Annotated in this window: 31 protein-coding genes; 13 read left to right on the top strand and 18 right to left on the bottom strand. The window is 44.0% G+C overall.

Translation table 11 applies throughout. The features are described 5' to 3' along the window. Positions 1-262: 262 nt before the first annotated feature. From O3Q51_15660 to folK, 3 genes are all read right to left on the bottom strand, one after another. Positions 263-1,972, bottom strand: a complete 1,710-nt coding sequence (locus tag O3Q51_15660) for a hypothetical protein (GenBank protein MCZ4410251.1) — start codon at positions 1,970-1,972, stop codon at positions 263-265. Between the two features lie 92 nt (positions 1,973-2,064). After that, positions 2,065-2,721, bottom strand: coding sequence for a deoxynucleoside kinase (locus tag O3Q51_15665; GenBank protein ID MCZ4410252.1), 657 nt, complete (start codon positions 2,719-2,721; stop codon positions 2,065-2,067). Then, positions 2,722-3,234 (bottom strand): 2-amino-4-hydroxy-6-hydroxymethyldihydropteridine diphosphokinase, encoded by a 513-nt coding sequence (folK, locus tag O3Q51_15670; GenBank protein MCZ4410253.1) that lies wholly within the window; start codon positions 3,232-3,234, stop codon positions 2,722-2,724. Positions 3,235-3,342: 108 nt separating this feature from the next. On the opposite strand from folK, the gene sppA reads away from it, so the two are divergent. Beyond that, positions 3,343-5,157, top strand: a complete 1,815-nt coding sequence (gene sppA, locus O3Q51_15675; GenBank protein ID MCZ4410254.1) for a signal peptide peptidase SppA — start codon at positions 3,343-3,345, stop codon at positions 5,155-5,157. 118 nt (positions 5,158-5,275) lie between these two features. After that, on the top strand, positions 5,276-6,190 hold the full coding sequence (locus O3Q51_15680) for a T9SS type A sorting domain-containing protein (GenBank protein MCZ4410255.1): 915 nt from the start codon (positions 5,276-5,278) through the stop codon (positions 6,188-6,190). A 137-nt stretch (positions 6,191-6,327) separates the two neighbouring features. Here the strand turns inward: O3Q51_15680 and O3Q51_15685 are convergent, their stop codons facing one another. Next, entirely contained in the window at positions 6,328-7,101 is a 774-nt protein-coding gene (locus O3Q51_15685) for a DUF2797 domain-containing protein (GenBank protein ID MCZ4410256.1), read from the bottom strand. 82 nt (positions 7,102-7,183) lie between these two features. On the opposite strand from O3Q51_15685, the gene O3Q51_15690 reads away from it, so the two are divergent. The 3 genes from O3Q51_15690 to O3Q51_15700 all read left to right on the top strand — a co-directional run bounded on the left by O3Q51_15690 (position 7,184) and on the right by O3Q51_15700 (position 10,159). Then, positions 7,184-8,704, top strand: coding sequence for a GH3 auxin-responsive promoter family protein (locus tag O3Q51_15690; GenBank protein MCZ4410257.1), 1,521 nt, complete (start codon positions 7,184-7,186; stop codon positions 8,702-8,704). A gap of 62 nt (positions 8,705-8,766) precedes the next feature. Continuing rightward, positions 8,767-9,495: a hypothetical protein gene (locus tag O3Q51_15695; protein MCZ4410258.1), complete on the top strand. Its 729-nt coding sequence runs from the start codon at positions 8,767-8,769 to the stop codon at positions 9,493-9,495. A 49-nt stretch (positions 9,496-9,544) separates the two neighbouring features. Further along, complete coding sequence (locus O3Q51_15700) at positions 9,545-10,159, top strand: deoxynucleoside kinase (protein ID MCZ4410259.1); 615 nt, start codon at positions 9,545-9,547, stop codon at positions 10,157-10,159. A 73-nt stretch (positions 10,160-10,232) separates the two neighbouring features. Here O3Q51_15700 and O3Q51_15705 read toward each other — a convergent pair whose 3' ends face one another. Both O3Q51_15705 and O3Q51_15710 read right to left on the bottom strand, forming a co-directional pair. Next, a complete protein-coding gene (locus O3Q51_15705) occupies positions 10,233-13,013 on the bottom strand; it encodes a sodium-translocating pyrophosphatase (GenBank protein ID MCZ4410260.1) in 2,781 nt (926 codons plus the stop codon). 95 nt (positions 13,014-13,108) lie between these two features. After that, positions 13,109-14,092 carry a pyruvate dehydrogenase complex E1 component subunit beta gene (locus tag O3Q51_15710; GenBank protein ID MCZ4410261.1) on the bottom strand — a complete coding sequence of 328 codons (984 nt, stop codon included), beginning with the start codon at positions 14,090-14,092 and terminating at the stop codon, positions 13,109-13,111. Positions 14,093-14,333: 241 nt separating this feature from the next. On the opposite strand from O3Q51_15710, the gene O3Q51_15715 reads away from it, so the two are divergent. The 3 genes from O3Q51_15715 (at position 14,334) to O3Q51_15725 (ending at position 16,775) form a co-directional block, all read left to right on the top strand. Beyond that, on the top strand, positions 14,334-15,074 hold the full coding sequence (locus tag O3Q51_15715; GenBank protein ID MCZ4410262.1) for an electron transfer flavoprotein subunit beta/FixA family protein: 741 nt from the start codon (positions 14,334-14,336) through the stop codon (positions 15,072-15,074). A gap of 22 nt (positions 15,075-15,096) precedes the next feature. Continuing rightward, complete coding sequence (locus tag O3Q51_15720; protein ID MCZ4410263.1) at positions 15,097-16,065, top strand: electron transfer flavoprotein subunit alpha/FixB family protein; 969 nt, start codon at positions 15,097-15,099, stop codon at positions 16,063-16,065. Between the two features lie 110 nt (positions 16,066-16,175). Next, positions 16,176-16,775 (top strand): bifunctional nuclease family protein, encoded by a 600-nt coding sequence (locus tag O3Q51_15725; GenBank protein MCZ4410264.1) that lies wholly within the window; start codon positions 16,176-16,178, stop codon positions 16,773-16,775. Between the two features lie 63 nt (positions 16,776-16,838). Here the strand turns inward: O3Q51_15725 and O3Q51_15730 are convergent, their stop codons facing one another. Then, a complete protein-coding gene (locus O3Q51_15730) occupies positions 16,839-18,257 on the bottom strand; it encodes a Na+ dependent nucleoside transporter (protein MCZ4410265.1) in 1,419 nt (472 codons plus the stop codon). 314 nt (positions 18,258-18,571) lie between these two features. Here O3Q51_15730 and O3Q51_15735 point away from each other — a divergent pair, with 314 nt between their 5' ends. From O3Q51_15735 to O3Q51_15755, 5 genes are all read left to right on the top strand, one after another. Then, positions 18,572-19,366, top strand: a complete 795-nt coding sequence (locus O3Q51_15735) for a thymidylate synthase (GenBank protein ID MCZ4410266.1) — start codon at positions 18,572-18,574, stop codon at positions 19,364-19,366. Next, positions 19,363-19,869: a dihydrofolate reductase gene (locus O3Q51_15740; GenBank protein ID MCZ4410267.1), complete on the top strand. Its 507-nt coding sequence runs from the start codon at positions 19,363-19,365 to the stop codon at positions 19,867-19,869. Before O3Q51_15735 ends, O3Q51_15740 begins: the two co-directional genes overlap by 4 nt. Before the next feature lie 101 nt (positions 19,870-19,970). After that, the gene (locus O3Q51_15745) at positions 19,971-20,543 is read left to right on the top strand and encodes a hypothetical protein (GenBank protein MCZ4410268.1); all 573 of its coding nucleotides are present in this window, start codon (positions 19,971-19,973) and stop codon (positions 20,541-20,543) included. Between the two features lie 52 nt (positions 20,544-20,595). Then, positions 20,596-23,097 carry a PIG-L family deacetylase gene (locus O3Q51_15750; GenBank protein ID MCZ4410269.1) on the top strand — a complete coding sequence of 834 codons (2,502 nt, stop codon included), beginning with the start codon at positions 20,596-20,598 and terminating at the stop codon, positions 23,095-23,097. A gap of 99 nt (positions 23,098-23,196) precedes the next feature. Continuing rightward, positions 23,197-24,903 carry a sodium:solute symporter gene (locus O3Q51_15755; protein ID MCZ4410270.1) on the top strand — a complete coding sequence of 569 codons (1,707 nt, stop codon included), beginning with the start codon at positions 23,197-23,199 and terminating at the stop codon, positions 24,901-24,903. 32 nt (positions 24,904-24,935) lie between these two features. Here O3Q51_15755 and O3Q51_15760 read toward each other — a convergent pair whose 3' ends face one another. From O3Q51_15760 to O3Q51_15810, 11 genes are all read right to left on the bottom strand, one after another. After that, positions 24,936-25,355 (bottom strand): hypothetical protein, encoded by a 420-nt coding sequence (locus tag O3Q51_15760; protein ID MCZ4410271.1) that lies wholly within the window; start codon positions 25,353-25,355, stop codon positions 24,936-24,938. A 74-nt stretch (positions 25,356-25,429) separates the two neighbouring features. Beyond that, positions 25,430-26,965, bottom strand: a complete 1,536-nt coding sequence (locus O3Q51_15765) for a YifB family Mg chelatase-like AAA ATPase (protein ID MCZ4410272.1) — start codon at positions 26,963-26,965, stop codon at positions 25,430-25,432. 92 nt (positions 26,966-27,057) lie between these two features. Further along, entirely contained in the window at positions 27,058-27,630 is a 573-nt protein-coding gene (gene lpcA / locus O3Q51_15770; GenBank protein ID MCZ4410273.1) for a D-sedoheptulose 7-phosphate isomerase, read from the bottom strand. Positions 27,631-27,650: 20 nt separating this feature from the next. Next, positions 27,651-28,040 (bottom strand): STAS/SEC14 domain-containing protein, encoded by a 390-nt coding sequence (locus tag O3Q51_15775; GenBank protein ID MCZ4410274.1) that lies wholly within the window; start codon positions 28,038-28,040, stop codon positions 27,651-27,653. Between the two features lie 7 nt (positions 28,041-28,047). Further along, on the bottom strand, positions 28,048-30,468 hold the full coding sequence (locus tag O3Q51_15780) for a protein-disulfide reductase DsbD family protein (protein MCZ4410275.1): 2,421 nt from the start codon (positions 30,466-30,468) through the stop codon (positions 28,048-28,050). Positions 30,469-30,554: 86 nt separating this feature from the next. Then, positions 30,555-31,241 carry a queuosine precursor transporter gene (locus tag O3Q51_15785; GenBank protein ID MCZ4410276.1) on the bottom strand — a complete coding sequence of 229 codons (687 nt, stop codon included), beginning with the start codon at positions 31,239-31,241 and terminating at the stop codon, positions 30,555-30,557. Next, complete coding sequence (gene tilS / locus O3Q51_15790) at positions 31,238-32,545, bottom strand: tRNA lysidine(34) synthetase TilS (GenBank protein ID MCZ4410277.1); 1,308 nt, start codon at positions 32,543-32,545, stop codon at positions 31,238-31,240. Before tilS ends, O3Q51_15785 begins: the two co-directional genes overlap by 4 nt. Next, a complete protein-coding gene (locus tag O3Q51_15795) occupies positions 32,517-33,767 on the bottom strand; it encodes a chorismate-binding protein (GenBank protein ID MCZ4410278.1) in 1,251 nt (416 codons plus the stop codon). Before O3Q51_15795 ends, tilS begins: the two co-directional genes overlap by 29 nt. A 54-nt stretch (positions 33,768-33,821) precedes the next feature. Further along, positions 33,822-34,841: a ferrochelatase gene (gene hemH / locus O3Q51_15800; GenBank protein MCZ4410279.1), complete on the bottom strand. Its 1,020-nt coding sequence runs from the start codon at positions 34,839-34,841 to the stop codon at positions 33,822-33,824. A gap of 36 nt (positions 34,842-34,877) precedes the next feature. Further along, positions 34,878-36,278: a dihydrolipoyl dehydrogenase gene (gene lpdA / locus O3Q51_15805; protein MCZ4410280.1), complete on the bottom strand. Its 1,401-nt coding sequence runs from the start codon at positions 36,276-36,278 to the stop codon at positions 34,878-34,880. A gap of 102 nt (positions 36,279-36,380) precedes the next feature. Next, positions 36,381-40,739, bottom strand: a 4,359-nt coding sequence (locus tag O3Q51_15810; protein MCZ4410281.1) for a C25 family cysteine peptidase, incomplete at its 5' end; no start/stop codon positions are given.

Below are 40,739 nucleotides of genomic sequence, written 5' to 3' on the forward strand. Positions count from 1 at the left end.
CAATTGAATCCAGACTTCAAGAATTCTATTTTTCTCAACTGAGGGTTTTACTCATATCCATTGTTCGCAGTTCCGATAGTTAAGCGAGAGATAGTAGTCTCCCTCACATAATGTATAAAGCTACGTGACAAATCAACTGTATGTTGCGATACCCAAGTAATATCACATCATTACGAAATAGCTAGGCTGATGGCTAACGGCCAATAAACAAAAAAGCCGTCTACCCTCAGGGTAGACGGCTTTTTAAATCAATTCGTATTGCTTATTCAGCAGCTTCGTCTTGGAAGTTTCTAAACTCCAAATCGCTGGCAGCTTTCTCTTCTAGAGAGGCATCCATGCTGTAAGCTTTATTCAAGTTTGTGGTTACCGCTTCACCATCGTTCATACGTGCACCGATGATTGCTTTAAGGTAGTAACCCTTAGCAGTATCAGCAGCGTCAGAATCATTAACGGTTTTCAAAGCAGTTTCTGTGTTTCCAGCCAATACTTGAGCCAACGCTTTATTGAAAGTGTTGTACCCTTTCATGTTCTGGATAGCAGAAGCGTAGTCACCATTTTGGATATCAATAATACCCATATTGTAATTTACTTCGTCTCCGGCTCCTGCAGCAGCTTCTAGCATCTCCATAGCGCCTGTGCGATCTCCATTCAATCTAGTGATTATGGCCATGTTGTTCTTCACAACAGGACTCTCTTCTTTAGTCATGGCATTTTCAAACATTGTTTGTGCTTGAGAAATCTCATTCTTTCTAAGGTGAATCACTCCCATATTGTTGTGTGCTCTATAGTCATCCGGGTATGTCGAAGCAGTCGTTTCGTAGATAGCATATTGCTCATTCATATCTTCAGTGAGAGTAGCAGCATAGAGCATCTCCTCAAGAGAAAGTGTGTCAGCATTTGCAGAACGTGCCAAAGCAATGATTTCTTCATCACTTCTACCTACGATATCGTAGTTCACAGTGATTTGAGATCTACGTAGTTCAGGAAGAATCTTTTCTGCAACTTCCGTGTAAGTCGCAGCTAGGTTTCTGATTTCCTCCTCGCGCTTGGTAACATCAGAGTACATCTCGAGAATTCTCAAGATCAACTCCTTGTCTGCAATGTCGGAAGCTTCCATTTTGCTTTTAAATCCTGCCCAGTCTTCGCCTTTTGGCATCAATTGGAAGAATGCCTCTTTGTCGTACTCCATTTTCGCACGATCCATCAAGCGAGAAACAGCTTTCATTGCGCTTTCAGCTCTTTCTGTTGCCAAATTCTCATTAAGACTAATTTCACCTTCCGGAGAAGCGTAAGCCATAATCTCAGCTCCTTTGAACTGGTAATCTTCGTTGCTCCCAAATTCCTTTAAGAAACTTTCGATGGCTTTGATATCCTCATCGCGAAGCTCAGAACTTCTTACGTTTGAAGAGTTTACCAAGTAGTTGATTATTGCATTCGCTTGATGAGATGTAATTCTTTCAAATTTGTCAGCACCAATGATCGGCATATCATCACTCATCACCATAAGAGGAGTAGTAATCACGCCATCCGCCAACTTATATGGCTCGAATGCTTTCTCTTTATTTCCTTGTTTTCCAAGAATGTTCAACATCAACTCAGATGTTTCCATTTCAGGAGAGTAAGCGATACGGTCAGAGTAAGTAAAGTTCTTTCCTCCTTCGTAAGGAATGACAGTGGCATTACCTGCAGCATCTTCTCCTTGATAAGAGACTGAGTCGTAAGGGGTAGATCCGCCTTCATAAGTAAGTGTTGGAGTCAATGTCACCATAGCTTTCTTACTGAAGTACTTACCGGGAAATTTACCATTGATGTTTAGCTCAACGCTATCTCCACGAACAATTAATGGCTCCGGATCAACGTTATACTCTACAGTCTCAGCATATTTTGCCATCTTGCCCAACCCACCACAGGCGGCCATAGCAAATCCGACTACGATTAAAAGTGCCGGAAATTTAAAATTCGAATGCTTCATTCGTTTGGTTTTTAAAAGGTCTTTGATTTTCCTTGTTTATTCGGTGCAAACATACATATAGTTTTTTACACAATGAAGTGATAGCAGCGGTTTTAAACCGACTTTTGCTCCGACTCAATCACCTGCTGGTGAAGACCTTTGGAACGCGGTTTTTTAATGACGGACAGCAATTTTTCATAGACGAACCGATCTTTTACGAAGTCGACCTCCGAAACATCGAGAATTAGTACCCGCATATTGTCAGATTGCTTTCTCAAAAAATCAAGGTATTTGGCTTGAACACGGCTCAAATACTCTTCTTCAATACTCTGCTCGTACCTTCTTCCCCTTTTCCTGATATTTTGAAGTAGCCTCTCGGTATCGGAATAGAGATAGACCAAAAGATCCGGCGTGGGAACGGTTTTGAACATAATATCAAAAACCTTCCTGAACAGCCGCAATTCATCTTCGTTCAAATTGGATGCTGCAAAAATCAGTGACTTACTCAATAGATAATCTGAAATTCGAACCGAGCTAAAGAGATTCCGGTCAGATCCCAGACCTGATAATTGACTGTATCGCTCAGCCAGAAAGGACATCTCCAAGGTAAAGGCATACCTTCTGGGATCAGCGTAGAATTTTGGCAAAAATTCATTGTCGGCAAATTCTTCTAAAACCAACTCCGCATTGAACTCAGATGCAAGCTTATGAGCCAAGGTCGTTTTACCCGATCCGATATTACCTTCTACCGCTATGTAGCTATAATCCATCTAACTCAATTGTACGGGTTCCGAATTGTCTTTTGATTCAAAACATAACTCCAGCATCGATTGACCAAGTAAAGGGTGTTTGTATTCAGGAGCTATATCAACCATTGGTAAAAGAACAAAATTACGAAGGTGAAGTTGAGAATGAGGAATAGTGAGCGAATCTGTTTCAATCACCTCATCGCCAAAAAATAAGATGTCGATATCAATCATTCTGGGCCTGAATGGCTCGCCTTGTTTCCTCTTCGATGTTTCTCGTCCAAGAGCCACTTCAATTTCCAGCGTTCTTTGATGAAGCTCCTCCAGACCAACCTTGGTTTGAAGGGCGCAGCACATATTTAAATACGCCCTTTCATCTACATAGCCCCAAGCCGGTGACTCGTAAATCTTGGATTTAGAAACGACCTCTCCTATCTCTCCTAACATGAGTATGGCTTTCTCTAAGGACTCCAGTCTATTTCCCAAGTTACAGCCCAAGCCCAAATAGACGGTTTGTACAGATTTTTCTTCAATCACGACTTCATCATTTCCCAGCTTCCGCTAAAATATCAGATTGACCAGTCGTGTATTTAACGAACCAAAACACGGTAAGGCAACCTACTTTTGTACAAAGGAAAAAAAAGAATGAAGCAATTTTTCAAATTCATGTTTGCAAGCCTTTTGGGAACACTGATTTCCCTGTTTGTCTTGCTATTTGTAGGAATATTAATTATCGGAGGAATTTTCTCTGCTGCTTTCAGCGATTTGGATAAATCCAATCAGGTGACAAGAGTAAAGGATAATTCCATTTTGCACATAAAGTTTGATCAGCCCATCGTAGACCGAGGACCTGATGAACACTTTAATATCAATTTCGGAGGTTTTCAATCGTCGACACCAATAGGTCTTGATGAGATCTTGGAGAATATTGATAAAGCAAAAAATGACGACAAGATCAAAGGTATCTACTTCGATGTAGCCTTTGTGCCTGCGGGGATGTCAACGACTCAAGAAATACGAAACGCCCTTCTGGATTTTAAAGAAAGCGGAAAGTGGATAGTGAGTTACAATGAAATCTTTACACAAAAAGCGCTTTACTTGAGCTCTGTAGCAGATGAGACCTATATCTATCCGGAAGGATTTATGGACTTTCGAGGATTGAATGCCGAGGTGACTTTCTTCAAAAAGCTTCTTGATGAATTGCAAATTGAACCTCAAATCATTCGTGGATCTAACAACAAGTTCAAAAGTGCTGTGGAGCCTTTCATTTTGGAAGAAATGAGCCAGGCAAGCCGCATGCAAACTACAAAATGGCTGGAATCAATGTGGGGCACAATGCTCGACGGAATGGGTGAGAGCTACTCAATGTCGGCAGACCAATTGAATGAAATAGCTGAGAACTACTCCATTCAGATACCTTCTGACGCTGTTGACGCAGGTATGGCAACTGCCGTGATGTATGAGGATGAAGTAATGGACGTTCTTCGTGCAAAAACCGAAACTGACGAGGATGATGACCTCAATTTCGTTAAACTGACCAAATACCTGAAAGCTCCCAAGCCTACTAAAGAAACGGGTGACTTCACTCTCTCGTACAAGAAAGACAAGATTGCGGTTATTTATGCTCAAGGAAATATTGGTTTGGGTGAATCAGGTGACGGCGCCATCGGAAGCGACACATACACCGAAGCTATTAAAGCAGCTAGAAAAGACACCTCAGTTAAGGCGATTGTCCTCAGAGTGAACTCTCCGGGGGGGGTTGCGATGGCTGGCGACATGATTTGGCACGAAGTGGTGATGGCTCAAAAGGCCAAGCCACTTGTCGTATCAATGGGAGATGTAGCCGCATCTGCGGGATACTACATCAGCGCGCCGGCCGATAAGATTTTTGCTATGCCCACTACCATCACAGGCTCAATCGGGGTATTCGGCATTATACCGAACATGAAGGGATTCTTCAACAATAAAATCGGGTTGACATTTGACAATGTAGAAACAAACGACTTTGCGGATTTTGGCGGAGTAAGCAGACCACTAAACGATGCCGAAATGGCCATTTTGCAGAAATCGGTAGACCGCACCTATGGCAATTTTGTGAACGTAGTAGCTGAAGGCCGAGATCTCAGACCCGAATTCATTGACTCGATTGGTCAAGGAAGAGTCTGGACAGGAGTGGACGCACTCGAACTGGGATTAGTAGATGAGCTGGGCGGATTGGAAGATGCAATTGCTGCTGCTGCGGAAATGGCAGAGCTCGAAGACTACACGATCAAGGAGCTTCCGAAAAGGAAGGACCCTGTGCAGCAACTTTTGGAAGACCTGAATATGGCGATGGTTAAAACCGCTTTGGGATTTGATGTAGAAAACTCAGAATTGCTCGAGCAGTACAAAACCATTCAAGACATTAAAGAGATGAAAGGCATACAGGCAAGAATGCCGTTTGTGGTGAAAGTAGACTGATCCACAGCCCTTCACAATTTCATTAAAACCCGATGTCGCTTGATATCGGGTTTTTTTATGCGCATCTTGAAGCCTGTTATTATTAACCGTATATCATCTAAACCAATCTAATCCTATTATGAAAAATTTCAACAATCTTACCATTGCCGTATGCACGTGTATGGTTTTCTTTCTGACCAGCATATCCATTGCCCAGACCACTCATATCGTCGAAGTCAGTAATTTTCAATTTACGCCTGCCAGCATTACTATCGAGTCCGGAGACATAGTGACGTTTAACAACGTTTCCGGATTCCATAATGCAAACGGTTCTACTGATGTATTCCCGGGAAACCCTGCTTCGTTCACAACCGGTAGCCCGGCCGCTGCTCCTTGGAGTGAATCAGTCGTCCTAACGGTTCCAGGTACCTACACCTACCTTTGCGATATCCACACAAATATGGTGGGTACAATCATCGTAAACAGCAGCGAACCACCTTGTGAAAACCCTTACCCGGCGGTCACAGGCTTGTCATCCGTCGTCCAGACAAATGGTGTCGCCCTGTCTTGGGACCCGATTTCCGGATCAATAGGATGCCAAGTGCGGGTAGGACCCAAAAATGGCGGTATTTTAGGGACGAGAACGATAGGAGGCAACAATGTGTCACAGTTTTTTATTCCCGGCCAATTCTTAAGCCCTGGCACTACTTACGACTGGGAAGTACGTTGCGGATGCTCTCAAAGCCCCGTAATAGCTGGACCTTGGATGGGTGCAGACTTTGCTATTCCTGCAGGCGCTGCCATCACTTCATTTCCAAATCCCACAAGCGATGTGTCCAACGTGACCTTCAGCGTTGCAGGTGAGGGATATGCAACTCTCGAAGTTTACGACATGACCGGACGCAGTCTCGAATCTCTTTTTAGCGGAATGGCTAGTGCTGACATGGATTACCGCTTCTCATTCAATGGCACAGGCTTACCTGAAGGAGTTTACATTTACAGACTCACCACAGAAACTGAAACAGTGATTGAAAAGTTCATGATTTCAAGATAAACCTTTTCGTTTTTTTCGAAGCCACAAAGAAAAAAATGAGATGTCAACTATCTTATTTTGAGGCAAGAAACTCTCTCGTTCTTGGATTTTTTGACTCAGATTGAATTTCAAGAGTGCGGCCATAGGTCGCACTTTTTTTATTCGCAGTCAAATTCCACTTCGTAACCGCTGTACTTTCTTAAGTTGATCACGTTCTCCTTGTCGAAATAGAGATATTGACCACGTATGCCGGTAAGGGTTCCCTCGATGATCTTCTCCTTGTCCAAATTGATCGACTTTACCTTTTCGGGATATTCAGTAACGGGATAATCAATCTCGTAAACCTCCGAATCAGCAATGGCATACTGCTTCAAATCTTCAGGAAAAAAGGAAATCATGGCATCACGAAGCTCCACTAAGTCTTCTTCGCCTTTTTCATCCTTCAGCATTTTTCGCCAATCGGTGCGATCAGAGAGGTACTGCTTTAACTCAATCTCAAGATCTCCTGCCAATTTGCGGTATGGGACTTCTGCTATTTTTATAGCCCGCCACGCCCCTTGATCCAGCCATCGACTGGGAATATTGGTTGATCGGGTGACCCCAACCTTTACGCCTGATGTTTGTGCCAAATAGATAAAGTGAGGTTGGTTGTGGTGTTTCTCTTCCCATTCCACATCTCGTCCTTTACCTAAATGAGCCTCACATAGCTCTGGCCTTATGATGCATGGAGCTGCTTGCGCAGCATTCATAAAACAATCGTAGCAAAACCCTTGACCAAAGGTCTTCTTGAGGCCCTTGCCGCAGTTGGTGCAATTGATTTTACCTGTCCATTTCAATGTCAACACTTTATTGATACATGGATTGACATCAGGACCAATTTCTTTATTGAGGTTGAGATTGTAATGAACTCCACCATTTACGGTAACCTTCATTTTTCTCAAAGTGCCTTTTGCATTCATCTTATTGCAGCTTGATAACTTCCTTTTTAGTATTTTGCTTCCCTATCCTGTCACTATGGCCCTTAACTCCGTCTTCTCTTGGTTTATGAAGAAGCGCTTGCATCAGATTGAGCTCTTCATGAAATATCCTGTAGAGGTTCAAAATGAGCTTTTTGAGCGCCTCATCGAAACGGCAAAGGATACAGAATGGGGCCGAAAATACGACTATGCCGGCATCCGATCACAAAGAACCTATCGAGACAGAGTGCCGCTGCAAACCTACGAAGACGTAAAGCATTATGTAAACCGAATGAAAGAAGGTGAGCAAAACTTACTCTGGCCAACGGAAATTAATTGGTTCGCAAAATCATCGGGAACTACTAGCGACAAAAGCAAGTTCATACCCGTAAGCCGAGAAGCACTGGAAGGCTGCCATTATAAAGGTGGAAAAGACTTGCTCGCCTTATACAACCACAATCATCCCGATAACGGGCTTTACAACGGAAAGTCACTTGTTTTGGGCGGCAGCAGCCAAATCAATGAATTCAGAAAGGATTCTTACTCAGGAGATTTATCTGCAATCATCATCAACAACCTGCCCCTCTGGGTAGAAATGAAGCGAATTCCGGATCGTTCCATTGCATTAATGGACAAATGGGAAGATAAGATCGAACGAATGGCGGAAAGTGTGAAGGACGAAAACGTAACGAACATGGCGGGTGTACCTTCTTGGACGCTCGTGCTGCTCAAGCGCGTTCTCGAAATGAAGGGAAAGAACACCATTCACGAAATCTGGCCTAACCTTGAGCTTTACATACACGGCGGTGTAAACTTCGCCCCTTACCGGGAACAGTTTGATCGAATTATCGGATCGGAAAAAATGAACTACTACGACAGCTACAATGCCAGCGAAGGGTACTTTGGCATCCAAGACCGCGGAAATGCAAACGATATGTTGCTTATGCTTGACTATGGTATTTACTACGAGTTCATACCGGCATCAGAATCGCATGAGGAGAATCCACGAATCGTGAGCTTGAGCGAAGTGGAGATTGGCGAGAACTACGAAATAGTCATCAGCACCAATGCGGGCCTGTGGCGCTACCGAATCGGTGACACAGTAAGTTTTACTTCGAAATTTCCTTTCAGAATTCAAGTGACAGGCAGAACGAAGCACTTTATCAATGCCTTTGGTGAAGAGCTGATTATAGACAATGCTGAAAAGGCGCTTTCCAAAGCATGCGGGGAGTGCGACTGTTCCATTGTCGATTACACGGCAGGCCCCCTTTACATGAGCAATGAAGGCACGGGGGGCCACGAATGGCTAATCGAATTTGACCGAGCTCCGCTCAATATGGAGACTTTTGCAGCCATACTGGACAATGAACTTAAAAATCTCAACAGCGACTATGAAGCCAAAAGAACGGGAGATTTGACCCTGCGATTTCCATTGGTAAAGAAAGTACCGACCAAGACCTTCTACAATTGGCTGAAAACTCAAGGCAAGCTGGGAGGACAGCACAAGGTGCCCCGCTTAGCGAATAACAGAAAGTTTCTAGACGATATCGGCGAAATGCTCGTTCAAGAAAACGTATGATCAAGGCTTTTCTCACTTCCACACTTTTTCTTTTTTGCTTGCACTTCGCACAAGCGCAATTCATGGAGCTATATACCATTCAGGGAAAATTCGATTTTATTGAATACGACAACCTTTTGAATGTCTATGGAGTGCGAAATACCGAGATCTTTAAATACAAGTCTGATGGAGCCTTTGCTTTTCGCTTTAGCGACGAACAGATGGGAGAAGTCGGCGCGCTGGACATCACGTACCCTCTGCGGCCCTTGGTGATGTATCCCGACCTGAATTACGTTGTTTTGCTCGACAATACTTTGAGCAACAACAGAGGTAGAATCAACCTATTGAATAAAAACATAAGCATGGGCACCCTCGGGTGTTCATCTGTTCAAAACCATTTTTGGTTTTATGACGCCATGAATTTTTCACTCATTCGGATGAATGAAAACCTATCGCAGGCGGCTACGACGGGAAATTTATCACAGATATTGAGAATAGACTTGAATCCAAACTACATGGTAGAGTTTGCCAATCGCGTTTACCTTAACAATCCCGAATCGGGAATTCTCGTCTTCGATATTTTCGGAACTTACATCAAAACCATTTCCATTAAAGGATTGGAAAGGTTTCAAGTATTTGAAACTACGGTGGTCTATTTTGCAGACAACAAACTGCACCAGTACAACACCATCGACTTTAAAGAAACGGAAATTGAACTCCCTGAAAAATGCGCTCAGGCCTTGATTTTCAAGAACCGAGTGGCAGGACTTTGCAGCGATAACATTAAAGTTTGGGAGCTAATCAACCCTTGAGCCTCGCTACACCGTCAATATTTGTATTTTTGCCCGTTATTCAGAAATTATGCACGTAGCAGTAGCCGGAAATATAGGTTCAGGCAAGACCACTCTTACAGGATTGTTGGCCAAGCATTACAAATGGGAAACCCATTTTGAGGATGTGGATGAAAATCCATACCTCTTGGATTTCTACAAAGACATGCAACGCTGGTCTTTCAATCTTCAGATTTACTTCTTGAACAGTCGATTCAATCAAATCGCGGAAATACGCGAGAAGAACATCAAAGTCATTCAAGACCGAACGATTTACGAGGATGCGTACATCTTTGCGCCCAACCTCCATTCGATGGGATTGATGACCACTCGGGATTTTGAGAATTACTTCTCTCTTTTTAATTCGATGGAGAACTACATTCAAGCTCCTGACCTATTGATTTACCTCCGTGCTACGGTGCCTGCCTTGGTCAATAATATCCAAAAAAGAGGAAGAGAGTACGAAGAGGCGATTCGCTTGGATTACCTCAAAAGACTGAATGAGCGATACGAAGCTTGGATTTCGACTTATGATAAGGGTAAGCTATTGATCATCGATGTGGACGACAACGCCTTCCATGAAAATGCCGAGGACTTAGGTGAGATTATTACCGCGATTGATGGTGAGATCAATGGGCTCTTCTAGCTTCAACTAAAACATTATTGCAAAAAAAAAGGCGCCTCGATTGAAGCGCCTTTTAAAATGTCTTTTAATTCGGTTAAAGTTTCACCGAAAAAGAAACGGGAACCTCATCATAAATCAATTCATCACCAAGGTCAGAGAAGAAAGAGCCCGAACCATATCGCACGTCGTGCTGTGCGCGATCAAATACGAATCCACCATCCAAGACGTATGTTCCATCCTCTTCTCTAAATTTGTATTCGCCGATTACATCACTTGACTTTCCTTTCATCGATAGGCTACCCTCAAATTTGTAAACGCCCGATTCATCCACCATTTTGGAGCTTCCGATTTTCAACGAAGCCTTCGGGAAGTTTTTTACATCGAAAAAGTCCTCTCCATGAAGGTGACCCGTCAAATCAGCATTTGATTCCGGATCCTTGATGTCGGTTACCTTGATGGTCGTCATATCAATCTCAAAGTTTCCCGAAAGGATTATTCCATTCTCAAAAGTCGCTCTTCCTTGGCTCGCGATTGTTCCCGAATGTTGGCTTCCTGTTATTTCTTTTCCTACCCAGCGGAATTGAGAATTATCCGGAGAAATTTCATACTCTCCAGTCAATCCGGTGCTTTCTTTAGAATCCATAGATCCCATGGTAGTTTCTTCCACGGCATTGTCAGATCCTGAGTGATCATTGTGTTCCCCATGAACACCACCCAATATCGGAGCGATCACCAATCCTACCAGGCAGGTAAGTTTGATCAGAATATTCATAGACGGACCTGAAGTATCTTTAAATGGATCTCCTACAGTATCGCCTGTCACAGCAGCCTTGTGGGCTTCAGAACCTTTATAAGTCATTTCACCGTCTATCATTACTCCTGCTTCAAAAGACTTCTTGGCATTGTCCCATGCACCACCAGCATTGTTCTGGAAGATGGCCCACATTACACCTGAAACCGTTACACCAGCCATATATCCACCCAGTACCTCAGCGGCTAGCAAGTTACTTCCTGTAAAGAGTTTCGTACCGAATGCAATAAGGATTGGTGTTACAATGGTCAATAGACCCGGCAACATCATTTCCTTCAAAGAGGCCTCAGTCGAAATCTCAACACATTTGTCGTACTCCGGCTCTGCTTTCCCTTCCATGATACCGGGAATGTCTTTGAACTGACGTCTTACTTCTTTCACCATGGCCATAGCTGCCTTTCCAACTGCGCTCATCGCCAATGCTGAGAATACTACCGGAATCATCGCTCCAACGAATAGAGCTGCCAATACCGGTGCTTTAAAGATGTTGATTCCATCGATCCCCGTAAACGTCACATAAGCTGCGAAAAGTGCCAATGCAGTCAAGGCTGCAGAAGCGATGGCAAAACCTTTACCGGTAGCGGCAGTCGTATTACCAACAGTATCCAAAATATCCGTACGTGTTCTTACCTCACTAGGCAATTCGCTCATTTCAGCGATACCACCTGCGTTATCGGCAATAGGTCCGAATGCATCTATAGCTAATTGCATGGCTGTTGTGGCCATCATGGCCGAGGCGGCAATTGCTACTCCGTAAAAACCGGCGAATGCGTAAGCCGCCCAAATAGCAGCAGCGAATAGCAATACGGGGAAGAAGGTAGACATCATCCCTTGAGATAAACCTGCGATGATATTGGTAGCAGCTCCTGTAGATGAGTTTTGTACAATCGTATTCACCGGTTTTTTACCGATGGCCGTGTAGTATTCTGTCAAGTAGCTGATAAGGCCTCCTACGATTAGTCCTACGATCACAGCATAAAAGACACCCATGGACGAAACCGCTATAGAGCCCTCGCCAAAGAATGTCATGTTTAAGGTTTCGGGAAGCATCCATTGGATAACGAAGTAAGTTGAAATACCCGTTAGGATAATCGAACCCCAGTTCCCAATATTAAATGCTCTTTGTACTTCTTTTTCTTTTGCTGATTCATCTTTGATCTTCACAACCATTGTTCCGATGATGGAAAAGATGATTCCAAGGCCGGCAATCAAAATAGGAAGCATAATTGGTCCTATTCCACCAAATGCGTCATCCATTCCAACTCCATTTGTATGGTCGTTGATCACGTAGTTTCCAAGAACCATCGCAGCAAGCATAGTAGCTACGTAAGATCCGAAAAGGTCGGCCCCCATGCCTGCTACGTCACCCACGTTGTCTCCTACGTTATCGGCAATAGTGGCCGGGTTACGCGGATCATCTTCAGGGATACCTGCTTCTACTTTTCCTACAAGGTCAGCTCCTACATCAGCCGCTTTGGTGTAGATACCACCACCTACACGAGCGAAGAGTGCAATAGATTCAGCTCCAAGAGAGAAACCTGCGAGCGACTCAAGTATGATTGTCATACTCATATAGTCGTAGCTCTCGCTCATAAAAGACAAGGTGAGCAATGCGAAGATTGTACTCAAACCGAATACGGCTAGTCCCGCTACTCCGAGTCCCATAACGGTACCGGCAGAGAAAGAAACTTTGAGAGCCGTTTTCAAACTCGTTCTCGCAGCTTGAGTGGTTCTAACGTTGGCATCAGTAGCTATACGCATACCGATGTTTCCGGCGATAGCCGAAAAAACAGCACCAATGACAAAAGCCACAACAATAAACCAATGGGTAGTTTCTACCACCATGGATACTACCCCTAATAGAATTCCTGCGATTACGACAAAAATGGCGAGCATGCGGTACTCTGCTTTCAAAAAGGCGAGTGCACCTTCTTTGATGTAGCCCGCGAGCTTTTTCATCTTTTCATCACCTGCGTCCTGATTTTTGACCCACTTGGCTTTGATAGCCATTACAATAAGACCAACTACTGCAAGTAGTGGAGCTGCAAACAAAATATTATTCATCTGTAAGAAATTTATTTTCCAAATTCGGGGGGCAAAAATAGACTTTTTCAGCTATTAGCCACAATCGAATTGAAACAGAGCGGAAAACGTAAGAATTATTTAACGGCGTAAGTCACCTCTTTTACAGCCTTTACCGTTCTTTCAACGTTTGGTAAAGACTCATTAATAAGTGGAACGGCAAACGCAAAAGGTGTATCAGCAAGTGTAACTCGTCGCACAGGTGCATCTAAATAATCGAATGCATGCAATTGGACTCTGTGAGATATTTCGGAAGAAATGGAAGCAACGGGGTTGCTCTCTTCTACAATAACCAATCGGTTTGTCTTCTTAACACTGTTAATGATGGTAGCCGTATCCATTGGTCTGATAGTTCTGAGGTCAATTACCTCGGCACTAATACCCTCTTTAGCCAATTGCTCTGCTGCCTCAAGTGCTACTTTCATGATTTTACCGAAAGAGACGATGGTCACATCTGTTCCCTCTCTCTTCACATCAGCAAGACCCAAAGGAATGATATATTCACCTTCAGGAGCTTGACCTTTGTCGCCATACATCTTTTCAGATTCCATGAAAATGACCGGATCGTCATCGCGGATAGCCGCTTTAAGCAAACCTTTCGCATCATATGGATTAGAGGGGGTCACTACTTTCAATCCGGGAACAGACGCGTACATGCTCTCAAAACTCTGAGAGTGTGTAGCTGCCAATTGTCCGGCAGGACCATTAGGACCTCTGAAAACACAAGGTGAACCAAATTGACCTCCGCTCATCTGAAGCATCTTAGCAGAACAGTTTATCATCTGGTCTGCAGCCAAAATGGCGAAGTTCCAAGTCATGAATTCCACGATAGGTCGAAGACCGTTCATTGCAGCTCCAACAGCAATACCCGTAAAACCAAGTTCGGCAATAGGAGTATCGATGACCCTTCTAGGGCCAAACTCATCCAACATACCCTTACTTGCCTTGTATGCACCGTTGTATTCTGCTACTTCTTCGCCCAATAGAAATACGCGCTCATCACGACGCATCTCTTCGCTCATGGCTTCACAAATTGCTTCTCTGAATTGAATCTCTCTCATTGCTGTAAAATTCGAGCGCCAAATTTAGTAATAAATGGTGCTTCGTTCACAAAAAACTACTCCACAGATCATGACGCCATCTTGAAGTTGTGTCACGGCAGATCGATCTACACATGAATTTCAACCTTTTCTTGGCAAATATGTTATGCATGCATACCTTTGTTAAGCAATATTGAGCACGCTTTCTAAAAGGAATCTGCTACTTTTGCGCACCATTTATTGAAAAATAAAAACTACAATTATGAAAATACTTGTCGGAATCAGCAAAGCTCCTGATACCACCACAAAGATTTCGTTTACAGACAATAACACGAAATTCAATGAAGACAAAGTACAGTTCATCGTAAATCCTTACGACGAGTGGTACGCTTTGGTACGAGGACTTGAGCTAAAGGAGAAGAACGGAGGAACTGTAACTACGATTACAGTCGGAGGGGCAGATCACGACCCGATTATCAGAAAAGCTTTGGCTATTGGAGCAGACGATGCCGTACGTATTAACGCAGAGGCAACGGATGGTTATTATGTTGCAAAACAAATAGCTGACTACGCCAAAGACAAGAGCTACGATTTAATCCTTTTGGGAAAAGAAACCATCAATTACAACGGCTCACAAGTTGGCGGAATGCTGGCGGAAATGCTTGATATGCCGTTTGTATCCATCGCTTCTAAATTGGAAGTAGAAGGCACAAAGGCAACTTTGGAAAGAGACGCGCAAGGTGGTATTGAAGTATTGGAAGGCGAACTACCAATGGTGATCAGCTGTGCCAAAGGAATGGCTGAGCAAAGAATTCCAAACATGAGAGGAATTATGGCCGCCAGAACAAAGCCTTTGAATGTAGTTGAGCCATCAGAATCACCTGTTTTAACGGAAGTTATCGAGTTTAGCCTCCCGTCTGAGAAAGGTGATGTAAAGCTGATCGATCCCGAAAATATGGACGAGTTGGTAAGACTCCTTCACAACGAAGCCAAAGTAATTTAAGAACCAAAACAACACAGATAAGATGTCAGTACTTGTTTTTGCAGATGCACGAGGTGGCGAAATTGCTAAGGCCGCCCATGAAGCAATATTTTACGGTAAGCAGATTGCCGATAAAACCTCATCAACGGTAACAGTTTTAACATACGGTGATGTGAGCAATGAAAACTTGGAAAAATTGGGGAACTACGGAGCCTCAAAAGTTCTGGTAAACAGAAGTATAACAGAGGAAAACGATCAAACACTTTCTGCTTTGGTTGCCGAGGCCGTAAATGCGGAAGGCGCCAGAGTGATAGTTTTCTCCTTTGATCCGATTGGTAAAGTTCTTGCGCCTCGCCTTTCGGCGAAAATCGAAGCAGGCCTAGTAGCAGGGGTTACTAGTATTCCCGAAATTGAAGGAAACGCAATGACTGTTTCTAAAAACGTATTCTCAGGAAAGGCTTTCGCCAAATACCGAATCAATACAGAGGTGAAAATATTGAGCCTTCTACCAAATAGTTTTCAAGTTTCCACAACTGATGCTACGGCAAGTGTTGAGGAATTTGCACCTTCCGTTTCAGATGGTAGACTTAAAGTAAAAGAACTACGCGCAGTTGGTGGAGAAGGCATTCCGTTACCTGAAGCTGAATTGGTTGTTTCAGCCGGACGAGGATTAAAAGGTCCTGAGAATTGGGGAATTGTTCAGGAATTGGCAGATGAACTTGGTGCAGCTACTGCTTGCTCAAGACCAGTGTCAGATATGGATTGGCGACCACACCACGAACACGTGGGACAAACGGGGATCGCTATCCGACCGAACCTTTACATCGCTGCGGGTATCTCAGGAGCAATTCAGCACCTGGCAGGCGTAAACGGAAGCAAAACTATTGTAGTTATCAACACTGATCCCGAAGCACCTTTCTTTAAGGCAGCCGACTATGGAGTAGTGGGAGATGCTTTTGAAGTACTGCCAAGATTGACCGAGGCAGTGAAGAATTTCAAAGCTGCCAACTAGCAGACTAGTATATTTTTGTATTTTTAGTGAAACGAAACGGCCGCAAGGCCGTTTTGATTTCTCCTCAAGGGCATTACTTTTGCGCAAAGTTCAATCGGTGGTACTACCAAATGGATAAAATCGAGCTATCAGTTGTAGGATTATCATATAGCCAGACCCAAACGGGGGCTTACGCGCTGATTCTAAAAGAGAAGTCAGGGAACAGAAGGTTGCCGATCATTATCGGCGGTGCTGAAGCACAGGCTATAGCTATTCCGCTTGAGCAAATGACGCCAAGTCGGCCGCTAACCCATGATCTATTTAAAAGCTTTCTAGATAGTTTTGACATTGCAGTTAAAGAGGTGATCGTTCACAATTTGGTAGAAGGCATCTTCTTCGCAAAGATAGTTTGTGAAAAAGATGGTAAAGAGGTAGAACTTGATGCGCGCTCGAGCGACGCTGTGGCGCTGGCATTGCGATGCGAAGTCCCGATTTTTACACATGATTTTATTCTCAGTTCTGCGGGTATTATTATAGATGAAGACGACGACGAAAGCACGGAGTCTGATTCTCCTGAAGAAATAAGGGTCGACACTCCCGAAAAAGAGGAACCCAAGGAAACAGGTAGTATAGCTGAACTTGAAAAGAAGTTGAAAAAAGCCCTCGAAAAAGAAGATTACGAAAAAGCTTCAAAAATTCGAGACGAAATCAATCGTAGATCGAAAGAGTAGGTTGTGATATCGCGACAATTCTTGGAGATGTTATTTTCTTCCAGTTCTTATAAAACGCTTCGATTATCCCAGAATCATTCCTGCTATAGTAGCAGAAAGTAAAGACGCGAGCGTTCCGCCCAGTAATGCCCGCATACCATATTTTGACAACAAAGCACGCTTACCTGGAGCTAGCGATCCAATTCCACCGACCTGGATACCTATGCTCGCGAAATTGGCAAAACCACAGAGCATATAGGTACTCATAAAGACAGACTTTTGAAATGCAAAACCACCGGCTTCAGGACTCAGCGCCTTGTATTTAGCCAAGCTGGTATAGCCTACAAATTCTGATGCAATGATCTTTTCACCTAAGAGCTGACCAGCCAAGGTGATATCACTTGAAGCTACACCAATTACCCACATCAGCGGGGCGAATGTGTACCCCAAAATAAACTCCAAAGAGAGGCCTTCATATTTCCCTCCTGTAGCTTCGGCAATAACAGCATTTAGGCCCGTTAGGTCACCGGCCCAATCAAATATACTGTTGAACATTGCAATGAATGCGAAAAAAACGAGTAGCATGGCACCTACATTCAAAGCCAGATTGAGACCCTCTGTAGTACCGCGCGACATGGCGTCTAGGAAATTGCTTCCGATCTTTTCTTGCGACACATTAATTTCATGATCAATATTCTCAGTTTGAGGAATCAAAATCTTGGAAATAACTACTGCTCCCGGGGCTGCCATGACAGATGCAGCTAGCAAATGCTTAGCAAACTCACGTCGCATCACTTCATCCTCTCCTCCCAAAAACCCAATGTAGGCCGCTAAAACCCCGCCTGCAACCGTGGCCATCCCACCAATCATTACCAGTAAGATTTCAGAACGAGTCATTTTCTCCAAATAAGCCTTTACCAAAAGCGGAGATTCAGTTTGACCCAGAAAAATATTACCTGCTACCGAGAGGCTCTCTGCGCCGGAAAGACGCATAGTCTTGGTCATGAACCAAGCCAAGCCATAAACCACTTTTTGAATGATACCGAGGTAAAACAAAACGCTCGTTAGCGCCGAAAAAAACATGATTGTCGGCAGTATCTGAAATGCGAAAATGTAGCCATAAGACTCTACGTTCATCAAATCGCCCATAAGGAAAGTCGATCCTGCTTTGGTAAAATCGAGCACCTTTACAAACAGCCCCCCTACAAATTCAAAAAACATCTGAACTACCGGTACCTGAAGCACTCCAATAGCCAAGAGAAGTTGTATGGCAAGACCAATTCCGACAACACGCCAAGAAATTGCTTTTCGATTGGTGCTAAACAACCAGGCAATAGCCACAAGCACTACCATTCCAAGCATGCCTCGCAACAACGAACCTGCATTGAATCCTTGCAATGGCTCAGTCGTTTGTGAAGTATCTAATATCTGTGCAGATGTGCTCTCCGGCAATAAAACACCTAAGAAAGAGATCACTAAAATTGCAAACCAACGTGTATTCATGAATGGCATCCTTGTAGGCAAACCCTCCCTTTATGAAGTTAGTCTCAAGACCAACAACAGCAGAAACAGGAACTTGCAGCTTATTTGTAAATCCCTCCGTTAAAGAAATCAATATGAAGGCGGCTAAAGGTAAAAAAACCTGACTTCGCTATTTCCGGATGAAGCTTTCGCAAATATATTTTTCTTTTTGATGCTGTCAGAAGTATGCGAAAACCGAATAAAGTAAACGTTGAAAACATTGGAAAAGTAGCTTGTACGATTTACTGTCATTTGGCTAAAGGCTTAGTAACTTTGACATTCAGAATTATCTCAACATGCAAGCATACCACGATCTACTATCACACATTATGGAAACAGGTGTGGACAAGCCCGACAGAACCGGGACAGGAATCCGAAGTGTATTCGGATACCAGATGCGCTTCGATCTTTCAGAGGGCTTTCCATTGGTTACCACCAAAAAAGTTCACCTGCGCAGCATCATCCACGAGTTACTATGGTTTCTTCAAGGCGACACCAACATAGCTTATCTGAAAGAGAATGGTGTGCGCATCTGGGATGAATGGGCCGATGAAAACGGAAATTTGGGTCCGGTATATGGCTACCAATGGAGAAGTTGGCCTTCGCCAAATGGCGGAAAAATTGACCAGATCTCTCACCTCATTGAAAATATCAAGAAGAATCCATACAGCCGTCGACACATTGTCAGTGCTTGGAATCCAGCATTTGTCGATGACATGGCACTGCCACCTTGTCACACACTATTTCAATTCTATGTGGCAGACGGAAAATTAAGTTGTCAACTCTACCAACGGAGCGCTGATACGTTTTTGGGAGTACCATTCAACATCGCCTCCTATGCGCTGCTCACATTGATGATCGCTCAAGTTTGTGATTTGGAACCAGGTGACTTTGTACACACTTTTGGTGATGCTCATATTTATTCCAATCATTTCGAGCAAGTGGGTGAACAGTTGAGCAGACTACCAAGAGCGCTTCCCACCATGAAACTCAATCCCGAAATCAAAGATATCTTTGGTTTTAAGTTCGAGGATTTCAGTTTGGAAAACTATGATCCACACCCTCACATTAAAGCTCCTGTAGCAGTATGATCGTATATTCCATTGCGGCCATTGCCGAAAATAGAGCTATTGGAAAAGACAATGATTTGATCTGGAATCTTCCAGATGACATGAAGTTCTTTAAGGATTCTACACTCAACCAAGTAGTCATCACCGGAAGGAAGAATTTTGAAAGTATTCCTCACAAATACAGGCCCTTACCAAATCGCATCAACATCGTCCTTACTCGAAGCGAAGACTATGATGCAAGTGGAGCCTTGGTTTATAATTCGATTGAAGACGCGCTGAATTTCTGCAAAAGCGAAGGCCACAAGTCAGTATTTGTTATCGGAGGTGGTCAGATTTACAAATTGGCCCTCGAGAAGAATTTAGTGGATGTGATGTATCTCACAAGGGTTCATGAATCTTTTGAAGCCGATTCATTCTATCCTGAATTTGATGAGGCGATTTGGAAGAAAGAAATCATGGAAGAGCACCCTAAGGACGATCGGCACAACTACTCATACACTATTGAAAAGTGGACTAAAAAATAAGTCCGGACCTTTTATCGTTTCTAATTGACCGATTAACAACTTTTGGCACCTTTTATGATATAGGAGTCGTTGTTTATCTGTGAATTAACTTCCTTTAAATCGTGAAAAAAGAATTTGGCCATATCACCTTGCTCCTTTTGATGAGCATGCTCTTGATCTCGGGAGGGTACCTCACCTATAGCCAGGTGCAAAATGACAAGGACCAAAATCTGATCGGAGATCGTACTTTATATGAAGTTGATGAGATTTCAGAGAGTTCACTCGATACACTCCGATTTTTAACAGACCCCTCATACGAATACTGCGAATTCTCCTGCGAAGAGAACGAGAACTATTCTTGCGAAAAACTATCAAAAACAATCCTTACTGTTAAACAGGAAGGGTATTCAAAAAGAAATCTCACTAAATCTGATGTGAGCAAACTACCTGCCAACGCATCTATCAATCTGATGTTCGAAACCTATTCGGTAAGCCGAAAAACGGATTCTTGCTCGACCACTTATTACGTCACAGTAGAATCTTTCGACACCTACTTGGAAAACATTCAAAGAGAAATCGATTCTGACCTTACTACCTTTAATACGCTTAGTTCAGAAGAAATTTACGAGGCCATGCGAACAGGCGAAAGCCTCGAATGGGTGAAGAAGTTTTGTACTGACCCTCGACCTTACTAAACCAACACTCGCAGTTCCGGTTATATTTGCCTCCAAAGGCAAAAAATAATTCATGAGACTACTCCTATCCGGACTGTTTGCACTCTTCTTTCTAGGCGCTGAGGCCCAATTTCCCGAAAGAGAATCTTCTTCAGAACTTTATCACGAACTCCTCAAGGCATCAAATACGGCCTCCATTTTATACATGGCAGCCCACCCCGACGACGAGAATACCAGACTCATCTCTTATTTTGAGAACAACCTGCATGCAAGAACAGCTTATCTCTCCTTGACGAGAGGTGATGGTGGTCAAAACCTTATCGGAACGGAAATAGGTTCGGCGATAGGAATTTTGAGAACCCAAGAGCTTTTGGCCGCAAGAGATATTGATGGAGGGGAGCAGTTTTTTACAAGAGCAGTTGACTTTGGGTATTCCAAAAGCGCCGATGAGTCTTTCGACAAATGGGGAAGAGAGAACGTTTTGAGAGATGCGGTATGGGTGATTCGAAATTTTAGGCCAGATGTTATCGTCACTCGATTCCCTCCAACCAATTACGCTGGCCACGGCCACCACGAAGCCAGTGCCATTGTGGCTGAAGAAGCCTTTGATTTGGCTGCTGACCCCAACGCTTTTCCCGAGCAACTTGAATATGTGGACATTTGGCAAACAAAGCGGTTGTACTTCAATACGAGTACTTGGTGGATAAAAGACTTGGAAGAACAAGCACAAAATTCCGATGACTTTATTACAGTGAATGTAGGTCAGTACAACACCCTTCTCGGAGAATCATACGCACAAATAGCTGCAAGAGCTCGAAGCGAACATAAGAGCCAAGGCTTCGGATCTGACTACCCGATGGGAAACCAGACCGAATTCATGCAATATGTGAAAGGTGAGAAAGTGGTAAAAGGGAAAGTGCTTTTGTCAAACATACCGACAAGCTGGGACAAAACCGAAGTACCACAAGTTGGTAAAGTTATTAATAAGGTGATTGCAGAGTATGACTTTGCCAATCCGGAAGCAAGTATTCCGGCAATCATTAAGGCGTTGGCCATATTAAATGAGGCTGAATCCACTCCTCTGGTCAATCGAAAAATAACTGAGCTCGAAAGACTTATTGTAAAGCTAGCCGGATTGGAAATGGAGGCTACCACAAATGATTTTTTGGTTGTTCCCGGAGCTACAATTTCATGCGAGGTGAAGATCAACATTAAGGGAAGTACGAAAACTGAGATTAACGAAGTAGCAGGCTTAGGGTTTATTGACACACCAAATCAGCCTCTAAAAACAAACGACTTCTACTACGCTGAAGCAAATTTATCGATTGACGAGAGTGCCGAATACAGCAATCCTTATTGGCTGAATGCTCCCTTTGAAAGTCTCTATCAAGTAGATGGCTATGAGGATTTGGGCAAACCCGAAAACGATCCGAGTTTGGTCCTTACGGTCAGTCTAAAAATCGAAGATTATGCCTTCTCCATTCCCTTAGAGGTCGTTCAAAAAGAAGTAGATCCTGCGCGGGCAGTTCTTTACAGCCCAGTCTATATCGTTCCTGAAATCACTGCAGGTTTTGACGAAAAAACCATTGTGGCTGCAGGAAAGGCGGTAAAAGAAATTACCATTAAAGCTCAGTCTCACGCGGGTGCAATCTCTGGAATCTTGAGGCCAACACCACCCGAAGGATGGACCTGCGAGCCAAAGGAAGTCCAATTGAATTTCACTTCTGCGGGAGAAACGAAGCTTTTAACATTTGCCATAAAACCCGAGTCAAATCCGAATGAAGGATTGATCGGGCTCGAATTTCAGAAAGAAGGAGGGAAAGCAGAAAAACTTCAAAACCTGAGGGTCATTGAATACGACCACATTCCCACTCAAATCGAACTTTCGCCTTCTAACGTGAAGATTGTACCCGTAGACCTGAATCTAGGAGGAGTAGCAAAGATCGGATACATCGAAGGGCCTGGTGATGAGGTAGCCAAATACCTTCGTGCGGTTGGATACGATGTTGAGATCATAGGAGAGGATGATTTAGTAAGTGGAAGCTTTGATCGATTCGATGCAATCGTAACGGGCATTAGAGCATACAATACCCGCGAGGACCTTGCTTTCGCAAAAGAAGCACTGAACGAATATGTCAAGAGCGGCGGTACGTGGTTGGTTCAGTACAATACGAGCCGCAGGTTGAAAGACGATCAAATCGGCCCATATACCTTTCAGCTTTCAAGAGAACGAGTCACAGACGAAACCGCCAGTCCTGAATTCTTGGCACCGAATCATCCCGTATTGAACGCGCCCAATGAAATCTCGATGACTGATTTTGAAGGATGGGTTCAAGAGCGCGGCTTATATTTTGCCAATGAATGGGATGAGAATTTCGTTCCAATTTTGGGATGGTCCGATCCCGAAGAACCATCACGAAATGGAGGCCTCATCGTAGCACCTTATGGTGAAGGATATTTTGTCTACTCGGGAATTTCGTTTTTCAGAGAGCTCCCGGCGGGAGTATCGGGTGCCTATCGATTATTATCAAATATTCTGGCTTTGTCAAAATCGCAGCATGGAGGAAACGAATAAACCCGTTGACAACACTAACTGGAGAAAAGTTTACCTGCTGGTAATCGGCTTCTTTGCGCTCTTCTGCCTCTTCATGTACCTGTTCACGCACTTTTCTGCATGACGATACTCGACTATTTCGTACTCGGTGGAACTCTGCTATTTATCGTAGCATACGGCACCTACAAGACCAGAAAAAGTAAGAACATTGAGGGTTATCTCCTCGGAGATAAAAACATGAAGTGGGCTACCATCGGGCTATCTGTGATGGCGACTCAAGCCAGTGCTATCACATTTCTAAGCACACCTGGCCAAGCTTACGAATCGGGAATGGCATTCGTCCAAAATTACCTGGGACTTCCATTCGCCTTAATCGTTGTATCGGCGGTGTTCATTCCTATCTATTACAAGCTTAAAGTTTACACAGCTTACGAATACCTAGAAAAGCGATTTGACCTCAAGAGCCGAATGCTGGCAGCTTTTCTCTTCTTGGTTCAGCGCGGACTAGCCGCGGGTATTACCATTTACGCTCCAGCCATTGTGCTTTCATCCGTCTTGGGATGGAATCTGAGCGGAACCATTATCGTCGTCGGAGTTTTGGTTATCATCTATACAGTATCAGGAGGAACGAAGGCCGTAAGTTTGACCCAAAAGTGGCAAATGGGAGTTATCCTGTTGGGAATGGCTGTGGCATTTGGAACCATCATCCACAATTTACCCAGCGGAGTTGGATTCCTGGATGGACTCCAACTGGCAGGGAAAATGGGGAAAACCGAGGCCATTGATTTTAGCTTCGACGTCAACAAACGCTACACGTTTTGGTCGGGAATAACGGGTGGATTCTTTTTAGCACTTTCCTATTTTGGAACAGATCAGTCACAGGTGCAACGATACCTCGGCGGGGCCTCCGTAAGGGAAAGTCGAATGGGACTTATGTTCAACGCCATCCTTAAAATACCCATGCAGTTTTTCATTCTGCTAACCGGTGTAATGGTATTTGTGTTCTATCAGTTTCAACCTCATGATATTCTTTTTGATACCACTTCACTCGAACTGGTAGAGGGCACTGAGTACAAAGCTGATCTGGACGAACTACGCACAGTGCATTACGAGATTCACGCTGAAAAGAAGGAAGCAGCGCTTCAATTATTGGAAGAGCAAAGAAACGGAACGAAAGAGAGTACCTTGCTTGCTCAAGAAAATTTGAACCTCCTCAAAACCCAAGCTTTCGAAAAGCGCGATGAAGCTAAAGCACTTGTCGAGCAAGCTTTTCCAAATAATACACAAAAAGACTCCGATTACGTATTCATTAGCTATATCTTGAATTTTATGCCTTCAGGATTGGTGGGCTTATTACTGGCCGTGATCATTTCGGCGGCTATGTCGAGCACCGCGGGCGAGCTCAATGCCCTGGGATCTACGACTTCCGTCGATTTCTACAAAAGAATTATCAAAAAGGATGGAGATGATCGGCACTATCTCATTATGTCAAAAGTCCTTACCGCTTTCTGGGGAGTTTTGGCAGTTGGCTTTGCACTTTACGCCGATCTGTTCGAAAACCTAATCGAAGCAGTAAACATATTGGGAAGCCTTTTCTACGGAACAATATTGGGAATTTTCTTGACGGCTTTTTTCCTTAAAAAGGTGAGAGGAAATGCTATTTTCTTTGCGGCTATCTTGACGCAGGCCTTCATCTTGATCCTCTACCAATTTCAATCTGACAATATCTCTTACCTCTACTTCAATTTCATCGGCTGTAGTATGGTAATGATTCTCGCTTATATCTTTTCAATTTTTGAGAACAACAAAAAAGCCATCAACGAATAGTTGATGGCTTAGAATTTTCAAATCTTTTAGAATTATTCTGATTTGGCTTTTTCAAGCTCTTTGAGCATTGGTAAAAAAGCGTAGACCTTTTCGGGCTTTTCATTTCCATACCGATCATATCGCTGCCAAATTCCATACTTCTGTCCTTCGCGGTATTCACCTTTCGATTCTACCTGTCCGGATTGATAGTAAAATGTAAAAAGTCCGTGTGGCTCCTTCATTTTTTCATCCGTGTACCATCCTTCCATTTTGAGCTCTCCCGACAGAAAATATGCCTTGTAGTGATACATTTCATCGGTTACCCCTACTAATTCACAGTAATAGGTTGCATTCTTTTTTTTGGTTTCTTGCATTCGCTCATCCAAATATATAGCACCTTCATCACCGTGAGTAGCAGCAGTGGTGAATCCAAACTGAAAGAATAACATCGAGATTAATACAAGTCCTCTCATAGCACTGATTATTTAGAAATCTTACGGAAAACAAGTGCCAAATGTTTCCTCGATTTTGGTTAAGCACGGCAAAGTTACATCATCCAACCGTCTCGATCCAATGATCTGTACTGAATAGCTTCCGCTAAATGATGCGTCGCAATGTTTTGAGAAGCATCGAGATCAGCAATGGTGCGGGCTACTTTGAGTATGCGAGCATAAGACCGAGCAGAAAAGCCGAGTCTTTCCACCGCATTTTTTAACAAGGCCTCTCCCGCCGAGTCTATTTCGCAGTGCTTTTTCTGTAATTTCGGTGAGAGCTGGGAGTTGGAATAAATCTCTTTTTCCTTTTCGTAACGTTTCGTTTGAATATTGCGAGCCTTCACTACCCTTTCGCGTATTGAACGAGAAGCTTCACCGTTTTCGCGGTTGCGCAATTCATCAAAAGGAACAGGATTTACCTCAATATGAAGGTCAATTCTGTCTAGAAGTGGCCCTGAGATCTTGGCCAGATAGCGCCTTACGGCAAATTCGCTGTCAGCTGATTCTCCCGGCTGAAAAAAATCTCCACTAGGTGAAGGGTTCATTGAAGCAATCAGCATAAATGAAGACGGATAATCCACAGAGATTTTAGCTCGTGAAATAGTGACAACACGGTCTTCTAGAGGCTGACGAAGCACTTCCAAAACCGACCGCTTAAACTCAGGTAATTCATCCAAAAAGAGAATACCATTGTGAGCGAGAGAAATCTCGCCTGGCTTAGGATTGCTTCCACCACCCACCAATGCCACATCAGAAACGGTATGATGTGGATTTCTGAAAGGTCTTTCGGTGATCAAAGAATCGTGTGAGCCTAAGAGCCCACTGACTGAATGAATCTTTGTTGTTTCCAAAGCTTCTTCAAGGGTGAGCGGAGGAAGAATGGTCGGTATACGCTTTGCGAGCATTGTCTTCCCAACTCCCGGAGGACCAATTAAGATGATGTTATGTCCTCCTGCAGCTGCGATTTCTAGTGCTCGCTTAACATTCTCTTGACCCTTAACATCGCTAAAATCAATTGCTGAATTAGATTCTTTTTCCATGAAGACCTCGGCGACATTAACCTTGACGGGATCAGGGATTCCAACTTCACTGACTATCTCGATGGCCTGATTCAGGTTCTCCACACCGAAAACGTCAATTCCATCAACAACGGCAGCCTCGCGAGCATTTTGGACAGGAAGTATAAAAGCTTTGAAGCCATCATCGCGCGCTTTAATCGCCATAGGCAATGCTCCACGAATGGGTTGTAAGCCGCCATCGAGCGAGAGCTCACCCATAATGAGGTAATTTTCCAGATGAGGTGCGGAAATTTGAGTGCTAGCGGCCAATATTCCCAATGCCAAAGGCAAATCATAGGCGGAGCCTTCTTTACGGATATCGGCTGGCGCCATATTGATAGTGATCTTCTTTCCCGGTAGTTTGAAACCGTTGTTGGAAAGAGCTGCGTCTATCCTTTGCTGACTTTCTTTTACAGCGCTATCGGGCAGGCCTACGAGGTGAAAATTAATTCCTCCTGAGATATTGACTTCAACGGTGATGGTAATAGCGTCTACTCCATATACCGCGCTTCCGTATGTTTTGACTAACATGATTCGGTTTTGGTTATTTAGCCGTAGTGTCTAAACCAAAAACCCATAATCAACTCTAAAAAGGGAAAACGGACTTATTTGGCTAGCACTATTTAAGCGATATGACGCTCAATATAATCAATTAAAGAATGAATAATCTTAATGTGGATCTCTTGAATTCGGTCTGCATACCCTTTGTGAGGCACTCGAATTTCCACATCACTTATGGCTGCAAGCTTTCCACCATCATTGCCCGTAAGGGAAATAAGCTTCATTCCTTTTTCTCGTCCTGCTTCGAAGGCTTTAACCACATTTCCCGAATTTCCGCTGGTGCTAATTCCGAGCAGGACATCCCCTGTGTTGCCCAGGGCTTCCACATAACGTGAAAAAACGTACTCGTAGCCATAGTCGTTTGCGACGCAAGCAAGGTGTGAAGGATCAGAAATGGAAATCGCGGGAATGGCTTTGCGATTATCGCGGTATCGGCCCGTTAGTTCCTCGGCAAAATGCATGGCATCGCACATGGAGCCACCGTTGCCACAAGAAATAATTTTGCCTCCCTTGTTTAGTGATTCAACCATTGCTGCACCTGCAACTTCGACATTTTCAAAAAAGGCAGGGTTGGCAAGTACTCTACTCAGAACTTCGGAGGCTTCGGCAAAATGGGCTTTCAAGGGTTGATCCATGAATCAAATGTAACGAAAGTTCAGGCAGATAATCGAGTCAATGCCCACTCTTTGGCGTCATCCATATTGCTACAGACTTTATACGGAACTGGCTGAGGAGTGATGGAGAATATCACTTTTAAAATTACCCTGGTAGTACCTGCGGTAATGACATAGGAAGTGCCAAGACAATAATCTTTGAGAAGTTGATTATTTTTTTTCAGCCATGAGGCTTGCCTCTGTTGCTGTTTTAAAGAGGGTAAAGGAGCACTTCGGGCATCAAAAATAATCGCGAGCTGCTTTTTTGCATCGTAAAGGGCTTCCAACTCATTAAGATATTGATCGAAACCTTCATCCGTCGGATATTTTCCCGTGAACGTAATGGTGACCAGAGGAAATCGCGACTTGTCTAACTCAGCGTAAGTGCCCATTACCTCATTATTGTTTGTATTTGTCTATTCCTCGAGTTAACCAGTCTTTGAATTCTGCTATCGTGCCATAATCTTGGTAGTTGGATGGTTCGATGAGCTTCTGTTCATCATGATCCAAAATCACATAGTACGGTTGAGCATTGACCCCGTAATTGAGCTCTTGAAATGCAGCCCATTTGTTTCCGACATTGCGGAGCTTCTTCTCTCTTCCACCCGTAAGTTCAACTGTGATTTGCTCAGCTTCAGGAAGCGGGGTCTTTTCATCCACGTAGAGAGAAACCAATACCACATCATTCGCCAGCATTGATGAGATTTCAGGATCAGACCATACTTGCTGTTCCATTTTTCGGCAGTTCACGCAGGCGTGACCAGTGAAATCAAGCATCAATGGTTTTCCCAACTCTTTGGCCTTCGCCAAACCTTCATTGTAATCATGATAGGAATACACTCCGGGTACGACCAAGTGCGTTCCCTCTTCATGAGCTCCCGACGAACCGCCTCCCCCATAGTAACCAACGCCCAACGGACTTTCGCTGTAGCTGATCGGCGGTGGGAAAGCTGCTATAAGTTTCAATGGTGCTCCCCATAATCCGGGAATCATGTAGATGGTAAAGAACCCCGTTAGGGTAGCCAGCAATAATCTGGAGACTGAGATATGTTTCAAATCACTATCATGAGGTAGCTTAAGTTTTCCGAGTAGGTACATCGTTAATAATCCGAAGATGACAATCCAGATGGCTATAAACACCTCTCTTTCCAGATAGTGCAACTGAAGCACCATATCGGCATTGGATAAGAATTTGAAAGCCAAGGCCAATTCCAAAAATCCAAGAACAACTTTCACAGAATTCAGCCAACCACCGGACTTAGGAAGTGAATTCATCCATCCTGGGAAAGCGGCAAAAAGGGTAAAAGGCAAAGCGATCGCCAATGAAAATCCAAACATTCCAATCACAGGTGCCGTTCCTCCAATTGAGGCAGCTTCAACGATCAGCGTTCCAACTATAGGTCCCGTACAGGAGAATGAAACCAATGCCAAAACAAAAGCCATAAAGAAGATTCCGATCAATCCGCCTTTATCAGCTTTAGAATCTGCTTTGCTAATCCAAGAGTTGGGAAGAGTAATTTCAAATGCTCCTAAGAATGAAATGGCAAAAATGACCAGCAAGGCAAAAAAGACCAGATTGAACCAAGGGTCTGTAGAAAGTTCAGACAGCACGGAAGCACCAAAAATAGCCGTCACTACTACCCCTAACACTACGTAAATTACGATGATGGATATCCCGTAAATAATCGAATTTCTAATTCCCTCAGCTTTCGTTTTGCTTTGCTTTGTAAAAAAGCTCACCGTCATCGGTATCATCGGGAAAACGCACGGAGTCAACAAGGCAGCGAAGCCACTCAAGAATGACCAAAAGAAAATTCCCCAATACGATCGGTCTTCACCGCTCGATTCTTCGCCAATAGAATCATCAGAGGTAGTCGCTTCATCCGACTTTCCTTTAATGTCAATCTCAAAATCGGCTTGCTCCATGATGCACTTCGACTCGTCGCAAACCATATAGTTCACATACCCTTTCAGCTTAATGGGATCGGCACTCTCTTTTTTAATCTTTTGAGTGAAGCGCGCTTTTTTCTCAAAGAAATCAATCTCCATATCAAATACGGGATCGTATTCGGTCTTTGGCTTGTTCTCTTCGGGCTTTCCAATTAAAGAATACCCGTTTTGATCTTCGAAAATAAGCTCAGTAGGTAATGGGCCGTCATCATCAATTTCGATATTGACGGAGTATAAATGCCAAGGCTTCTCTATCGTGGCTTCGGCTACAAAAGTAGCTTCAGACCCTGTTTCATTTTCGATTAAAAAATTCCATTCAACCGGTTCGAGAATTTCAGATTCTGTGATAGGCTGAATCGAAATTGGCTCCAAAGCCGGTTTACCTTTAACCTCTCCTTCTCGAGCTTGACTAGCTCCTTGGACTTTAAGTGAGAGATCGAGATCATCAGGTGGAAGACACATTTCATCGTTGCAAACCATGAAAGTGAGATACCCGGTAACGACGAAATCAGCTCCTGAAATTCGCTCAATCGGAAGACGGAAAACGGCTTCCCTGTCGTAATAATTCAAATCCATGTCGAAATTCGGATCGAATTCCGTCTTGTACTCCCCTCCTTTTGGAGGACCTAGTGCCTTGAAATCAGCACTTTCATCGAGCGTCACCGATGTAGGAATCGGCCCCATATCTGACGGCAGTTCTGTAGCATAGACATGCCAGCCTTCCTCTATCGTAGCTGAAAAAACCAAGTCGGCGCTCGTCTCACCCGTATTCTCTACTTCAAAAGTCCAATCAACAGGATCGTATACCTGTGCTTGGAGGGAAAAGACCGCGAGGAAAAATAATGGGATCGATGCTTTGATTTTCAACATGCGCAATGGTCTGATTTTTGGAAGGTCAAATCTACGTTTTTTAGAATTTTGGTGCCGTCTTTCGGAAATCATTGTTTGAATCCTATTTAGAGAAAATCTATTTCCTCTCCTTGTTTGAGAGAAAATCGGCGACGAATCAACCAAATTACCAAGTAGATGAAAATGGTATCTGCCAGAGCCACCAAGACTTTGAAAAACCAACCATCAACTATGAAATCACCAATTCTCTCAATTGGTAAAACTCCGACAAATAGAACCAGTACAACCAATGTAGTATCAACCAATTGAGAAAGGATGGTAGATGCATTGTTTCGCAGCCACAGCTTTTTACCCTTTGTGAGGTTTTTCCAAAAATGAAATAGGCGCACGTCAACGAGTTGCGCCGTAAGGTAAGCCACCATGGAAGCCAAAATCACTCTCCAAGAGTTTTGAAATACTGTATTGTAGTACTCATCACTTACGGGTGACTCGTCAATAGACGGAAAGAGGCTCCCGAGAAAAAGCATGAACAAGACAAATAGGGATGCCGCAAAACCAGTATAAACGACGGCATTTGTCTTCTTTCGACCATAGACCTCTGAAAGAATGTCCGTAAGTAAGAAGGTAATAGGATAAGGCAATACTCCTGCGGAAATGGTAAACACTTTAAAGCCAAGATCGACAGTCACGAATTTATTTGCGATCAAATTGCAAGTGATAAGGGCAGTTATAAAAAGCCCACCCAGCAACAGATACAGCGCAAACGCTTCATACTTTCTTCTCGTCTCGCTCATTTTAGCTTGAATTGTATGGCATCGATTTCTCCAGCCTTCAGCCGATATCTATCGTCGATTCGGTGACCGATCAACCAACAAATCTCCCCATCAGAAAGAAGCACGTATGTCCGCTCTTTTTCGGGAACAGAAACCTTAGCATCAATTAAGTAATCGCTTACTTTTTTACTTCCTTTCATTCCGAATGGCACAAATCTATCTCCATTCTGCCATAATCTGATCTCGAGTGGGAATTGAAGTTTCTCCTTCGAAAGCCAAGCTTCGGTGGGACTCTCTATATACTTTCGCGGGAATTCTGCTCTTTTCCAAGTCAAGGAAATGGGCTCGTTGATTTGTCCTTCATCCCGATTATCGATGACTGCAGTATCGATTTGTTCTCCGACATTAGTCCGCAAAATATATACCCCGCGATCGCGGAATGCGGTAAAACGTTTTCCAATAACTCTTCGGCCCGACTCGCTATTTTTTAAGTTTTCCAATTGCTCGAGCTGCCCCGAGTTGAAGCCGAGGTCTTCAAATACGTATTTGTGCAAAGGAGGGTGGTCAAAAAGGGAATCCCAATCGGAATCATAAATTTTGCAAACGAAACCATTCGTCTCCAGTTTTGCGATAAACTTTCCCGCGGCTCTTTTAAAATAGGTATCAGCTTCTGCCAAAAACTCTAAAGATCGGCCCGCCAGCTCCACGGCATTCGCATCGAAGCTTTCCAAAACAGGAATGACTTGCTGCCTGATACGGTTGCGCAAATAAACGTCCTTTTCATTCGAAGAATCATCGCGCCATTCAATTCCCTCCGCTTTTGCGAAAGCGATCAACTCTTCTTTTCGAAATGGAAGTAGCGGCCTGTAGATTCGAATATTTCTTTCAGGAATGGACTTCAGGCCTTTCAAACCGGTGCCACGTAAAAAATTGATGAAGAAGGTTTCCAGTCGATCGTCTAAATGATGAGCCGTAAAAATGAAACGGATGGTATTTTCATCCATCAGTTCTGAAAACCATTGATAGCGCAGTTTTCGAGCCTGTCCTTGAATATCACTTGAGATTCCTTGGAGTGAAAGTGTTTTAGTGAAAATCGGAATATTCAGAGCTTCACAGCCTGACTTAACAAATGCTTCATCAGCCTCACTTTCTGCATCTCTAAGCTTAAAATTGGCGTGTGCGGCCATTGGCTTCAAGCCAGCTCTTTTTACGAGATTCAATAGCACTACAGAGTCCACACCTCCGCTCAACGCTATAAGAACGGACTCACCCTCGTCAATACCGAGTCGATCAAGATTAGCTTTGAATTTCTCCTCTAAGTTCATTCTCCGTTTTGCGCAGGCTCTGCATCAAAGCTTCGGCTTTTAGCAGGCATTCTTTGTATTCCTTGATGGGATCTGCCTGGATGGTGATAGCGCTACCTACCCCAAAGGCCAATTTCTTGGAATTGTTTTCGAAAAGCAAGGTGCGTATCAAAACGTTAAAATCAAAATCGCCATTGGGCTGCATGATGCCGAATGCACCTGAATACGCTCCTCGTTTAAAATTCTCGTACCGTTCAATAAGCTTCATCGCGCTGATTTTCGGAGCGCCCGTCATCGAACCCATGGGAAAAGTAGCCTTGAGGGCCTCCCACGAGTCCAGACCATCTTTAAGCTCGGCCTGTATGGTGCTAATAAGGTGATGAACCGTTTTGAACGAATATACACCAAATAGCTCTGAAACGTGAACGGAACCTCGCTTTGCCACACGTGAAAGGTCGTTTCTGACCAAGTCAACGATCATTACATTCTCGCTCTGTTCCTTCGGATCCATCGGCAAGTCAGCCTTGGACTTTTCATCTAAAACGGGATCTATCGAACGCTTTGCCGTACCCTTAATCGGTTGGGAGAAGAGTTTCTTACCTTCTCGTTTCAGGTAGCGCTCGGGTGAGCCTGATAAAACAAAGAAATCACCCAATCGTGCAAAAACCGAAAATGGAGCTTTGGTCTTTTGCCAAAGGGCATAAAATCCAGCGTATGGATTGAAATTGGGGCTATCAGCCGCAAATTGAATGCAGTAGTTTGCCTCGTAAATATCGCCTCGCTGAAGGTGAGCTTTCAATGAATTGGCAGCGGAGAGATATTCTGCTTCTGTAGTCCTTGGCTTGGGAAAAACTTCGATCTGCTTTTGATCAATTGGTTCAGCAGCTTCAAAATTTGCCAAAAACATTTCGCCTGTCTCAGCATTGATTGCATCGCAAAAAAGAGATCCGTTTTTAAAACTCACTCTGAGTTCTGCTTCAAAAAAAGCAGCTTCAGGTGAACTTAAATAATCCGAGTTTTCTGAGGTGAGTTTTTCTAAATCGTTCTTCAGGTCATAGCCTAAGTAGCCACAAACCTCACAGGTCGCCTCTGATTGAAACGTTTTAAGCCCCTCAAAAGCGCCTTCCGTTTGCCGAAGAGAAATGGTTCTCTTATCACCTGCATAAAAAGTAAAATCTGAGGAATCAGTGAGATAAAGTGAAAGATGGCTGTATTGAGATGAGAGCGCAATAATCCTTCTCAAAGTTTGATCGCCCTCCCTTTGAGTCAATATTTCTTTATGCCAGCTATATGCCAATCAGAGTCGTTCTTTAATCATCGATTCCATTGTATCAATCCACATGGGGTGGTCATTGAGACTTTCCACCAATTGGACTTTCTCTCCGCCGAACTCTTCGAAAATCTCTTGGTATTCGTCTCCAATTTCGATAGTCGTTTCTAAGCAATCAGCCACAAATGCCGGAGAGAATGCCAATAGTTTCTTGGCACCTTTCTTTCCCCATTCTTCTACCACTTTGTCGGAAAATGGCTCAAGCCACTTCTTGTCAAGGCGCGATTGGAAACACACTGTGTAATCCTTTTCGGTAATGCCCATTTTTTCGGCGATAAGCCGAGTAGTAGCATAACAGGTCGCCTTGTAGCAAAAACGATTCTCGTCGTTGATTTCACTTTCGCAGCTGTGGTTGGAACACTTTCTGTCCTCGTATACCTTGTCTACTTGCCTTACCGGCAATCCGTGGTATGAGAAGAGAATATGATCGTACTCTTTGACATCGTACTTTTTCGCTTGTTCGACTACTGTGTTGATGTATCCCGGATGGTCGTAAAACTGAGAGATAATTTCAATCTCAGGAATCACATACCATTTCCGGATCAGCTTCATGGCCTTTTCGAGGGCCGATCCCGTAGATGCCGAGGCATATTGAGGAAACATGGGAAAAACGATAATCCGATCGTAACCAGCCTTGTTCATCTTCGCGGTCACTTCTTCCAGGCTCGGCTTGCCGTAGCGCATGGCCAACTCAATATCTGCATGACCTTCGAATCGCTCGCGCAATACGTCGCGCACTTTGTAGCCGTATTCCAAAAGTGGAGAAACGCCATTGTTCGAATCGAAAAGTTCTTTGTAAATCTTCGCCGACTTTGGCGCCCGAAACGGAACAATAATGCCATTCACCAAGATGGCTCTCAGCACCGAAGGAATATCAATTACCCGAGGGTCATTGAGAAATTCAGTGAGGTACCTTCTTACATCACCTACCTTCGGGCTATCAGGAGTCCCAAGGTTAATCAACAAAACGCCTACTTTCTTTTTCATATGAAATCTAACAAGAATCGGAAATACATGTTTCCGTTAAATGTGCATCGCACGATCTTCGGTAGCAGCAAGGGCCGCTTCCTTCACAGCTTCAGAATAAGTCGGGTGAGCGTGGCTCATTCGAGCGATATCCTCGGCACTAGCTCGGAATTCCATAGCTACTACTCCTTCTGATATCAAATCAGCCACACGTGGACCGATCATGTGAACACCCAATACCTCGTCAGTTTCTTTATCGGCGAGGATTTTTACCAAACCGTAAGTGTCTCCACTGGCTCTGGCTCTTCCCAATGCACGCATAGGAAAGGAGCCTGTTTTATACTCTTTTCCTTTGGCTTTGAGCTCTTCTTCAGTGTGGCCCACTCCAGCGACTTCGGGCCAAGTGTATACCACATTTGGAATAAGCTTGTAATTGATATGAGGCTTTTGTCCTGCCATTATCTCTGCCACCATAACGCCTTCTTCTTCAGCTTTATGGGCAAGCATCGCACCGCGTACCACATCTCCGATGGCATAGATATTATCCGCTTTGGTTTTGAGGTGTTCATCTATTTCGACTCTTCCTCGATCGTCTGTGCTTAAGCCTACATTCTCCAGTCCGAGACCATCTGTATAAGCCTTTCGGCCAACGGAGACCAAACAGTAATCTGCTTCGAAGGTCACTTCCTCGTCTTTCTTATCGAGTGCGGTAATTTTCACTCCTTTACCTGTGTTTTCAACTTTCTGTACCTTATGGTTGAAGTTAAATTTCACGCCCTCTTTTTTCAGGACTTTCATCAATTCTTTTCCCAGGGTTCGATCCATCGTAGGAATGATACTATCCGTAAATTCCACCACGGTCACTTCCGAACCTAACCTCGCATAGACTGATCCCAATTCGAGGCCAATTACACCACCGCCAACAACAACCATTTTCTTAGGTACTTCCTGGAGCTCCAAGGCCTCAGTGCTGGTGATAATTCGATCTTTATCCGGCTCCATTCCGGGAAAGAAGTTGGGCTTCGAGCCAGTAGCGATAACGATTCGCTTCGCTTTTATTTCTTTATCACCCTCTTCCGAAGAAATCTTTACCGTCTCTTTATCGACAAAAGAACCCATCCCGTGCAAAACGGTGATGTCGTTCTTCTTCATCAAGAAGTCTATACCTTTTGTGGTTTGATCTACCACCTCAGCCTTACGCTTAATCATTTGGGGCAGGTTGACTTTCAAGTCTTTCAAGTCGATACCGTGCTCAGTAAATTCATGGGCTGCTTTAAAGTAGTGCTCTGATGAGTCCAAGAGAGCCTTGGAAGGAATACAGCCTACATTGAGGCACGTCCCGCCAAGGGTAGAATATTTTTCAATTATTGCTGTCTTCATGCCCAATTGAGCACATCGAATGGCACAAACGTAACCTCCGGGGCCGGAGCCAATTATTACCACATCGTATTGATCCATGGATGGTGTTTTTTTCGTTTGGCAAAAGTAGGAAAGTTTGGCGTGGTGACAGGCCAATTCGGATGGTTTCGAGCGAATAGCTCATCGACAAGAATTATAAGTCTATCTGAAAAGAACCATCTTCCCGAATCCCTGCTCGAAATACTGCGATGCGCCACCGTCTCGAAGCATAATGTCTTCGCCGTTTATTTTGGCAATGACGCGGTAGAGATAAACACCATTAGCCAAGCGATCTCCATATTCATCCCGGGCATCCCAGCGATAAATCGATCGGTTTCGTCCTACGCGAATTGGACCAAACTCGTCTTGCATAATCTCTCTCACTACCCTTCCGGAAATGGTCATAATCTGAATCTTGAACTCGTCGGGGATTTGATCTCCGGTAAGGGTAAAGATGAACTGAGTACTGGTAGAAAACGGGTTAGGATAGTTGAGCACTTCGGTAATCGTCGACTCTTTGACTACTTCAAACTGGATTTCGAAATCGGTGTTTCCTGACGAATTTCCTGACTTATCACTTGCTTGAACAAGCAGTTTGTGCTCACCGTTCTTGGTCAGATTAGGTCGGTAAAAAATCTTCGCTCTATTTTGCTCGTTTTCAGCGGGAATGAATTGCATCACCTCCTCGCCAATGCTATTGGTAAAAAACACCCTCTCCAAATTTCCGTCTGGCTCAGCAATAAAAACCTTGAACAAAGAAGTATCTGCAGGCTCATCCATTATGAGGAAAGGGTTCTCATCCTTGAGCGCAATCAGCACCTCAGGATTGGGAGACACTACTTCTCCGTTGATGATATGAATCCCGTCAAAGGTGACATCGAGAATAGGGTTTTCCTCATCGCCTGTTACCACGAAAGGTATTCGGAGAATATTGTTGAAACGGGTCTGCTCGGGCTGATGGGTCAAACCTGTCTGAGGATTCAGTGGATTGACCTCTACCCAAAGGGTATTTTCTCCTCTCAGAAAACGAGTATCAAAAAATACAGTGTCGATCAAAACTTCGCCGACCAAAAGTGAATCTTGAATGGAATAAGGAATCTCGATTTCGTTGCGCTCCGAATCTTCGATCCAATACCTTACCAAAAGACTGTCCGAGTCGATCATGGAAATATTCTCGATGGCTACGGTCAAAAATCCATCTGCACCCTGAGCCACCTCATTGCCTGAAAAGGCAAAAAACCGATTGGGGTTTACCGCCAATTCAGTCACCTCATCGTAGAGGACGTGCCATCGATCTACCTGGCGAGGTGTTTGATTTTCTTCATCTTCTGAGAAGATTTGAAATTCGAGATAAGGATATTCTTGAGGCGAAATCAAAGCTCCGATATTACTGATGGAGTTTGAGATTTCGTCGTAGGGCGTATCTAGAATTTCCTCCTTCACGCCGTTTGGCTTTACGCCAATGATTGATATCCTCGAAGTATCTCCGAGAGCGGATTCCAAACTAGATGTTTGCCAACTTAAAGTACCCCAGCTACCTGCAGGCCCAATGCGTGGTGACGCCATCAAACCTGAATTTCCCGAAGCGGGAACATCCACCATATTATTGAGCACATCGTTGATGCTATCACCATATAGCTCAAAGGAAAAATCGGGATCTCCCTTTCTGGCAATGAGGGAATACGGTACACTATCTTGAGCCATTTCTGAACCGATTATACCGGCTCCTAAAGAAGAAAAGGCATCGTAGATATCAGGAGTTTGATCCCAATCATCGTAACTGACGTATCGGGCCGAATACAGCACTACTATGTGTCCATCTGGAATCACATCAGAAAGCAGCAGATCGGCCAGAGATTGCATCTGTGTCGGGTTATTTTGCCTGAAGATGAAATAGTATTCTATGCGCGATCTGCAAGGAGGATTTCTCGCACCATTGTTGTCATTTCCAAAAAAATTGTCTGGATTGGCTCCACCGAAATCCGTTCCCCATGCATCAAAGGTTAATGGATCAAATACAACCAAATGCACCGAAGGAGTCCCAAGGCAAAGCCCGTACTCCACCACGCTGGTATTCAACAACACTTCATTCTCGAAAGAGGTAGAGTTTCCAAAGACGTTGTTTGTTATTCGTGCCGAACCTGAGGAGTAATCAATTTGGCGTTCAGCCCTATTAAATTCTTTTTGGGAAAGGCTATTGTTTTCAAATTGGAAAATATGTGCCTGCCCCCAACCACGTCTGTCAGGGATATACTGAAAAGTGCTTTCTCTCCAAACTATTTCATCCTCATCCAGTTTAGCACAGCGCCAGTAGACTACCAGACTATCAGAGTAATTGAGCGAAGGCTCCCATTCCAAAACACCACCCGCTTGTGTGATTTCAGTAAACAGTAATCCGGGACTATCAAAAGTATCCGTAGTATCTACTTCGATTCGGTATGTTGTGGCTTCCGCCAAAGGGTCACCGGTTGAGGCGCGAAGCTCAACCGGATTTTCATCAACTACTGCAAAACGATAAGGATAAACAGGCACCACCCCGCCATTTGAAATGAAGAGCTGGCGATCAAAAACTTGATTGTTGACTGATTCGAAACCTTCGAGCTCTTCTACCTCGTTATTGGGCAAGTCCACCAATACATTGAATCGGTGCAAGCCAAGGCCTGATTGCACATCGACCGGTAAATTGATTTTCACCGTGTCTTTGAAAAGAAGTCCTTCCACGGTTCTCACATAAACTGAATCGCCAACTCCTTCGGGTGTTTCATGTTCCAAGGTGACGGAAAAAGGCTGGTAAGTTCCTCGACCAATATTGGTTACAACCATATTTACAGTAAAGCTGTCCGTCTCGGCGGTAATCTCAGAAGGCGTAAAAAAGACATCTTGTGCACTGATGCTCAAATCGGGCTTAGGCCAGGAATTGACCACCACAGCAGGATCTCCCTGAAGGGACATTCCCAAAGTGGTATTGATCACAAAGAGGTTATTGGGATCGTTTTGGCTTTGGATTTCTTGAACCGTTTTGCGGATATGATCACCCACCGATCCTCCATAATTTTCGACGGAGAGATAGCGATAGAACCTACGGCTGTAATCGTTCAACGAAGCCTCAAAACCCAACTCAGTTGATGCCAGAAAGCCGATTACTCCTTTCTCTTGAAGAATAGTATACTCCTCGGCCGTGCTTCCCGAGTTGAAGCCGTGATAATCTCCCGTATAGCATCCATTTCCAAGTAGGAACGGGTACTTCCCGTTCCATTCGTAATTATTGGGATTGTCGATGGTTTGATCAAATCCATCGGAGCTAGCGTGCCCGAAAAAAGTCATCATTGAGCAACCACCGTTGATTAGGCTTTCTACTTCTTCGGAGAGGTTGATTTCAATGGGAATCGACGATGTCTTTAAAAAAGTGTGCACATCGGCTCCAAAAGCCGAGTCCTCTATGGTTTCCTCGTAATCAAAGAGATAAGAAGCGAACCTATTCTGCTCCTGACTGTCGCGACCACCGCCGAAGTGAAGCACATTTTTCATCCAAGCAGCTTGAGGCTGAAATTCGAAAGTTTGAAGCTTGTTTAAATACCACTGCAATTCTTCTTGATTCGTAGCGCTTACCCTTCCCGTTCTGATGGCAGGCTCAAGAATAGTCGAACCCAAACCTGCGGTAATCAAATTGTCAGATGAGGGATACCCTAACGTTGGAACCAAGTTTCTAGCATAATGCGCTGAATCTTTTCGAGAACCTGCTGAAAAAGCTTCCGGCACACCCCGAACGCTTTTTCCCAAAAGCAGTAAATACTGCGGAGGTGTGGGCCAACTGCTTAGTAAGAAATTGGAGAAATTTCTCAGGGCCATACCGCTTTTCTCAACTCCTCCGCCAAATTGGTCGTAGAGCTCATCTACTTCTGCCAAAACCGTGTTGAATCTTTGTTGGCGGTAATTGGCGTAGCTCTGAGCTGTTTCTAAAAGAGACCGATGCGTCACAATCAGAAAGGCCGAGTCGACTTCGGCTAAACCGTAATTGGTAAAAAAGCCATTGTTAGCCACAGCGGTAAGCGGGCCAATTGATTTCACTGACTCATCCGTTACCAAAAAACAATCATAAGTATCATCTCCAAAGCTGTTTTCGAGGAGGGTTCGAACTAGATTTCCTTCTTGAATGAACCCTGATCTTTGTGCCTCTTCTCCTTCTGCGTAAACTCTGGGAGCAGTTCCGCTCACATTTTGCAAATCATAGCGGGTTTTGCTCTGAGCAGTATTGAGTCTGTAGACAAATTCAAAAGAGTTTGCACCAGACAAGTCTGTGACATGGGGGAAATTCAACTCTACAGAAGCCAGAGCCTGATAATCACTGGCTACTCCCAGCGAATTAGAAACTTCATGCCGAACTGAAGTCGACTGACCGCCAAGCGAACCATTTGGAATCTCAAAATCAAAGCGATTCACTTCGTAGCCTTGAAATTGAAAATTGACCGCCAAGGCGTTTTCGGTGCCATACCTGATTTGCAGGAAGTGGTTGTTCCCATT

The sequence above is a fragment of the Cryomorphaceae bacterium 1068 genome, from assembly GCA_027214385.1.
Lineage (GTDB): Bacteria > Bacteroidota > Bacteroidia > Flavobacteriales_D > Cryomorphaceae > JAKVAV01.

Coding starts and splice junctions, on each gene's coding strand:
- O3Q51_15750 (MCZ4410269.1), top strand. CDS start 20,596: ATGAGACTACTCCTATCCGGACTGTTTGCACTCTTCTTTCTAGGCGCT.
- O3Q51_15760 (MCZ4410271.1), bottom strand. CDS start 25,355: ATGAGAGGACTTGTATTAATCTCGATGTTATTCTTTCAGTTTGGATTC.
- O3Q51_15725 (MCZ4410264.1), top strand. CDS start 16,176: ATGGATAAAATCGAGCTATCAGTTGTAGGATTATCATATAGCCAGACC.
- O3Q51_15785 (MCZ4410276.1), bottom strand. CDS start 31,241: ATGAGCGAGACGAGAAGAAAGTATGAAGCGTTTGCGCTGTATCTGTTG.
- O3Q51_15665 (MCZ4410252.1), bottom strand. CDS start 2,721: ATGGATTATAGCTACATAGCGGTAGAAGGTAATATCGGATCGGGTAAA.
- O3Q51_15700 (MCZ4410259.1), top strand. CDS start 9,545: ATGCACGTAGCAGTAGCCGGAAATATAGGTTCAGGCAAGACCACTCTT.
- O3Q51_15680 (MCZ4410255.1), top strand. CDS start 5,276: ATGAAAAATTTCAACAATCTTACCATTGCCGTATGCACGTGTATGGTT.
- O3Q51_15720 (MCZ4410263.1), top strand. CDS start 15,097: ATGTCAGTACTTGTTTTTGCAGATGCACGAGGTGGCGAAATTGCTAAG.
- O3Q51_15715 (MCZ4410262.1), top strand. CDS start 14,334: ATGAAAATACTTGTCGGAATCAGCAAAGCTCCTGATACCACCACAAAG.
- lpdA (MCZ4410280.1), bottom strand. CDS start 36,278: ATGGATCAATACGATGTGGTAATAATTGGCTCCGGCCCCGGAGGTTAC.
- O3Q51_15695 (MCZ4410258.1), top strand. CDS start 8,767: ATGGAGCTATATACCATTCAGGGAAAATTCGATTTTATTGAATACGAC.
- sppA (MCZ4410254.1), top strand. CDS start 3,343: ATGAAGCAATTTTTCAAATTCATGTTTGCAAGCCTTTTGGGAACACTG.
- O3Q51_15660 (MCZ4410251.1), bottom strand. CDS start 1,972: ATGAAGCATTCGAATTTTAAATTTCCGGCACTTTTAATCGTAGTCGGA.
- O3Q51_15710 (MCZ4410261.1), bottom strand. CDS start 14,092: ATGAGAGAGATTCAATTCAGAGAAGCAATTTGTGAAGCCATGAGCGAA.
- O3Q51_15740 (MCZ4410267.1), top strand. CDS start 19,363: ATGATCGTATATTCCATTGCGGCCATTGCCGAAAATAGAGCTATTGGA.
- O3Q51_15765 (MCZ4410272.1), bottom strand. CDS start 26,965: ATGTTAGTCAAAACATACGGAAGCGCGGTATATGGAGTAGACGCTATT.
- hemH (MCZ4410279.1), bottom strand. CDS start 34,841: ATGAAAAAGAAAGTAGGCGTTTTGTTGATTAACCTTGGGACTCCTGAT.
- O3Q51_15730 (MCZ4410265.1), bottom strand. CDS start 18,257: ATGAATACACGTTGGTTTGCAATTTTAGTGATCTCTTTCTTAGGTGTT.
- O3Q51_15755 (MCZ4410270.1), top strand. CDS start 23,197: ATGACGATACTCGACTATTTCGTACTCGGTGGAACTCTGCTATTTATC.
- O3Q51_15705 (MCZ4410260.1), bottom strand. CDS start 13,013: ATGAATAATATTTTGTTTGCAGCTCCACTACTTGCAGTAGTTGGTCTT.
- tilS (MCZ4410277.1), bottom strand. CDS start 32,545: ATGAACTTAGAGGAGAAATTCAAAGCTAATCTTGATCGACTCGGTATT.
- lpcA (MCZ4410273.1), bottom strand. CDS start 27,630: ATGGATCAACCCTTGAAAGCCCATTTTGCCGAAGCCTCCGAAGTTCTG.
- O3Q51_15780 (MCZ4410275.1), bottom strand. CDS start 30,468: ATGTTGAAAATCAAAGCATCGATCCCATTATTTTTCCTCGCGGTCTTT.
- O3Q51_15735 (MCZ4410266.1), top strand. CDS start 18,572: ATGCAAGCATACCACGATCTACTATCACACATTATGGAAACAGGTGTG.
- O3Q51_15690 (MCZ4410257.1), top strand. CDS start 7,184: ATGGCCCTTAACTCCGTCTTCTCTTGGTTTATGAAGAAGCGCTTGCAT.
- O3Q51_15685 (MCZ4410256.1), bottom strand. CDS start 7,101: ATGAAGGTTACCGTAAATGGTGGAGTTCATTACAATCTCAACCTCAAT.
- O3Q51_15775 (MCZ4410274.1), bottom strand. CDS start 28,040: ATGGGCACTTACGCTGAGTTAGACAAGTCGCGATTTCCTCTGGTCACC.